Source organism: Aminobacter aganoensis (assembly GCF_014206975.1).
Taxonomy (GTDB): Bacteria; Pseudomonadota; Alphaproteobacteria; order Rhizobiales; family Rhizobiaceae; genus Aminobacter; species Aminobacter aganoensis.
Window position 1 is genome coordinate 54,665 of the sequence record NZ_JACHOU010000015.1, and the last position, 54,440, is coordinate 109,104.

Annotated in this window: 58 protein-coding genes (2 of these 58 running past the window's edge); 27 read left to right on the plus strand and 31 right to left on the minus strand. The window is 66.2% G+C overall.

The features are described 5' to 3' along the window. From trxA to GGR00_RS21740, 3 genes are all read left to right on the plus strand, one after another. Positions 1-707, plus strand: partial view of a thioredoxin gene (gene trxA, locus GGR00_RS21730; protein WP_055972886.1) — the 3' portion only. The gene continues 262 nt to the left of window position 1, outside the view; the window shows 707 of its 969 coding nt (coding positions 263-969); the start codon falls outside the window, past its left edge; its stop codon occupies positions 705-707. A 72-nt stretch (positions 708-779) separates the two neighbouring features. Beyond that, complete coding sequence (locus GGR00_RS21735; protein WP_184701128.1) at positions 780-1,451, plus strand: LON peptidase substrate-binding domain-containing protein; 672 nt, start codon at positions 780-782, stop codon at positions 1,449-1,451. Between the two features lie 124 nt (positions 1,452-1,575). Continuing rightward, complete coding sequence (locus tag GGR00_RS21740; RefSeq protein ID WP_055972892.1) at positions 1,576-1,803, plus strand: Trm112 family protein; 228 nt, start codon at positions 1,576-1,578, stop codon at positions 1,801-1,803. 26 nt (positions 1,804-1,829) lie between these two features. Here GGR00_RS21740 and GGR00_RS21745 read toward each other — a convergent pair whose 3' ends face one another. Genes GGR00_RS21745 through GGR00_RS28345 form a run of 3 tightly spaced genes read right to left on the minus strand, consistent with a single transcriptional unit; the run spans position 1,830 to position 7,574 of the window. After that, on the minus strand, positions 1,830-5,174 hold the full coding sequence (locus GGR00_RS21745; RefSeq protein ID WP_156381159.1) for an error-prone DNA polymerase: 3,345 nt from the start codon (positions 5,172-5,174) through the stop codon (positions 1,830-1,832). A 2-nt stretch (positions 5,175-5,176) separates the two neighbouring features. Then, positions 5,177-6,640 (minus strand): Y-family DNA polymerase, encoded by a 1,464-nt coding sequence (locus tag GGR00_RS21750; protein ID WP_055972898.1) that lies wholly within the window; start codon positions 6,638-6,640, stop codon positions 5,177-5,179. Continuing rightward, positions 6,582-7,574 (minus strand): ImuA family protein, encoded by a 993-nt coding sequence (locus GGR00_RS28345; RefSeq protein ID WP_246441541.1) that lies wholly within the window; start codon positions 7,572-7,574, stop codon positions 6,582-6,584. Before GGR00_RS28345 ends, GGR00_RS21750 begins: the two co-directional genes overlap by 59 nt. A gap of 192 nt (positions 7,575-7,766) precedes the next feature. Here GGR00_RS28345 and GGR00_RS21755 point away from each other — a divergent pair, with 192 nt between their 5' ends. Further along, a complete protein-coding gene (locus GGR00_RS21755) occupies positions 7,767-8,189 on the plus strand; it encodes a metallopeptidase family protein (RefSeq protein WP_055972904.1) in 423 nt (140 codons plus the stop codon). 21 nt (positions 8,190-8,210) lie between these two features. Here GGR00_RS21755 and GGR00_RS21760 read toward each other — a convergent pair whose 3' ends face one another. Both GGR00_RS21760 and GGR00_RS21765 read right to left on the minus strand, forming a co-directional pair. Beyond that, entirely contained in the window at positions 8,211-8,420 is a 210-nt protein-coding gene (locus GGR00_RS21760; RefSeq protein ID WP_055972907.1) for a DUF1737 domain-containing protein, read from the minus strand. Beyond that, positions 8,417-9,316 (minus strand): HpcH/HpaI aldolase/citrate lyase family protein, encoded by a 900-nt coding sequence (locus GGR00_RS21765; RefSeq protein WP_184701130.1) that lies wholly within the window; start codon positions 9,314-9,316, stop codon positions 8,417-8,419. The genes GGR00_RS21760 and GGR00_RS21765 overlap by 4 nt, the downstream gene beginning before the upstream one ends. A 97-nt stretch (positions 9,317-9,413) precedes the next feature. Between GGR00_RS21765 and GGR00_RS21770 the strand changes: the two genes are divergently transcribed. After that, entirely contained in the window at positions 9,414-10,583 is a 1,170-nt protein-coding gene (locus GGR00_RS21770; protein WP_184701131.1) for an NAD(P)/FAD-dependent oxidoreductase, read from the plus strand. Between the two features lie 279 nt (positions 10,584-10,862). On the opposite strand, the gene GGR00_RS21775 is transcribed toward GGR00_RS21770, so the two are convergent. Both GGR00_RS21775 and ycaC read right to left on the minus strand, forming a co-directional pair. Continuing rightward, positions 10,863-11,147 carry a hypothetical protein gene (locus GGR00_RS21775; protein ID WP_156381157.1) on the minus strand — a complete coding sequence of 95 codons (285 nt, stop codon included), beginning with the start codon at positions 11,145-11,147 and terminating at the stop codon, positions 10,863-10,865. Between the two features lie 554 nt (positions 11,148-11,701). Next, positions 11,702-12,328: an isochorismate family cysteine hydrolase YcaC gene (ycaC, locus tag GGR00_RS21780; protein ID WP_055972916.1), complete on the minus strand. Its 627-nt coding sequence runs from the start codon at positions 12,326-12,328 to the stop codon at positions 11,702-11,704. A gap of 135 nt (positions 12,329-12,463) precedes the next feature. Between ycaC and GGR00_RS21785 the strand changes: the two genes are divergently transcribed. After that, complete coding sequence (locus tag GGR00_RS21785) at positions 12,464-13,381, plus strand: LysR substrate-binding domain-containing protein (RefSeq protein WP_184701133.1); 918 nt, start codon at positions 12,464-12,466, stop codon at positions 13,379-13,381. 23 nt (positions 13,382-13,404) lie between these two features. On the opposite strand, the gene GGR00_RS21790 is transcribed toward GGR00_RS21785, so the two are convergent. The 4 genes from GGR00_RS21790 to GGR00_RS21805 all read right to left on the minus strand — a co-directional run bounded on the left by GGR00_RS21790 (position 13,405) and on the right by GGR00_RS21805 (position 15,191). Then, positions 13,405-14,040, minus strand: a complete 636-nt coding sequence (locus GGR00_RS21790; RefSeq protein ID WP_184701135.1) for a bleomycin resistance protein — start codon at positions 14,038-14,040, stop codon at positions 13,405-13,407. Positions 14,041-14,230: 190 nt separating this feature from the next. Continuing rightward, complete coding sequence (locus GGR00_RS21795) at positions 14,231-14,452, minus strand: hypothetical protein (protein ID WP_184701137.1); 222 nt, start codon at positions 14,450-14,452, stop codon at positions 14,231-14,233. 106 nt (positions 14,453-14,558) lie between these two features. After that, the gene (locus GGR00_RS21800; RefSeq protein WP_108609632.1) at positions 14,559-14,768 is read right to left on the minus strand and encodes a cold-shock protein; all 210 of its coding nucleotides are present in this window, start codon (positions 14,766-14,768) and stop codon (positions 14,559-14,561) included. A gap of 114 nt (positions 14,769-14,882) precedes the next feature. Then, positions 14,883-15,191, minus strand: a complete 309-nt coding sequence (locus tag GGR00_RS21805) for a hypothetical protein (protein ID WP_156381158.1) — start codon at positions 15,189-15,191, stop codon at positions 14,883-14,885. Positions 15,192-15,271: 80 nt separating this feature from the next. Here GGR00_RS21805 and GGR00_RS21810 point away from each other — a divergent pair, with 80 nt between their 5' ends. Together GGR00_RS21810 and GGR00_RS21815 are read left to right on the plus strand one after the other, a co-directional pair. Then, positions 15,272-15,946, plus strand: coding sequence for a hypothetical protein (locus GGR00_RS21810; protein WP_184701139.1), 675 nt, complete (start codon positions 15,272-15,274; stop codon positions 15,944-15,946). Between the two features lie 91 nt (positions 15,947-16,037). Continuing rightward, a complete protein-coding gene (locus tag GGR00_RS21815) occupies positions 16,038-16,835 on the plus strand; it encodes a DUF2189 domain-containing protein (protein WP_184701141.1) in 798 nt (265 codons plus the stop codon). A gap of 84 nt (positions 16,836-16,919) precedes the next feature. On the opposite strand, the gene GGR00_RS21820 is transcribed toward GGR00_RS21815, so the two are convergent. After that, positions 16,920-17,378: a carboxymuconolactone decarboxylase family protein gene (locus GGR00_RS21820; RefSeq protein ID WP_184701142.1), complete on the minus strand. Its 459-nt coding sequence runs from the start codon at positions 17,376-17,378 to the stop codon at positions 16,920-16,922. 125 nt (positions 17,379-17,503) lie between these two features. Between GGR00_RS21820 and GGR00_RS21825 the strand changes: the two genes are divergently transcribed. Further along, positions 17,504-18,376, plus strand: coding sequence for a sigma-70 family RNA polymerase sigma factor (locus GGR00_RS21825; protein WP_184701143.1), 873 nt, complete (start codon positions 17,504-17,506; stop codon positions 18,374-18,376). 105 nt (positions 18,377-18,481) lie between these two features. Here GGR00_RS21825 and GGR00_RS21830 read toward each other — a convergent pair whose 3' ends face one another. Together GGR00_RS21830 and GGR00_RS21835 are read right to left on the minus strand one after the other, a co-directional pair. Continuing rightward, positions 18,482-19,744 (minus strand): serine hydrolase domain-containing protein, encoded by a 1,263-nt coding sequence (locus GGR00_RS21830; protein ID WP_377863908.1) that lies wholly within the window; start codon positions 19,742-19,744, stop codon positions 18,482-18,484. A 67-nt stretch (positions 19,745-19,811) separates the two neighbouring features. Further along, positions 19,812-21,212 carry an alginate export family protein gene (locus GGR00_RS21835; RefSeq protein WP_184701144.1) on the minus strand — a complete coding sequence of 467 codons (1,401 nt, stop codon included), beginning with the start codon at positions 21,210-21,212 and terminating at the stop codon, positions 19,812-19,814. 356 nt (positions 21,213-21,568) lie between these two features. Between GGR00_RS21835 and GGR00_RS21840 the strand changes: the two genes are divergently transcribed. The 3 genes from GGR00_RS21840 to GGR00_RS21850 all read left to right on the plus strand — a co-directional run bounded on the left by GGR00_RS21840 (position 21,569) and on the right by GGR00_RS21850 (position 24,041). Continuing rightward, positions 21,569-23,008, plus strand: coding sequence for an FAD-binding oxidoreductase (locus tag GGR00_RS21840; RefSeq protein WP_184701145.1), 1,440 nt, complete (start codon positions 21,569-21,571; stop codon positions 23,006-23,008). 181 nt (positions 23,009-23,189) lie between these two features. After that, a complete protein-coding gene (locus GGR00_RS21845) occupies positions 23,190-23,531 on the plus strand; it encodes an ArsR/SmtB family transcription factor (protein WP_055972951.1) in 342 nt (113 codons plus the stop codon). A 21-nt stretch (positions 23,532-23,552) separates the two neighbouring features. Further along, positions 23,553-24,041, plus strand: coding sequence for an SRPBCC family protein (locus GGR00_RS21850; RefSeq protein WP_184701146.1), 489 nt, complete (start codon positions 23,553-23,555; stop codon positions 24,039-24,041). A 101-nt stretch (positions 24,042-24,142) separates the two neighbouring features. Here GGR00_RS21850 and GGR00_RS21855 read toward each other — a convergent pair whose 3' ends face one another. Beyond that, the gene (locus GGR00_RS21855; RefSeq protein ID WP_246441545.1) at positions 24,143-24,460 is read right to left on the minus strand and encodes a hypothetical protein; all 318 of its coding nucleotides are present in this window, start codon (positions 24,458-24,460) and stop codon (positions 24,143-24,145) included. A 70-nt stretch (positions 24,461-24,530) separates the two neighbouring features. After that, entirely contained in the window at positions 24,531-25,433 is a 903-nt protein-coding gene (locus tag GGR00_RS21860; RefSeq protein ID WP_184701147.1) for a LysR family transcriptional regulator, read from the minus strand. 151 nt (positions 25,434-25,584) lie between these two features. Between GGR00_RS21860 and GGR00_RS21865 the strand changes: the two genes are divergently transcribed. From GGR00_RS21865 to GGR00_RS21875, 3 genes are all read left to right on the plus strand, one after another. After that, positions 25,585-26,766, plus strand: coding sequence for an MFS transporter (locus GGR00_RS21865; RefSeq protein WP_184701148.1), 1,182 nt, complete (start codon positions 25,585-25,587; stop codon positions 26,764-26,766). An 88-nt stretch (positions 26,767-26,854) separates the two neighbouring features. Next, the gene (locus GGR00_RS21870; protein ID WP_184701149.1) at positions 26,855-27,688 is read left to right on the plus strand and encodes an aldo/keto reductase; all 834 of its coding nucleotides are present in this window, start codon (positions 26,855-26,857) and stop codon (positions 27,686-27,688) included. Positions 27,689-27,897: 209 nt separating this feature from the next. Continuing rightward, on the plus strand, positions 27,898-28,356 hold the full coding sequence (locus tag GGR00_RS21875) for a glyoxalase superfamily protein (RefSeq protein WP_184701150.1): 459 nt from the start codon (positions 27,898-27,900) through the stop codon (positions 28,354-28,356). A 92-nt stretch (positions 28,357-28,448) separates the two neighbouring features. Here GGR00_RS21875 and GGR00_RS21880 read toward each other — a convergent pair whose 3' ends face one another. The 5 genes from GGR00_RS21880 to GGR00_RS21900 all read right to left on the minus strand — a co-directional run bounded on the left by GGR00_RS21880 (position 28,449) and on the right by GGR00_RS21900 (position 34,180). Next, complete coding sequence (locus tag GGR00_RS21880) at positions 28,449-29,633, minus strand: chloride channel protein (protein ID WP_184701151.1); 1,185 nt, start codon at positions 29,631-29,633, stop codon at positions 28,449-28,451. A 16-nt stretch (positions 29,634-29,649) separates the two neighbouring features. Then, positions 29,650-31,191 (minus strand): phospholipase D family protein, encoded by a 1,542-nt coding sequence (locus tag GGR00_RS21885; protein WP_184701152.1) that lies wholly within the window; start codon positions 31,189-31,191, stop codon positions 29,650-29,652. Positions 31,192-31,294: 103 nt separating this feature from the next. After that, a complete protein-coding gene (locus tag GGR00_RS21890; RefSeq protein ID WP_055972977.1) occupies positions 31,295-32,116 on the minus strand; it encodes an ABC transporter ATP-binding protein in 822 nt (273 codons plus the stop codon). Continuing rightward, entirely contained in the window at positions 32,109-33,161 is a 1,053-nt protein-coding gene (locus GGR00_RS21895) for a FecCD family ABC transporter permease (protein ID WP_184701153.1), read from the minus strand. The genes GGR00_RS21890 and GGR00_RS21895 overlap by 8 nt, the downstream gene beginning before the upstream one ends. Next, positions 33,158-34,180, minus strand: coding sequence for a FecCD family ABC transporter permease (locus GGR00_RS21900; RefSeq protein ID WP_244487787.1), 1,023 nt, complete (start codon positions 34,178-34,180; stop codon positions 33,158-33,160). The genes GGR00_RS21895 and GGR00_RS21900 overlap by 4 nt, the downstream gene beginning before the upstream one ends. A 90-nt stretch (positions 34,181-34,270) precedes the next feature. Here GGR00_RS21900 and GGR00_RS21905 point away from each other — a divergent pair, with 90 nt between their 5' ends. The 5 genes from GGR00_RS21905 (at position 34,271) to GGR00_RS21925 (ending at position 38,158) form a co-directional block, all read left to right on the plus strand. Then, positions 34,271-35,185 (plus strand): ABC transporter substrate-binding protein, encoded by a 915-nt coding sequence (locus GGR00_RS21905; RefSeq protein ID WP_184701154.1) that lies wholly within the window; start codon positions 34,271-34,273, stop codon positions 35,183-35,185. A 134-nt stretch (positions 35,186-35,319) separates the two neighbouring features. Continuing rightward, on the plus strand, positions 35,320-35,925 hold the full coding sequence (gene leuD, locus GGR00_RS21910; RefSeq protein WP_055972985.1) for a 3-isopropylmalate dehydratase small subunit: 606 nt from the start codon (positions 35,320-35,322) through the stop codon (positions 35,923-35,925). A gap of 192 nt (positions 35,926-36,117) precedes the next feature. After that, positions 36,118-36,948: a hypothetical protein gene (locus tag GGR00_RS21915; protein WP_184701155.1), complete on the plus strand. Its 831-nt coding sequence runs from the start codon at positions 36,118-36,120 to the stop codon at positions 36,946-36,948. A gap of 10 nt (positions 36,949-36,958) precedes the next feature. Further along, positions 36,959-37,339 (plus strand): RidA family protein, encoded by a 381-nt coding sequence (locus GGR00_RS21920; protein ID WP_184701157.1) that lies wholly within the window; start codon positions 36,959-36,961, stop codon positions 37,337-37,339. 15 nt (positions 37,340-37,354) lie between these two features. Then, a complete protein-coding gene (locus tag GGR00_RS21925; RefSeq protein WP_184701159.1) occupies positions 37,355-38,158 on the plus strand; it encodes an endonuclease/exonuclease/phosphatase family protein in 804 nt (267 codons plus the stop codon). Between the two features lie 65 nt (positions 38,159-38,223). Here GGR00_RS21925 and GGR00_RS21930 read toward each other — a convergent pair whose 3' ends face one another. After that, positions 38,224-38,412 (minus strand): hypothetical protein, encoded by a 189-nt coding sequence (locus tag GGR00_RS21930; protein ID WP_184701161.1) that lies wholly within the window; start codon positions 38,410-38,412, stop codon positions 38,224-38,226. 140 nt (positions 38,413-38,552) lie between these two features. On the opposite strand from GGR00_RS21930, the gene leuB reads away from it, so the two are divergent. Then, the gene (gene leuB, locus GGR00_RS21935; protein WP_055972998.1) at positions 38,553-39,656 is read left to right on the plus strand and encodes a 3-isopropylmalate dehydrogenase; all 1,104 of its coding nucleotides are present in this window, start codon (positions 38,553-38,555) and stop codon (positions 39,654-39,656) included. A gap of 106 nt (positions 39,657-39,762) precedes the next feature. On the opposite strand, the gene GGR00_RS21940 is transcribed toward leuB, so the two are convergent. Continuing rightward, on the minus strand, positions 39,763-40,455 hold the full coding sequence (locus GGR00_RS21940; protein ID WP_184701163.1) for a DUF805 domain-containing protein: 693 nt from the start codon (positions 40,453-40,455) through the stop codon (positions 39,763-39,765). A 282-nt stretch (positions 40,456-40,737) separates the two neighbouring features. Between GGR00_RS21940 and GGR00_RS21945 the strand changes: the two genes are divergently transcribed. After that, on the plus strand, positions 40,738-42,642 hold the full coding sequence (locus GGR00_RS21945) for an ABC transporter ATP-binding protein/permease (protein WP_184701196.1): 1,905 nt from the start codon (positions 40,738-40,740) through the stop codon (positions 42,640-42,642). A 7-nt stretch (positions 42,643-42,649) separates the two neighbouring features. Here GGR00_RS21945 and GGR00_RS21950 read toward each other — a convergent pair whose 3' ends face one another. Continuing rightward, on the minus strand, positions 42,650-43,111 hold the full coding sequence (locus GGR00_RS21950) for a hypothetical protein (RefSeq protein WP_055973007.1): 462 nt from the start codon (positions 43,109-43,111) through the stop codon (positions 42,650-42,652). Between the two features lie 13 nt (positions 43,112-43,124). Beyond that, the gene (locus tag GGR00_RS21955) at positions 43,125-43,511 is read right to left on the minus strand and encodes a DUF6152 family protein (protein ID WP_055973009.1); all 387 of its coding nucleotides are present in this window, start codon (positions 43,509-43,511) and stop codon (positions 43,125-43,127) included. A 145-nt stretch (positions 43,512-43,656) separates the two neighbouring features. On the opposite strand from GGR00_RS21955, the gene GGR00_RS28530 reads away from it, so the two are divergent. The 4 genes from GGR00_RS28530 (at position 43,657) to GGR00_RS21970 (ending at position 47,420) form a co-directional block, all read left to right on the plus strand. After that, positions 43,657-43,791 (plus strand): hypothetical protein, encoded by a 135-nt coding sequence (locus GGR00_RS28530; RefSeq protein ID WP_280137933.1) that lies wholly within the window; start codon positions 43,657-43,659, stop codon positions 43,789-43,791. Between the two features lie 109 nt (positions 43,792-43,900). Beyond that, complete coding sequence (locus tag GGR00_RS21960) at positions 43,901-44,935, plus strand: aspartate-semialdehyde dehydrogenase (RefSeq protein ID WP_055973012.1); 1,035 nt, start codon at positions 43,901-43,903, stop codon at positions 44,933-44,935. A gap of 174 nt (positions 44,936-45,109) precedes the next feature. Continuing rightward, entirely contained in the window at positions 45,110-46,357 is a 1,248-nt protein-coding gene (locus GGR00_RS21965; RefSeq protein ID WP_184701164.1) for a glycosyltransferase, read from the plus strand. A 157-nt stretch (positions 46,358-46,514) separates the two neighbouring features. Continuing rightward, positions 46,515-47,420, plus strand: a complete 906-nt coding sequence (locus tag GGR00_RS21970) for a bestrophin family protein (protein ID WP_184701166.1) — start codon at positions 46,515-46,517, stop codon at positions 47,418-47,420. Here the strand turns inward: GGR00_RS21970 and GGR00_RS21975 are convergent. The 4 genes from GGR00_RS21975 to ffh all read right to left on the minus strand — a co-directional run bounded on the left by GGR00_RS21975 (position 47,411) and on the right by ffh (position 50,461). Next, positions 47,411-47,932, minus strand: a complete 522-nt coding sequence (locus tag GGR00_RS21975) for a cupin domain-containing protein (protein WP_184701168.1) — start codon at positions 47,930-47,932, stop codon at positions 47,411-47,413. The genes GGR00_RS21970 and GGR00_RS21975 overlap by 10 nt on opposite strands. 163 nt (positions 47,933-48,095) lie before the next feature. After that, positions 48,096-48,488 (minus strand): 30S ribosomal protein S16, encoded by a 393-nt coding sequence (rpsP, locus tag GGR00_RS21980; RefSeq protein WP_184701170.1) that lies wholly within the window; start codon positions 48,486-48,488, stop codon positions 48,096-48,098. A 55-nt stretch (positions 48,489-48,543) separates the two neighbouring features. After that, positions 48,544-48,870: a chorismate mutase gene (locus GGR00_RS21985; protein ID WP_184701172.1), complete on the minus strand. Its 327-nt coding sequence runs from the start codon at positions 48,868-48,870 to the stop codon at positions 48,544-48,546. Positions 48,871-48,880: 10 nt separating this feature from the next. Beyond that, positions 48,881-50,461: a signal recognition particle protein gene (gene ffh / locus GGR00_RS21990; protein WP_055973029.1), complete on the minus strand. Its 1,581-nt coding sequence runs from the start codon at positions 50,459-50,461 to the stop codon at positions 48,881-48,883. Positions 50,462-50,859: 398 nt separating this feature from the next. Here ffh and GGR00_RS21995 point away from each other — a divergent pair, with 398 nt between their 5' ends. Further along, positions 50,860-52,536, plus strand: a complete 1,677-nt coding sequence (locus GGR00_RS21995; protein ID WP_184701174.1) for a putative bifunctional diguanylate cyclase/phosphodiesterase — start codon at positions 50,860-50,862, stop codon at positions 52,534-52,536. Between the two features lie 49 nt (positions 52,537-52,585). Here GGR00_RS21995 and GGR00_RS22000 read toward each other — a convergent pair whose 3' ends face one another. Then, entirely contained in the window at positions 52,586-53,191 is a 606-nt protein-coding gene (locus GGR00_RS22000; protein ID WP_055973035.1) for a DUF1236 domain-containing protein, read from the minus strand. A gap of 116 nt (positions 53,192-53,307) precedes the next feature. After that, positions 53,308-54,440, minus strand: partial view of a flavin monoamine oxidase family protein gene (locus tag GGR00_RS22005; protein WP_055973038.1) — the 3' portion only. It continues 103 nt past the right edge of the window; the window shows 1,133 of its 1,236 coding nt (coding positions 104-1,236); its start codon lies beyond the right edge, outside the window — the gene reads right to left on this strand; it ends in the stop codon at positions 53,308-53,310.

A 54,440-nucleotide genomic window follows, 5' to 3' on the forward strand; every position in this document is an offset into this window, starting at 1 on the left:
AGCTCGTCAAGATGAACATCGACGACCATCCCGCCATCGCCGGCCAGCTCGGCATCCAGTCGATCCCGGCGGTCATCGCCTTCAAGAACGGCCAGCCGGTCGACGGCTTCATGGGCGCCGTGCCCGAGAGCCAGATCCGCGACTTCATCGACAAGGTCGCCGGCAAGGATGGCGGCCAGCCGCAGATCGCCGAGGCGCTCGCCGCCGCCGCCGAGGCGCGCGACGCCGGCGACCTGCAGACGGCGGTTCAGATCTATGACGCCGTGCTCGAGCAGGCTGCCGACAATCTCGATGCCATCGGCGCACTGGCCGAGATCCTCTTCGAGGCCGGCGACACCGACGGCGCGAACGAGGTGCTGGCACGCGCCCCCGAAGGCAAGCAGGATGCGCCGGCGCTGGCTTCGGTGCGCGCCAGGATCGCGCTTGCCCAAGAAGCTGCCGCCCTCGGCGATTCGGCCGAACTGGAGCGCCGGCTGGCCCAGAACCCCGGCGACCACCAGGCGCGCTTCGACCTCGCCATGATCCAGAACGCCAAGGGCCAGCGCACCGAGGCCGCCGACAGCCTGCTCGCCATCGTCAAGGCCGACCGGACCTGGAACGACGACGGCGCCAGGGCACAGCTGCTCAAGCTGTTCGAGGCCTGGGGCTTCACCGACGAGGTGACGCTGGCGACGCGGCGCAAGCTGTCGTCGCTGCTGTTTTCGTAACGGTTTTGTCGCCGGCGCCCTTGCGCTCGACCGTTGCGGCCCCAGATGAAGGGGTATCCGACTGAGGAACAGATGCAGGCAGGAAACGCGCATTACAGGCTCGACAGCGATTTGCCGACGACGCTGGCGGTGTTCCCGCTGACGGCGGCGCTGCTGTTGCCTGGCGGCCGCATGCCGCTCAACATCTTCGAGCCGCGCTACCTGCAGATGATCGACGAAGCGATTGCTGGATCGCGGCTGATCGGCATGATCCAGCCGGCGCTCGACGGCACGCTGCATCCCGACGGCGAACCGGCTTTGTGCCCCGTCGGCTGCATCGGCCGCATCACCTCGCTCGCCGAGACCGGCGACGGCCGCTACCTGATCTCGCTGCAGGGCGTCTGCCGGTTCCGGGTCAGCCAGGAGCTGGCCGTCAAGACGCCGTTCCGGCAATGCAAGATCACCTGCTTCGGCGCCGACCTCGGCGAGGACAAGGCCGGCGCGGATGTCGACCGGCCGGCGCTGCTCAGGGCGTTCCGCACCTATCTCCAGGCCAACGAGCTCGACGCCGACTGGGAGAGCGTCAGCCGCGCCGACAACGCCATACTGGTCAACGCGCTGTCGATGATGGCGCCTTACGGCGCTGCCGAAAAGCAGGCGCTGCTCGAGGCGCCCGACCTCAAGACACGCGCCGAGACATTGATCGCGATCACCGAAATGGCACTGGCGCGCGAAAACGAGGATTTCGGCTCGAGCCTGCAATAGAGCTCTCTTCGCTTTTCTTCGAATGCGAAACGCTCTGTCTTCTCTTGGTTTGTGGCAATCCCGGCCGGAAAGCCGCTGCATAGTTTTCCTGGAATTGCCCCAGCCCGACCCGTGGAGAGCCTGGATGGTTGAAGCCACCAACAAACGCGACATCGACGTCAAGCTGCTCGAGCTGCTGGCTTGCCCGCTGACCAAGGGTCCGCTGACCTGGAATGCCGAGCGCGGCGAACTGGTGTCCAGGCTCGCCCGCCTCGCCTACCCGGTGCGTGACGGCATCCCCGTGATGCTGCCCTCCGAGGCGCGGCAGATTCCGGACGAGGCAGCACCGAAAACCACTCCGTCTGCCGACTGAACCCAGGCCTCCTTCCAGGCCCTGTTTCATTGAAAGTTTCGTCCCTTGGGCATGACGCCGCTGGTCTTGCGGACGAGCCTTTCATAGCTCTGCACGACACGCGGGTCCTTTGCCGCCTTCTCGGCAGCACTTTGCCTGGCCGCATGTGCCTGCGCCGGCGCAGCCTTGTCGTCGGCCGGTGCCTGCAGCTCTTCCGACATGGCCGCCAGCCAATGCGTCAGATCCTCCAGCTTGTCGGCGACGATGTGGATGACGTCCGATTCCTTCTGCAGCTTGCCGGTGACGCGGATGAACTTCGAGCCCATGATGACCGGCCGGAAACGCTCGAAGACCCGCGCCCAGACGATGACATTGGCGATGGAATTCTCATCCTCCAGCGTGAGGAAGATGGCATTGCCCTTGCCCGGCCGCTGGCGGACCAGCACCAGCCCCGCCACGGAAACGCGCCGCCCGTCGGGCACGTCGCCGAGCCTGGCGTTGGGTGTGATGCCGGTGCGGTCGAGATGATGCCTGAGGAAGGCGACCGGGTGCGCCTTCAGCGACAGGCCGAGCGACCGATAGTCGTGGATGACATGCTCGCCGAGCGGCATCTGCGGCAGCCGGGTCTCGGGCTCGTTGTCGACCAGCCGCACGTCGGGGCGGTCGAACAGCGGCAGCATTTCGGCGGCACTCCTGCCGTCGAGCGCCCGCACCGCCCATAATGCGGCGCGCCGGTCGAGACCGATCGAGCGGAACGCATCTGCCTGGGCGAGCAGCTCGATCTCGCCGACGTCGAGGCCGGAGCGCAGCCAGACATCGCGCACCGAGACATAACCCTTGCCGCGCCGTTCGGCGAAGGCATTCATCTTCTTGTCTCCGAGGCCCTTGATCTGGCGGAAGCCGAGCCGGACGGCGTGGCTGGTCCTGATGACATCGCGCATTTCGCCGTGACGCCGCTGGATGCGCTTCGGGTCGAAGCCCGAACGTTCGAGCGTGCAGTCCCAGACGGAACGATTGATGTCGACCTGCCTTATCTCGACGCCATGATCCTGGGCGTCGCGCACCAATTGCGCCGGACGGTAAAAACCCATCGGCTGGGAGTTCAGGATCGCCGCGCAGAAGACGTCGGGATAAAAGGCCTTGAACCAGCAGGAGGCATAGACGAGCAGCGCGAAGGACGCGGCGTGGCTTTCGGGAAAGCCATACTCGCCAAAGCCCTCGATCTGCTTGAAGCAACGCTCGGCAAAGTCGCGCTGGTAGCCGCGGCCGACCATGCCCTCGATCATCTTGGCGCGGTGGTTGCCGATGGTGCCGGTGCGCTTGAAGGTGGCCATGGCGCGGCGGAGCTTGTCAGCCTCGCCGGGCGTGAAGCCGCCGGCAACGATGGCGATCTTCATCGCCTGCTCCTGGAAGAGCGGCACGCCCAGCGTCTTGCCCAGGATGTCCTCGAGTTCCTTCTTGGGGAATTCAACCTTTTCCTTGCCTTGCCGGCGGCGCAGATAGGGGTGCACCATGTCACCCTGGATCGGGCCTGGCCGGACGATCGCCACTTCGATGACGAGGTCGTAGAACTTGCGCGGCCTGAGCCGCGGCAGCATCGACATCTGCGCCCGGCTCTCGATCTGGAAGACGCCGAGCGTGTCTGCCCGGCAGATCATGTCGTAGACCCTTTGATCCTCCTGCGGCAGGGTGGCGAGCGTATAGGGCCGGCCGTAGGGGTCGCGTTCGTCGTAATGCGCTTCGAGCAGGTTGAAGGCCTTGCGCAGGCAGGTCAGCATGCCGAGCGCCAGGATGTCGACCTTGAGGATGCCGACGGCATCGAGGTCGTCCTTGTCCCACTCGACCATCTTGCGCTCTTCCATGCCCGTCTTCATGATCGGCACGATCTCGTCGAGCCGATCCCTGGTGATGACGAAGCCGCCGACATGCTGGGACAGGTGGCGGGGAAAGCCCATGATCTCGTTGGCGCGGTCGACGACATGCCGCGTCACGGGGTCGGCCTTGTCGAGCCCCCCGGCTGCCGTTTCCTTCTCGCCGAGTTCGGATGAATACCAGCCCCATATCGAACCCGACAAGGCGCCCCTGACGTCGTCGGAAAGCCCCATCGCCTTGGCCACCTCGCGCAGCGCCGAGCGGCCGCGATAGGTGACGACGGAAGCGGCGAGCGCGGTGCGCTTGGAGCTGTATTTTTCGTAGATGAAGGCAATGACCTCGTCGCGCCGCTCATGCTCGAAATCGACGTCGATGTCAGGCGGCTCGCCGCGTTCTTCCGAGATGAAGCGTTCGAACAGGATGTCGACGATCTCCGGTCCGACATCGGTGATGCCGATGCAGTAGCAGATGATCGAATTGGCTGCCGAGCCTCGGCCCTGGCAGAGGATTCCTTCCGAGCGCGCAAATTTCACGATCTCGTGAACGGTGAGGAAATAGCGGGCGTAGCTGAGCGTCTCGACGATGCGGAGCTCATGCCGGATGATCCCCTGCACCTTCTCCGAGACACCATCCGGATAGCGGTTCCTTGCACCTTCCCAGGTGAGACGTTCAAGCTCCGCCTGCGGTTCGAGGCCCGATTCCGTCGGTTCGTCGGGATAATTGTATTGGAGCTCCTTCAGCGAGAAAGTGAGGCTTTCGGCGAAGCGCAGCGTCTCGGCCAGGGCCTCCGGGTGGTTGCGGAAAAGCCTCGCAATATCGACAGGCGCCTTGAGGTGGCGTTCGGCGTTCGCCTTGAGCTCGAAGCCAGCCTCGGCAACGGGTACGCTGAGGCGGATCGCCGTCAGGACATCCTGCAGCGGCCGCTGGCCCGGTGCATGGTAGAGCGCATCATTGGTCGCCATCAGCGGCACGCCCGTGACCTCTGCCAGGGCAGCGGCCTGCTCGATCCTGAAGCGGTCGTCGCCGCCGAAATCCGGCGCGACAGCCAGCCACAGGGAGGTACCGAAGCGTGCCTTGAGGCTGCGCAGAAGCGCGGCATCGTCTTCCGAGGTAGCCGTGACGTCGGTCAGCACGGCAAGCGACAGCAGATCGCCCCACTCGAAAAGATCGTGCCGGTAGAGGAGCGGCGCGCCCTTTTCGCTTTCAGGCCGGGTATTGGCCTGGGTCAGCATCCGGCACAGATGCCCCCAGCCCTTGCGATCCCTGGGATAGGCAAGGATGTCGGGCGTACCGTCGGCAAAGACCAGCCGGCAGCCGGGGTGGTAGGACAGCCCCTCCGTCTGTGCCATCTTCCACGCGCGGACGACACCGGCCACCGTGTTGCAGTCGGCAAGGCCGACCGCCGAAAGCCCCAGAAACTTCGCCGCGATGACCAGCTCTTCCGGCGCAGACGCCCCGCGCAGGAACGAGAAATTCGACTGCATGCCGAACTCGGCATAGCCGATCGGGGCAGCAGCCATGTTCATGCGAACACCCCATGCAGGAACCAGCGCGGGGCTGCGGCCTGCGCGTTGTAGAGGCCCTGCCGATAGAGCCAGTAGCGACGGCCGTCGGCATCCTCGATGCGGTAATAGTCGCGCGTCGGCGCGTCCGCCTCCTCGCGCCACCATTCGGGCGCGATGCGCTCGGGTCCTTCGGCACGGGCGACTCGATGCAGGGCCCGGCGCCAGCGGAAATGGAGCGGCGGCCCGTCCGGCACCTCGGTCGCCGGAACGTCGATGGGCTCGGGCTGCCGGAACAGGCGGACGGGCCGTTCGGCCGGGCGCCTGCCCGCCGGCGCCGCTGCCCGGGCTGGGCCGGCCATGCTCCTGCGCGCCTCCTCCCGGGCATAGGGCAATGCGGGGGCGGCACGTTCCGGCAGGTGGCTTTCGGCGGTGGCAGGTTCGAGCATGGCGGCTTCGCCGAGCCGGGCCGTGACGCGATCTGCAAAAATCGCGAATTCTTCGCCATCGTCGTCGATTTCGCCGGCGAGATCGGCCTGCCGTGCATCGAACGCGGCCGTCGACAGGGCCGAAAGGCGCACGAGATCGAAGCCGAAGCCGGCATCCATGGTCTCGCCGAGCGTCGCCAGCCGCTCATGGAACAGCCTGCGCACCAGCGTCGGCTCGCGGATCGGGCGCGACGCCCCGACCGTGATGCGGCTGACCGCGCCGTCGACCCTGAAAAGCAAAAGTTCAAGCGCCCGCGCACCCTCTTCCCGGCGTTCGAGGTCGACCTTGAGCGTGGCGGCGAGCAGGCCGATCAACCGCTCGATGTCGTCGAGAAGCGACAGCGGATCGGCGAAGTGGCGTTCGACCGAAAGCGGGGCGACCGGCAGGCGCGGCGAGATCGCCTCCTCGAGCCGGCCAAGCGCCTGGTCGAGACGTTCGATGAGTTCGGCCCCAAAGCGGCGGACGAGCGGGGCGCGCGGCCCGTCCATGATCGCACCGACGGTGCGCAGCCCGACGCTTTCGAGGCCGGTCTTCGTCCTGGCATCGATCCTCAGCGCCGAGAGTGGCAGGCGGGCAAGGAAATTGCGCTCGCCACCCGCAGCGATGATGTGGCCGGCGGCGAAACGTGCTGCCGCCCACGCCGCGCCCGGCGTCGAGGCGAGGCCGGCGCGGACGTCGAAACCCTGGTGGAAGAAGCGGGCCATCAGATCAGCGAGCAGGGCCTTTTCACCGCCGAAGAGATGGGCGCAGCCGGTGATGTCGAGGAACAGGCCGTTGTCGCCGTCGAGCGCGACCAGCGGCGTGTAGCGGTCGCACCAGTCGGCAAGGCTTTCGAGCAGCCGGCGGTCGGCTTCGGGATCGGCCTCGACGACGTCGATCGACGGGTGCATGGCGCGCGCCTCGGCGATGCCCATTCCCGGCCTCAGCCGGAGTGCTTCAGCCTGTGCGTCGAGGGCGGCGATGCGCTGGGTGTTGTTCTCGCGGTGGCTGACCACCAGGGGCTGGCTCGGCCGCGGGCCTGAACGCCACGACCGTCCCAGCCGCCGCCTGAGGATCCGCTCGGCCGCGAGATGCGGAAACCACAGCGACACGATCCTCTGGGCTGTGTCTTCTTTCTTCGAGGGTGCGTGCATCGGGGTTCCATTCCAGAATGAACTTGCCGGGAAGTGCCGTGCGGCTCTTGCCGATCTCGACCGAAATGGCGGGCGGGCCGATGGAACCTGAGAGCGGGCCGGCGAGCGTATGACGAAGCGATGCCGGGGCTGGCGCCGCGACGAGCCGGACCGGGGCGGCGGTGGGCTCCGGCTCGGCCGACTGGCGCAGCAGGAAGACGGGGCGGCCGCTGTCCTGCGCGCGCCGGTGCAGGCGGCGCGTCGCCGTGAGGTCGACGTTGCGCGGATTGCCGCGCAGCTCGACGACGATGGCCGCGATCTCCTCGATACGCGCGGCCTCCTCGGCGATCCACAGCACATCGGCCGGTTTTGGCGCCTCGGCGAACAGCAGGCTTGCAGCCGGGATACCGAAGAACCGGTCCAGCCCCGGCGCATAGGGAAGTCCTGCCTCGCGGAAGATCTCGGCGGTGCCGACCCACAGGAGCAGATCCTGCGGCCGCGACCGCTCCTTGAGCATGCGGCTGACGAGACAGAGCGCCAGCCCCGCAGCCGCACCGGCGTTGCGGGTCTCGGTTCCGTGGATCTCGGTCAGGGCAGCTTTCGGCAACCCGCCACCGAGGGCCTCGTCGAGGCCCTCGACGCCGGTTGGCAAGAAGACGTCGCGCGCCGAGGCAATGCCGTTGCGGCGAACCAGCACGCCGGCCGGCGGCCGGTTGTCGGACGGCGACGCCAGCAGCTCGGGCAGCGTGCCCTCGATCTTCGCTATCTTCTGGCGCAGGGCAAAAACGACGCCCCGCGCCACGGCGCTGGTCGCCATGTCGATATGCCTCCGGTTAATTGTTCCTGTTATGTTCTTATAGATTCCAGAGGCGCCAGGGAGAGTCAAGCCGATTCGCGGGGAATTTATTCCTCTCCTTGGGGAACCGCGCTCACCGCTTATTTATCGCCCGGGCGGCAAAGGCCTCGTAAGCGTGGCGGCAAAAGCTATATGCCCCCAAAAGGACAAATAATGGCCCGCATCTACAAGACCCGCGCCTGGCATGACCAGCTTTCGCCCTCGATCGAGGAAATGGAGCTGCTGGCGCTCGAAGCCTATGCCCATTTGCCGGAGGAGTTTCGCCAGCTGACCGGCGAGGTCGTCATCCAGCTGGCCGAATTCCCCACCGACGAGATCATGGACGACCTGTCGCTGGAAACGCCGTTCGACCTGCTCGGCCTGTTCGAGGGGCGCGGCATCGCCGAACGCTGGAACCCGCAGACCGGCGAAGGCCCCAACCGCGTGACGCTCTACCGCCGCGCCATCCTCGACTACTGGGCCGAGAACGAGGAGACGCTGGGCGACATCGTCACCCATGTGCTGATCCACGAGATCGGACACCATTTCGGCCTGTCCGACGACGACATGGAAAGGCTGGAGGAAGCCGCCGAATAGGCGGCGGCCACCGCCGGAAAATCAGAAATCGCTGAGCTTGGTGACGCCGGCCTCGTAGTCGTGGCCTTCGACGTCCTTCACCACGGCCTGGCCACAGCGCATGGTCTTGCTGTCGGCGTCGAAGGAATAGGTCGGCGAGCCGAACAGGTGCCAGCCCTTGTTCACCGCGGCGGTGACCTTGTGGCAGAAGGTGGCGTCGTCGGGACCGGTCAGGAAGCGGTAGAGTTTCATTTTTCGTCTCCCGTCATCTCGGCGATCATCGCCGCCCGAGCCAGCATCTTCTCGGCCTGCACCAGATGCAGCCGCTCGACCATCCTGCCACCGAGCGAGATTACACCGCGCGAGGCATTTTCGGGAAGCGCGAAGGCGCCGACGACGGCGCGCGCCTCGGCAAGCGCCTCGGCCGACGGCGAGAACGCCGCATTGGCCGGGCCTATCTGGGCCGGGTGGATGACGGTCTTGCCGGAAAAGCCCATCGCGGCAGCCTCGCCGCATTCGGCGGCAAAGGAGTCGAGGTCGCGGAAATCGTTGGAGACGCTGTCAAGCATGTCGACCCCGCCGGCGCGGGCGCACAGCACCATCTGCAACAGCCACGGCTGGAGGTAGCGGCGGTCGGGCGTGATCATCACGCCGGTATCCTTGGCGAGGTCGTTGAGCCCGGCGATCAGGCACGACAGCCGCGCGGCGGGATCGCGGCCGAGTTCGGCGATGGCCGCCAAATTGACCAGCGCCCGCGGCGTCTCGATCATCGCCCACAGTTTCAGCGTGTCGGGGGCATCGGCCTCGTCGAGCACGTCATTGGCTTCCAGCAGGTCGCGCGGCGTCTCGATCTTGGGCAGCACGACGCCGTCGGTGGCCCAGCCGCTCGCCGCCGCGAGATCGTCGGCGCCCCACGGACTCTTCAGCGAATTGATGCGCACGACATATTCGCGCGCGCGCTGCGGCCGCTCGGCGAAGAATTTGGCCAGCCTGTCGCGCGCCGCGGCTTTTTGCTCGGGCAGCACGGCATCCTCGAGGTCGAAGATGACGGTATCGCAGGCAAGCTGGGGCAGCTTGGCGATCGCCTTGTCGTTGGTGGCAGGCACGAAAAGCACCGAACGGCGCGGGCGGGAAACAGAATGTGACATCTGGTCTTCTTGCCCGGCAATGCTGGCCCTTGCAAGGGCTTGCCCGGCAATGACGTAACTGCTTTTGTCCTCCATCGAATCTGGACGGGAACATTCCATGGCACGCTACGACGTGGTCATCATCGGCGGCGCGATCGTCGGCAGCTCGGTCGCCTATTACCTGCGCGACGAGGGCTTTAGCGGCTCGATCGCGCTGATCGAGCGCGACCCGCAATTCGCCCATTCGGCAACGACGCTGTCCTGCGCCTCGATCCGCCAGCAGTTCTCGATCCCCGAGAACATCCGCCTGTCGCAGTTCACGCTCGGCCTGTTCCGGCGGCTGAAGGACGAGTTCGGCCCGGACGCCGACATCGGCTTCCGCGAGGGCGGCTACCTGATCCTCGCCGGCGAGAACGGCCTGCCGATCCTCGAGGCCAACCACCGGGCGCAGATGGCCGAGGGCGCCGACATCGTGCTCGAGGACGCCGGGCAGCTGGCGAAGCGCTTCCAGTGGATCTCGACCGAGGGCATTTCCGCCGGTGCCTATGGCCGCACGGGCGAAGGCTGGTTCGACGCGCATGCCATGCTCGGCCTGTTCCGCAAGGCGCTGAAAACCAGGAACATCGACCTGATCACCGCCGAGGTGACCGGCGTCGAGCGCGAGCGCAACCGGATGGTTGCCGTCACGTTGGCCAGTGGCGAGCGGCTGGAGGCCGGCACCATCGTCAATGCCGCCGGGCCCAACGCCGGCAAGGTCTCGGCCATGGCCGGCATCGCCCTGCCGGTCGAGCCCCGCAAGCGCAACGTCTTCGTCTTCGAGGCGCGCGACAGGTTCGCCGACATGCCGCTGATGGTCGACCCGAGCGGCGTCTACGTCCGGCCCGAGGGCTCGGTCTACATCACCGGCGGGGCCGAGAGCGAGGACGGCGAGCAGGCCGCCGATCCGCAGGATTTCAACCCCGACTGGGGCCTGTTCGAAGAGGTGATCTGGCCGGCACTGGCGACACGCGTTCCGGCCTTCGAGGCGATCAAGGCGACGCAGGCCTGGGTCGGTCACTACGATTACAACGCGCTCGACCAGAACGCCGTCATCGGTCCGCACCCCGAGGTCGAAAACTTCATCTTCGCCAACGGCTTTTCCGGCCACGGCCTGCAGCAGGCGCCGGCGGTGGGCAAGGCGCTGGCCGAACTCATCGTCCATGGCGGCTACCGCTCGATCGACTGCTCGGCCTTTGGCTACCAGCGCATCGCCGAGGGCCGCCCGTTCCGCGAGCTGAACGTGATCTAGGGGTTTTCGCCCGAGCACCCGATCCTGCGCCTCTGTGGTTGCGCCCCTCATCCTGAGCCTGTCGAAGGATGAGGCGCGGCAAAACGCCGACGTCCTCCCTCCCCCTTGTGGGGAGGGTAAGGGGTGGGGGTGAATTCGCCTCCGCGGCACAGAGCATGGCCGCAAGGGCTCCCCCACCCTCTATCCCTCCCCACAAGGGGGAGGGAGGACCTAGACACCGGCGCCCACATCATTCGCGCTCGCTTCGGTCGGCCACCCTGCGACAGGCTCCTGCGCCACCTAGACCTGCACCGCCCCCATCGACAGCGCGGCGAGAAAGGTCATCATCGCCTCGACCTCGCTGGCGGCGCGGCTGGAGGGCTTGCCGGTGCAGTGGGCGCCCTCGCGGCCATAATGATCGGCGCGGCAGCAGCCGTCCTTGCGGCAGGCGCGGCGCGAGCAGCGCAGGGCCGCGCCGTCGCGCGTGGCGGCGATGCGCACGGCAAGCCCGGCCACCTTGCGCACCGTGTATGGCAGTCGCTGGTCGATGACGCTGCGGTCGTCCATTTGCCTTGATTGTTTCATGTGAAAACACCTTTTGCCTGAGGGGAGCGCGCACGAAATACTGCCCGGCCTGGCGCACCAGCCGGATTTTCCAAGGGAAGCCGACGCATGGGGCGCGCCTTCTTCAGTAGACTGATTGCGGCACGCCACCACGCGTCCGCCGGTGCGCTTGCCCCACCCTCGTGCCGTCGGCGCATTTTCGCGCCACGGCTGGCAGGGCCTCGGCCTGGGGGCTCATCACCCAGCAACGCCACCGTCAGCGCCGCCGGCCAAGACACCGTCCCCCTCACCTGGCACCCGGTGCGCACCAGGTTTCCCTTGAGGGAGATGGACTGATCTTAGGCCGGGTGTCCGGAGGCGTGGAAAAAGAAGGCGAAAGTTTTTTTGAAAAGACAATGAGAACAATGTGTTGGAGGGAGAGCGGCCAAAAATTTGTCCACCACTGCCCCCCGGAAAAACAAAAACGCGACAGCGCAGGTCGCCATCGCGTTGCCGGCCCGACACGAACTCGGGCCTGTTCGAACAACAACGCCACGCTCCGGACCATCGAACGATGATCCGGAGCGGCGGGTTGCCTACTTGCCCGAGGTCACCGTGTTGTAGCTGGTGATCAGGTTGCGGTAGTCCGGGATATGGTTCGAGAACAGCGTTCCCAGACCCTCGACGTCATTGCGCCAGTCGCGGTGCAGCTCACAGGCTACGCCGAACCAGGTCATCAACTGAGCGCCTGCGGCACTCATGCGATCCCAGGCCGAATGACGGGTCACTTCATTGAAGGTACCCGAAGCGTCGGTGACGACGAAGACGTCAAAGCCAGCCTCGATGGCGGAGAGAGCCGGGAATGCGACGCAGACTTCGGTGACGACGCCGGCGATGAGCAGCTGCTTCTTGCCGGTAGCCTTCACAGCCTTGACGAACTCCTCATTGTCCCACGCGTTGATCTGGCCAGGGCGGGCAATGTAGGGCGCATCGGGGAACGCTTCCTTCAGTTCCGGCACGAGCGGGCCGTTCGGGCCGTTTTCGAAGCTGGTGGTCAGGATGGTCGGCAACTTGAAATATTTGGCGATGTCGGCCACCGCCAGAACATTGTTCTTGAACTTGTCCGGGTCGATGTCACGAACCAGCGACAGAAGGCCGGTTTGGTGGTCGACGAGAAGAACAGCAACATCATCCTTGTTGAGACGGACATAAGGCTTGGTCATGGACGCGTTTCCTTTCTGGAGGTCGGAAGGTCACCGGCTCGGTTCGGGCAGGCATTCCTTATGGTTTGAAGCTACTTCGACAACGAAGGAGGCGACAGATTGCAAGAATCGACGCTGCGTTCTAGAAATAGAACGATGGATGACCTGAATGACCTCTATTATTTCGTGCAGGTGGTCGATCACGGCGGCTTCGCACCGGCGGGACGCGCCATCGGCCTGCAGAAATCGAAACTGAGCCGACGCATCGCGCTTCTTGAAGACCGGTTGGGCGTCCGGCTGATCCAGCGCTCGTCGCGCCGCTTTGCCGTGACCGAGATCGGTCGCGAATATTACCGGCGCTGCCTGGCGGTTCTGGTCGAGGCCGAGGCGGCATCGGAATTCATCGCGCAGCATCGCGACGAGCCGCAGGGCGTGGTGCGGGTAAGTTGCCCGACGGCGCTGATCTCATTCCAGTTCGGCGCGCTCTTTGCCAAATTCCTCACCGCCCATCCGCGCGTGGACCTGCATCTGGAAAGCACCAACCGCCGGGTGGACGTCATCGGCGAGCGCTTCGATGTGTCCATCCGCGTCCGCTTTCCTCCGCTGGAGGTGACCGACCTGCTGATGCGAAAGCTCGATGACAGCTCGCAATACCTGGTCGCGCGGCCGGATTTCCTGCCAGGCCCCCTTGCGACGCCGGCGGAGCTGTCAGGATTGCCGAGCCTAGCCTGGCCGTCGTCTTCGCACAGCTATGAATGGCGGCTGGAAAACGGCAATGGCGAGCATGCGGCCGTTTCGCACCGTCCCCGCCTGCTCACCGACGACATGGCGGCATTGCGCGAAGCGGCGCTCGACGGCGCTGGAATCGTGCAGCTGCCGACGATGATGATCTGGAAGGACCTCGCCGAGGGCACGCTGGTGCCCGTCCTGCCAAAATGGCGTCCCGCATCCGGCATCGTGCATGCCGTCTTTCCGTCAAGGCGCGGGCTGTTGCCCTCGGTGCGCACGCTGATCGACTTCCTGGCAAGGGAGTGTGCCGCGCAGAGGCAGACGATCGAGCAGAGCCTTGGCTGACGTCCGCCAGCCGGCTGAACCCCTTACTCCCCGGCGAAACAGATCAGATTGCCGTCGGGGTCCCGCACGATGAAGGTGCGCGCGCCCCAGGGTTCGATGCGCAACGATTGGTGGAAGGCCACGCCGGCCTTGTCGAACTCGAGGAACAAGGGCTTGGCGTCGTCGACCGCGAAGGTGCAGGACAGGGCGTCGTGTTCACGCGCGCGAAAGCCGCTGTCGAACACCGGGCCGGCGACCTGGCGCAGGTTGAGGCGGCCGCCATCGCGCGACACCTGCGCGTAGAACGGCGGTTCGCCATAGGAGAAGGCGAGCTCGAAGCCGAGCTTTTCGACATAGAACGCGCAGGCAGCCTTCATGTCGGCGACGAAAAGCTGCGGCTCGGCAGCGATGATGGAAGCGGAGCGGGAGGTGGGTGCGGTCGGTGACGTCATGGATGGCAATCCCTTGATCAGCGCCGCCCAGCTGTCGAAGCCGTGCTTTCTCGCCACGAGTTCCTGAGCATCGCCGAGCCTGAAGGCGGCGGCGAGCACGTCCCTGTCGGGCAGGTCGCGGAAGCGCGGCAGGAACCGCCTGATCTGGGCCGCGACGGGAAAATAGCGCGCGCGGTGCCAGCGCAGGTAGGACTTGGCTTGCTTGCGGAGGTTTTCGAGATTGGGCATGGGGCGCGCGCACGACTGATGACCTTGACGTAGGCGGGCAATGCCCCTCCGGCTGGTCAGCCGACGCGCCCTACAGCAGCACCGTCCACGCTAGGCCGGCGGGTGATGTCCGTCAAGAACGCCGACGGGCGTGACGTCGTCGGGAAGATCGCCTGTTAGCCCCATCATGGCCCCGGGCGAGCGCGTGGCTTTACGTTGCCGGCTTCTTGCGGCGCGCGGGCTTGGCGGGGGCGGGTTCCTGGGTTGCCTCCATGGCAAGCCGTGCCGCACGGAGCCGCGCGGTCTTGGCCTCGCGTGCGGCGACCTCGGCACCGAGGATCGAATTGGCGACCCGGGTGGTCATGTCGCCCTTTGCCTCGGCCTTGTTCTGCGCGGGGAGAAACGGGGTAGCCTGGATGATGGAACTCGCCATGATGATGTCTCCTGAAATGAAAAAGGCCGGGAACTCCCGACCTTCTCCCGATTGCCTCGACGGCCGATGCCAGTTCATCCGTGGTCAGCGGCCGGACGCAATTCCGTTAGGCAGCCTGAAGGTTTTCGGCTGCGTTCTTGCCGCTGCGGTTGTCGCGCACGACATCGAAGTTCAGCTTCTGGCCCTCGACGATGGTGCGCATGCCGGCACGCTCGACGGCCGAGATGTGGACGAACACGTCCTGCTCGCCGGTGTCGGGCGCAATGAAGCCGAAACCTTTGGTGGCATTGAAGAATTTAACTGTACCAGTGGCCATGACGAAACCTTTCAATCGACATGTGAAGTATTCGCCGGCGGAATGCAGGGCGATGTTTTGCGATCGAAATTGAGGGGGAAGATCGTAGAGGCGCCAGGCGCGCGGAACAAAGTTCTACAGCAAGATCGATATGACCAATATAGGGCTTAGTGCGACGATAACAAGGCTGCACGCAACGAAGGACTTGGCCGCCTGTGGCCCGAAGGCCTTGCAATCGAGAACCCGGCATCCCACATAGGCTTCATCGGCGAGCTTGCCGGGAGCGAAACGCACATCAAGATTTGATGCCTGGGTTTTGCCGCGAGCCGCTGCATTTGCCCTGATCGACGGCATGCCGACCGCGGATGTACCGGCAGCATGAAATGTCTCAGGAGCCAGAGGGAAGCGGGCATTGCCCGCTTTTTTCTTGTCTGGCGCCAGCACCCGATACCACCCTTTGCAGACGGGCCTTTGGCCGACATGATGCGATGCGGCCTTGCGCCGGCATTGCGGAGGGGACAGCCATGGATTTCATGCGCCTGCTGAAATCGCTCGAGGAACTACTCTACGAGCTGGCGTCGTGGCTGGTCTTCTATCCCATGACGATGTGGCGGACGCTGCGCCGGCCGCAAGCGATGATGCGTTATGCCGACGTCGAGCTTGCCGACGACGTGGCCGAGCAATACACCGACACGCTGAGCCCGCCGCTGTTCCTGCTGATCACCCTGCTGATCGCGCATGGCTTCGAGCTGGCGCTGGTGCGCCAGGAGACGCCATGGGCGCCGCCGTCGTTTCTCGCCAGCGATGCCAATCTGCTGATGTTCCGCGCCGTGGCGTTCAGCGTCTTCCCGCTGCTGATGGCGCTGGCGCTGCTGCGCCACCGCGGCATCCGCATCGACCGCAACACGCTGAAGCGGCCCTTCTACAGCCAGTGCTATGTCGCGGCGCCCTTTGCCCTGCTGGCAAGCGCCGGCGGCCTGCTGACCCGCATCGACACGGCCGAGACGCGGCTGGCCGGGCTGGCGCTGTTCGGGCTGGCGACCCTGTGGTACCTGACCGTCGAAACGCGCTGGTTTGCCAGGCATCTCGACCTGCCGCTGCCGCGCGCGGCATTCAAGGTGACCGTCATCCTGTTCGAGGGGCTGGTGGCGATCCTGCTGGCGGGAGCGGCGATCGCCTACGGCCTGGCGGACGCGTGAACGCGCCGGCTGCGGGCCCTTGATCCTGATCAATGTCCCGCGCAGCCTGGCGTATAGGGATAGCACGACGGCGCCAGCGAGGGAGGAAGCCATGGCAGACGTGAAGGGGACGGCGCAGCCGCAAGGCAAGCGGCCGGGCGCGCTGCCGGAGGTGCGGGCGCTGACGGTGGCCGACATCAGGCGGAGCCTGGCGGAAGGGGCGGCCGACTTTGCCCGCTGCCCGGCGGTCGGGCTGATCATCGGCGCCGTGTTCATGCTCATCGGCATGGCGATCACCGTGTCGCTGCTGGTGCTGCACGAGCCCTGGCTGATCTATCCCTTCGCCATCGGCTTCCCGCTGGTCGGGCCGTTCGCCGCCGTCGGGCTCTACGAGGTCAGCCGCCGGCTGGAGGCCGGCCAGGCGCCGGCGCTCGGCGAGGTGCTCAGGGTGATCTGGGCCCAGCGCCGCCGCGAGGTGTCGTGGATGGCCTTTGTCATGCTGTTCGTGTTCTGGATCTGGATGTACCAGATCAGGCTGCTGATCGCGCTGATCCTCGGCCGCATGTCGTTCGCCACCCTCGACCGCTTCGTCGGCGTGGTGACGACGACAAGCGAGGGCTGGATCTTCCTCGGCATCGGCCATGTCGTCGGCGCGGCGCTGGCGCTGGTGCTGTTTTCGATCACCGTGATCTCGATCCCGATGCTGCTCGACCGCGAGGTCGATTTCGTCACCGCCATGATCACCTCGGTGCGCACCGTGCTGGCGAGCCCCGTCGTCATGCTGGGCTGGGGCCTGGTGGTGACGCTCGCCGTGCTCGCCGCCTGCGTGCCGTTCTTCCTCGGCCTGCTGGTGGTGCTGCCGGTGCTCGGCCACGCGACCTGGCATCTCTACCGCCGCGCGGTGGTGTAAACGGCAGCCCCCATCCTTCGGCGGGCGCGTCCTTCGACAGGCTCAGGATGAGGGCGGCGTGCGGTGCGGTCGCAGCCGCGCGGCTCAGTTCCAGGCCGCGCCGGCGACCTGGCGGACGGCGGCATTGAGCCGGTTCCAGACATTGATCAGCCCGATCGAGAGGATCAACGCCGACAGCGTCTTCTCGTCATAATGGCGCGCGGCGTCGGCCCAGACGTCGTCGGGAACCGGGTCGGCCTTGTCGCTGACGCGGGTGACGGCCTCGGTCAGTGCCAGCGCGGCACGCTCGGCGTCGCTGAACCACGGCGTGTCGCGCCAGGCGGCAACGGCGAAGATGCGCTCGTCGGTCTGCCCGGCCTGTCGGAGCTCGAGCGAGTGCATGTGGACGCAGACGCTGCAGCCATTGATCTGGCTGGCGCGCAGATGGACGAGATAGCGCGTCACCTCAGGCAGGCTGTCGAGGGTGGTCGCCTTGTTGAGCGCCTGCAGCGCCTTCAGGGCTTCGGGCAGGACGAGGGCGGGGTTGTTCATCCGGGCTTGCATTTTTCGCTTCCTTTCGCGGTCGAGTGGTCGATGGTGACGTTGCCGGCCCCTGGAACAGTCTCTGTCACATCGGCCGGGCTTCGTTCGTCATGGCCTTGACGAGACAGCAGCAAGGGATGTGACCGATGGACGACAAGATTTTTCTCGCCGACGCCTTCGCCGAGAAGCGCGGGCATCTCCGGGCAGTCGCCTACCGCATGCTGGGCTCGGCCAGCGAGGCCGAGGACGCGGTGCAGGAGACGTGGCTCAGGCTGGCGCGCACCGATGCCGGCGGCATCGACAATCTCGGCGGTTGGCTGACCACCGTCGTGGCGCGCGTGTGCCTCGACATGCTGCGCCAGCGCAAGGCGCGGCGCGAGGACCCGCTCGACACCGAGGGACCGGACGAGGTCGCCGACGACGCCCCGGCTGTCGACCCCGAGCGCGAACTGGCCATGGCCGACGCCGTCGGGCTGGCGCTGCTGGTGGTGCTGGAGCGGCTGGCGCCGGCCGAGCGCATCGCCTTCGTGCTGCACGACATGTTCGACCTGTCCTTCGACGCCATCGCCCCCATCGTCGAGCGCACGCCGGTGGCGGCGCGCCAACTCGCCAGCCGGGCGCGGCGGCGGGTGCAGGGCAGCGACGAGGCCGGCATGCCCGACCGGGCGCGGCAGCGCGAGATCGTCGACGCCTTCCTTGCGGCATCGCGCGGCGGCGACTTCGCCGGCCTCCTGGCGGTGCTCGATCCCGACGTGGTGTTCCGCGCCGACGCGGCCGCAGCCCGGCTCGGCTCGGCACCCGAATTGCGCGGGGCACAGGCTGTGGCGCAGAACTTCAAGGGCCGTGCCCAGGTCGCCCGCCCGGCCCTGGTCGACGGCGCCATCGGCCTGCTGATCGCGCCGATGGGCAAGCTCCGCGTCGTCCTCGCCCTCACGCTCGACAGCGACAGGATCATCGGCATCGACGCCATCGCCGATCCCGAGCGACTGGCGCAGCTCGACGTGGCGCTGCTGGCCTAGCCGGACATGAGCTCGGCAACTGAACGGCCGATGGCGGCACGCCTGTAGCCGCGCCGCCATCACGCCTGGCGCAGCCTGCCGGGCCCCAGCGCCCGGCAGCGAACCTTACTTCATCAGATGCCTGGCCAAGGCTTCGTAGGCCGGCAATGAGGTCGGGTCGTTGGCGGCATTGCCGGCCGTGGGATGCGACGAGAAGCGGGCGATGACGACGCGCGCCCTGGGGTCGATGTAGAGCGCCTGGCCATGCACGCCTCGCGCCATGTAGGCGCCATGGTCGTTGTTGGTGATCCACCACATGCCGCGATAGCTCCAGCCCTTGAGCAGCGCATAACCGGCCTTGTCGAACGCTGCCTTGTCGCCGCCGGCGCGGATGCGGGCGATCGCCGCTTCCGGTATCAGGCGCTGGCCGTCGACGACGCCGTCGTCGAGCAGGATCTGGCCGAGCCGCGCCATGTCGCGCAGCCCGGCATTGAAGCCGCCGCCGGCAAAGGGCGTGCCGGTGGAATCGACGGTGTAGTAGGCGTCCTGCTCGGCGCCCATCTTGCTCCAGATCCGCTCCGACATGAACTCGGCGACGGATTGGCCGGTGACCCGCGCGACGATCCAGCCCAGGGCATCGGTGTTGATGGTCTTGTAGCCGAAGGCTGCGCCGTGCTCGCCTTGCTTGCGCACCGTCTGGAGGTATTCGAAGTAGCTGCGCGGTCCGGTGTAGCCCTCCGGCTTGGGCAGCGGGCTGCCGGCCGCCGAATAGATCCAGACGTCGGCGTTGGGATCGGCGTAGTCCTCGCTGTAGCGCAGGCCTGTGGTCATCTCCAGCACCTGCTTGACGGTTGCGTCGCCAAACGCGCTGCCGGCGAGTTCGGGCACGATCGATGCCACCTTGGCGTTTTCGTCGAGCTTGCCCTCGGCCACCAGCATCTCGCCCATCAGGCCCGTGAGCGACTTGGTGACCGACATTGCACCATGCTGGCCGGCCTCGTCGAGGCAGCCGAAATAGCGCTCGTAGACGATCTTGCCGTCATGCATCACGACGATGCCGTCGGTGTAGTTGGCGGCCAGCGACTGTTCCCACGTCATCTCGGCGTCGCCGCCAAGCGGGGTGAACGTCACCGCGTCGATGGACTCGTCGATGGCCCGTTCGAGCGGCACCGGCGCCCCGAGCCCGCGGCTGACATTGACCGTCGGCATCAGCTGGCGAAAATTGCAGACCGTCCAGCGCATCTTGGGGAAGCTGAAATAGTCTGGATCGGTGAAGCGGATGATCTTGTCGGCCGGCGGCGGCGCACCGACCATCCAGCCGAGCTTGACCGGGTCGGACTCGTCGGCTGACAGCACTTTTGCCTCGTGTGCACGGGACATCGACGGCATCAGCGAAAGCATTGCCGCGACCAGCGCCACCCGCGCGAACCCGCCCCGCCCCGCACCACATCCGGCCTCAGAAATTGACCACGACATTGACGAAGCCTCCTGTCCAGACTGGCGCATCGGAACTGACGACGGAGTCGGCTCCGGGACCGGGGAATGAGACGCTGAACCCGGCTGTCAGGTAGGTGTTTGGGTTCAGCACGCGGTTGTATTCGAGGAAGATGTCGTCCGACAGGTGCTTGGCGGAAACGCCGGCGACCGGATTGGGCACGCCATTGATGATGTCGAGATGCGTGCCCTGGCCGAACTGGATCGGGCTGCGCAGTTCGTTGGCGCTGATGTAGGCGTAGCGCAGGGTCAGCGTGTCGCGCTCGGTCGGCTGAACGCGCAGGCTGAGCTGGTGCGCGTTGACGTTGGAGTTGATGAACACCATCGACGACTTCGAGCCGGTCGACCACGAGCTCGGGCTGCCCTCGTAGTAGAGCGGATCGAAGCGCTCCAGGCGCGACGTCGAGGGATCGTCGCCGGAGAATGTCTGGTAGGAATAGGCGATGGTCGGCGCCCAGGAGTATTCGGCGAAGGTGTAGCCGACCTGGACGCGGCCGCCCCATGCCCGCATGTCGATGCGGTCGTTCCACTGGTAGGCGAAGTCGCCTGCGACGAAGAAGTTGTCGAAGCTGTCGCCGAACGGAATGGCGCGGCCGTAGGCATTGACGAAGTTCAGCCCGTCGCGGCCATTGGCAACCAGCGTCGGCACGCCGATGCCGCCGGGCGCGGCCTGCGGGTAGGGCGAGTCGGATTGCAGCACGTGGCCGAAGGTCAGGCCGGCAAAGGTGTCGGCCTCGCCGTCATAGCGGAAATCGCCGCCGACGATCCTGGTCTGGGTGTCGCTCTCGTTCAGTTCGTTGGCGTCGAGATAGAAGACCGTGCCGGTGAAATTGTCGAAGCCGAAACGGCCGATCGATGCCATCTCCCAGGCCTTGCGCGGGCCGAGCTTGAGCGCGCCGCGATCGAACCCGCTCGAGCCGCCATTGGCAAGCAGCATGCCGGTGCCGGCCTTGAACTGGCGCGGCCCGACCGACAGGTCGAAAGACGGCTCGTTCTTCTCGCCAGAGCGCAGGCCGAGATAGCCCTCTTCAAGCGTGACGCGGCCGGTGTTGCCGGTGGCATAGGCATCGATGCCGAGCGTGCCCGAAGCAACGGCCGAAACCTTGCCATAGGCCACCACCCCGCCCAATTCCTTGGTGAAGCTGAGGCCGGGCAGGATGTAGCCTTCGAGCCAGGTCGCGTTCGAATCGAAGCCGGACGACGGCGCGAAGGTATCGGCGTAGTTCCAGAACAGATTCTGCTCGGCCACCACGTTCAGGCCGGCCTGAAGATGCATCCTTATGGTCAGGCCGTCATGGTCGAGGAGGATCATGCGATCGTCGGCAGAAAGCGCTCGTTCGGAAGCGAAGACGCTTGCCGACATCAGGACTGCGGTGCCTGCCCAGCCAGAAATCCGCCGTCTCCGCTGCCTGGCGGGCGGCTTGTGCGGGCCGGCATGCCCTCGCATCGCCCCGGAATCGAAATCGCTGTCCGTCCACCCCATCGCTTGCATGGCCTCCAAATGTGCGCCGCGAGCCAAAGCAACAAGCCGAGTTGCCTGACACTATGGCGGGCGACGCCGGCCTCCGCAAGCGCAGTGACCCTCGGCGCAACCCAGGCGCGGTGCCCTCGAGCGCACTCATCACTTTTGCGCAACGTCGCTTGTTGATCCGCCGCCCGAGGCGCACAATCCGCGGCCGCGGCGGAAGAGGAGGTGTCACTCCATGGGAGGAATGCACCATGAACGACTTGAGCCTCACGACGCTGGACGGCGGCATGGCAATGGTCAGTGCCACGACGCTCGACGCCTTTGCTGCCGGCCTGCGCGGCGACGTCCTCAATGCCGGCGACGCCGGCTATGACGACGCCCGCGCCATCTGGAATGCCATGATCGACCGCCGCCCCGGCCTCATCGTGCGGTGCGCCGGTGCTGCCGACGTCATCGCCACGATCAACTTCGCCCGCGACAACAAGCTGCTCGTCGCCGTGCGCGGTGGCGGCCACAACATCGCCGGCAGTGCCGTCTGCGACGGCGGGCTGATGATCGACCTCAGCAAGATGAAATCGGTGCGCGTTGACCGTGTCGCCCGGCGCGTCTGGGTCGAGCCGGGCTGCATGCTGGCCGACCTCGACAAGGAGACCCAGGCGTTCGGGCTCGTGGTGCCGACCGGCATCAACTCGACCACCGGCATATCGGGGCTGACGCTCGGCGGCGGCTTCGGCTGGACGACACGCAAGCTCGGGCTGACCATCGACAACCTGCTGTCGGCCGACGTGGTGACGGCGGACGGCGAACTGGTGCGGGCAAGCACCGCCGAGCACCCGGACCTGTTCTGGGCCCTGCGCGGCGGCGGCGGCAATTTTGGCGTCGTGACGGCCTTCGAGTTCAAGCTCCACAAGCTCGGGCCGCAGGTGCTGTCGGGACTGGTCGTGCATCCCTTCGACGACGCCCGCCAGGTGCTCAAGGAATACCGCGCGGCGCTGGAGGATGCGCCCGACGAACTGACCTGCTGGACCGTGGCCCGGCAGGCGCCGCCGCTGCCCTTCCTGCCGGCCGACTGGCACGGCAAGGAAGTGCTGGTGCTCGCCATGTGCTACAGCGGCGATCTCGAAGCCGGCGAGAAGGCGACCGCCGCCCTGCGCGGCATCGGCAAGCCGATCGTCGACGTGGTCGGGCCGAACCCGTTCACCGGCTGGCAGGCGGCCTTCGACCCGCTGCTCCAGCCCGGCGCGCGCAACTACTGGAAGAGCCACGATTTCATCGATCTCGCCGACGAGACGATCGACGTTCTCGACGACGCGATCAGGAACCTGCCCGGGCCGGAATGCGAGATCTTCATCGGCCATGTCGGCGGCGCCGCCGGGCGGGTGGCGACCGATGCCACCGCCTTCCCGCAGCGCAACGCGCATTTCGTCATGAACGTGCATGCCCGCTGGCGCGAGGCGAACATGGACAATGCCTGCATGGGCTGGGCCCGCGACATCTATGACGCGGCCAAGCCGCAGGCGGTGGGCACGGCCTACATCAACTTCATGCCGGCGGACGAGGCCGACCGGGTCGAGGCGGCCTATGGCAGCAACTATGCCCGGCTGCTGGAGGTGAAACGGAAATACGACCCCGACAATTTCTTCCGCATGAACCAGAACGTGCGGGCCAAGACGGCGCGCAAAGCGGCCTGAGGAACCCACGGCGCTTTACTCAATGTGAGCGATGCGACGAACCCCCACCCTGTATCTCCCCCCCCCCACAAGGGGGAGGGAGGCGTCGGCGTTGCGCCTGCATGTCGGCGGAGCCCTCGCCCCAGGCTTGACAGACGGCCGCGTCTTTCATAACCATATTGTTATAGACAAAGGTTGTGACATGACGCCGTCCGAACGCCTCGATGCCACCTTCACGGCTCTCGCCGACCCGACGCGGCGAGCGATCCTCGCGCGGCTGATGCAGGGCGAGGCCTCGGTCATGGAACTGGCCGAGCCCTTCGCCATGAGCCAGCCGGCCATTTCCAAGCACCTCAAGATGCTGGAGCGGGCCGGGCTGATCTCGCGCGGCCGCGACGCCCAGCGGCGTCCGTGCCGCATCGAGGGCGAGGCGCTGGCGGCGGCAACGGGCTGGCTTGAGGACTACCGCAAGGTCTGGGAAGGCAACTTCAAGCGGCTCGACGGGCTGCTGGCCGAACTGCAGGCCAACCAGGGCAAGGCCTGACGTATCCACGAGGAGCTCGAAATGAAGCACAGGCTGGACGTGACGACGCCAAGCGACCGCGAGATCGCCATGACACGTGTCTTCGACGCGCCGCGCGACCTCGTCTTCGACTGCTGGACCATCCCTGCGCTGCTGAAGCGCTGGATGACCGGTCCCGACGGCTGGTCGTTTGCCGTCTGCGATGTCGACCTCCGGGTCGGCGGAAAATACCGCTTCGTCTGGCGCCACGAGGACGGCCGCGACATGGGCATGACCGGCACCTATCGCGAGATCATGCGACCGGAACGGATCGTCAGCGTCGAGATGTTCGACGTCGACTGGACCGAGGGTGAGGCGCGCTCGACGCTGGTGCTGACGGAAGTGGACGGGCGCACGATCTCGGTCAACACCGTGCTCTACAGCTCGCGCGAGGCGCGCGACGGCGCGATTGCCATCGGCATGGCCAAGGGCGTGGAGGCCGGCTACGACCGGCTGGACGATGTTTTGGCGAAGCAGGCCACGGCGGGATAGTCCGGGCATCGCTGCCTTGTCGTTGACAGGTTCGCGTCGCGGGCCTTCGACCATCCTTCGACAGGCTCATCCTTCGACAGGCTCAGGATGAGGGCGGCACCTCAGCGGCAGACGCGCCGATAGATGTTTCCGAACAGCTGGATCTGGCAGCTGGGCTTGACCATCGGCACGTCGGGGCGCTGGATCTGCGGCACGACGATCTGGCGGTCCTGCTCGCGAAAACGCTGCTGCTCGGCCTGGAACTCGATGCGGTTCTGGCGGCTTTGCAGGATCTGCAGCTCGTTGAAGCGGCCCTCGCGCGCCAGCTGGTTGCGGTCGGGTTGTCCCGGCAGGTCGATGGCATACGCCTGCGTCGCACCGGCGAGCAACATGCCCGCGGCCGCCAGCGCCGCCAGTTTCGATCTCGCTCCATTCAGCATCGGCAGTCTCTTCCGGTGCGATAATCCGCACATCATGAAGGTAGTACGCATATCGGCCGAAACAATGGCGTCATGCGGCGCGCGCCTTTTCGGCGAGGAAATCGATGAAGGCCCGGACGCGCGCGGCAAGATGGCCGTGGCCGGCGAAGACGGCATGGATCATCTCGATGTCCTCGGGGTTGTAGGCTTCCAGCACCGGCACCAGCCGGCCCTCCGCCATGTCGCGCTCGACCTGGAAACGTCCGGTGCGGATCAGCCCGACGCCGTCGAGGCAAAGTCGGCGCAGGCTCGGGCCGTTGTTGGCAAGCAGATTGCCGCCGATGCGCTGGACGAAGCTTTCGCCGGTTTCAGGGTCGCGGAAAATCCACTCGTCGCGACTGGAGAGGAAGTTGAAGCGCAGGCAGTTGTGGCCGGCGAGGTCGGCCGGCGCCTGCGGCACGCCGTTTCGCTCGAGATAGGCGGGCGAGGCGACGACGACGCGGCGGATTTCGAGGATCTTGCGCGCCATCAGCGAAGAATCGCGCAGCCTGCCCGATCGGATCGCGACGTCGGCGCGCTCCTGGTAGAGGTCGATGACGCTGTCGGTCAGCGACAGGTCGAGCTCGATGCCGGGATGGAGCGACAGGAACTCGGCCATGTGCGGCACGACGTGGCTGGCGCCGAAGGCGACGGAGGCGCTGACCCGGAGCGGGCCCCGCGGCACCGCCGAACCGCCCGACGTCACCACCCGCTCCGCCTCCTCGATCTCGCCGAGGATGCGCTGCGCCCGTTCGAGATAGACCTCGCCCTCGGGCGTCAATTGCAGCGCACGCGTGGAGCGCACCAGGAGACGCGTGCCGAGGCGGTCTTCGATGCGGGTGATGAGCTTGCTGACCGCCGACGGCGACAGGCCGAGCTGGCGGCCGGCAGCCGAAAAGCTGCCGAGGCCGACGGCCCGCACGAACACTTCCATCTCGCCGGCGCGGTTGTCCATCACAGCCTCTTGTGAATTCGTTTCACAGGTATTCGTCCATCATGGCGGATTATTGCGCAAGTGGCTTTGCCCCATATTGCCCGGCAAGGAACAACCGGCGAACGCAACTCGCCTCAACTGCGCCCGCTCGGCGGGCGGGAACGGTTTTGCCATGCCTCTGGCCATATTCGCATTGACCATCGCGGCTTACGCGATCGGAACCACCGAATTCGTCATCGTCGGGCTGCTGCCGACGGTGGCGAACGATCTCCAGATTACCCTGCCGCTCGCCGGCATGATCGTCAGCGTCTATGCGCTCGGCGTCACCTTCGGCGCGCCGGTGCTGACGGCACTGACCGGCAGGATCGAGCGCAAGCCGCTGCTGCTCGGCCTGATGGCGCTGTTCGTCGTCGGCAATGCCGCGGCGGCATTGAGCCCGAGCTACGAGCTGCTGCTGGTGGCGCGCGTGCTGTCGGCCTTCGCCCACGGCGTGTTCTTCTCGGTCGGCGCCACCATCGCCGCCGACCTGGTGCCGGAAAACCGCCGCGCCTCGGCGATTGCCATGATGTTCATGGGCCTGACGGTGGCGATCGTCACCGGCGTGCCGCTCGGCACCTTCATCGGCCAGACCTTCGGCTGGCGCGCCACCTTCTGGGGCGTCTCGGCGCTCGGCGTCATCGCCTTTGCCGGCATCGCTGCCCTTTTGCCGTCGACGCTGAAGAAGGCTGCCCCGTCGAGCCTGCTAGACCAGGCCAGGGTGCTCGGCTCCGGCCGACTGCTGTTGGTCTACGGCATGACTGCGCTCGGCTATGGCGGCACCTTCGTCGCCTTCACCTACCTCGCCTCGATCCTGGAACAGGTCACCGGCTTCTCGGCCTCCAGCGTCAGCCTGCTGCTGGTGCTCTACGGCCTGGCGATCGCTGCCGGCAACATTGCCGGCGGCCGCATCGCCGACCGCAACCCGGTCAAGGCGCTGACGGTGCTGTTTGCCCTGCAGGCGGCGGTGCTGGTGGTGTTCCATTTCACCGCCATTTCGCCCGTCTGGACCGTGGTGACGCTGGCGGCTCTCGGCTTCCTGTCCTTCGCCAATGTGCCCGGACTGCAGCTCTATGTCGTGCAGCTTGCCAAGGAACATCGTCCCGGCGCCGTCGACGTCGCCTCGGCGCTCAACATCGCCGCCTTCAACCTTGGCATCGCGCTGGGCGCCTGGATCGGCGGACTGGTGGTCGCCTCGCCGCTCGGCCTCGGCGCCACGCCGTGGGTCGGTGCGGTGCTGGTGGCCGGCGCATTCGTGCTGACCGTGTGGAGCGGCGTGCTCGACCGCCGCGAGGAACCCTTGTGCCAGCCGGCATGAACCGTTGATCGAACAGATCCCGGACCTAACTAGAAGGAGTGGAACCTGCCTCCCCGGTTACCGCTCCTCCCCAACCAAGGAGAATTCCATGAAATTCGTGACCGCCAATGGTGCGACGATCCCCGCCCTCGGATTCGGTACCTTCCGCATGCCCGGCAAGGAGGTGCTCGAAGTGGTGCCCGAGGCCATCAGGCTCGGCTTCCGCCACATCGACACCGCCCAGATCTACGGCAACGAGGCCGAGGTCGGCCAGGCCATCCAGACATCGGGCGTTGCCCGCGGCGACGTCTTCCTGACCACCAAGGTGTGGGTCGACAAGTTCCGTCACGCCGATTTCGTGAAGTCGGTCGACGTGAGCCTGAGCAAGCTTCGGACCGACCATGTCGATCTTCTCCTGCTGCACTGGCCGAACGACGCCGTGCCGCTGGCCGAGCAGATCGGCGCGCTGAACGAGGTGCACAAGGCCGGCAAGGTGCGCCACATCGGCGTCAGCAACTACAACACCGCGCTGATGGCCGAGGCGGTCGAACTGAGTGCCGCTCCCATCGTCACCAACCAGGTCGAGTACCACCCCTATCTCGACCAGGCCAAGGTGCTGGAGACGGCGCGACGGCTCGGCATGTCGGTGACGGCCTACTACGCCATGGCCGACGGCAAGGTGCTGTCCGACCCCGTGCTGAAGGATATCGGCGCCCGCCACGGCAAGTCGGCGGCGCAGGTGGTGCTGCGCTGGCTGGTGCAGCAGGATGGCGTCGTCGCGCTGTCGAAGACCTCGACGCTGAAGCGGCTGCCGGAAAACCTCGCCATCTTCGACTTCGAGCTGTCGGATGACGAGATGGCGGCGATCCACGCCCGCGCCGCTTCCGGCGGACGCATCGTCAACCCGGCGGGCCTTGCTCCCGTCTGGGACAAGGCGGCCTGAGGGCCGGTCCCGACGCGGCCGTTGACGTCGCGCCGCCGACTCCCTATCTGAGGGCGGTCAAGGGCGGGAAGCCCCTGCCGCCCGCAGCCGCAAGGCCTGGTGAAGCTTCCCTCGAAAAGTTCGTTTCCCTGTCGATGCGACGGCCGAAGCGGCAATGCGGGCTCCCGACCTTCAACCACGCCGTTCGCGCATCGCGAAGGAGCGAACCCATGACCACAGGTCAGACCACCGATTACAAGACCAACGCCCGCAGGCTGCGCGACGCGCTCGCCGCCGAGGGCATCGCCGTCAGCCACGCCAAGGCGCTGGAACTCGTCGCCCGCCAGGAAGGCGCCCGCGACTGGAACACGCTTGCCGCCCGTCCGCTGGCGAGCCCGGTTCCGGCCAAGGCCGACTCCGCCACGAGCGCCGTGCCCTTTGCCGTCGGCGAAAACGTCGCCGGCACCTTCAACGGCAATCCGGCGCAGGGCCGCGTCATCGGCCTCGAAGAGACGATCAAGCCGGACCTCTGGCGCGTCACCGTCGCCTTCAACCCGCCGGTGGACGTGTCGACCTCGAAGCTGTTCTCGTCGGAACGCCGCCGCATCCAGATGGTGGTCGGCGCCGACGGCCGCTCGCGCCGCCTGACCGGCACCGAGACGGGCGTGATGGCGCTCGAACGCGCCTGACGACAGGCAAGGGCCGCCGCACCACGGCGGCCCTGGTCCCTCGAGGGTTTCCGAACGGAAAACCGCTGCGCCCTTTTCCTGGAATTGCTCGGCTAGTGCTCCGGCTTCGGCGCCACCAGGCTGCCGGCATAGCCGCACAGGGCGCCGACGCAGATAGCGCCGAACAGCGATCCATCGACCACGAACAGCATGATCAGCACCGCAGCCACCGGCCGGCCCAGTCCAGCCGTTGCGGCAGCGCTCATGCCTGCGGCGATGGCGACCACCGGGTTGATGCCCGGTGCTATCGCCAGTACCGAGGCGCCAGCGGCGGCTCCTGCGAAGATCAGCGGGAAAATCGCACCGCCCAGCCATCCCGTCGACAGGCAGATCACCGCGGCAAGCACCTTGAGCAGGCCGAGAAGCAGCAGCATCGCCATGCCTGCCGTGGCCGCCCATTCGAGCATCGAGCCGATCTCATGATGGCCGGAGAAGCGCAGGATCGGCAGTGCAGCAGCCACCAGGCCGAACACCACCCCGCCGATGACCGGCTGCCAGAACGCCTTGGGCACGCAGTGCTGGACCAGGTGCTTCATCGCCGGCAGCGCAAACAGGAAAAGTACGCCGACTGCTGCGCCAAGCAGCGCGGGAACGATGGCAAGCACAAGGTCGCTGCCATCGCCCGGCGGCGAGTAGGGCGGCAGCGCAATGCGATGGAAGCCGCCTGACAGCAACAGCCTGGCGGCGACGAGAAAACCAAGCAGCCCGCACAGGCCGGCCAGCAGCAGCATCGCGCGCGGCGCCGCCGGCTTGTCGTCGGCGTAGGCAGCGCCGCCCAGCGGCGAACCATAGAAACCTGAAAGGGCGCCTGCCGCACCGGCCTCGCCGATGATGCGCGCGTCGGCATGGCTGCGGCCGAGAAAGACGGCGATGGCCGCCGTGAGCTCGGCTACGACAGCCAGCAGCCCGGCCTCGGGGCCGACAGCTCCGCCGAAGGCGACGGCTACGATCGCGGTGAGGCCGACAAGCAGCGCCTTGCGGTGATGGATGTAGATGGGATCGCGCAGCGCCGCCAGTTGCTCGTCGACGCTGTCGGTGGCGCCGAACTGGCGCATGATGCCGATCAGCGCCCCGCCCGTTACCGCCACGGCCAGAATGTACCATCTGGACTCGCTGACCGACCAGACGAGCGAGCTCACGCCCTGCATCAGCCACAGCATGGCGGCCGACGCGACGCCTGCCAGCAACCCCACGCCACCGGCGAGCAGCGCGAGCCTGACGATCTGTGTCCTCGTCAACGAAGCCATCCTGCCCCTACAGCATCCATTCGATGGGCAGCCAGCCCAGCACTGTCACCAACGCCCGCTTGGCGGTGCTGCTGTGCGGATCGGACGCATAGGTCTGCGCCGCCTGGCCCGACCGGTTTTCGGTCCACTGCAGTTGACCGCCAGGTGCGAGCGAAACGGCATAAGTGTCCTGCGGTATCCTGGTGTCGAACGCCCCGGCGATGGTTTGCGCAAGCGCCGGGCTGGCGATGAGGAAGCCCATTTCGCAGTTGAGCAGCGCCGAGCGCGGATCGAAATTGAAGGAGCCGATGAAAACCCTGTCGCCGTCGACCGCAAAGGTCTTGGCGTGCAGGCTGGCGCCGGACGAGCCCATCACGTTGAGCTCGGCATCGCCGTCAGGCGCGCCCGTCACCGGCCGGAGTTCAAAGAGCTTTACCCCGGCCTCGAGCAGGGCGCGTCGGTATTTCGCATAGCCGGCATGGACCATGGCGACATCGGTGGTCTCCAGCGCATTGGTGAGGATCCGCACTTCAGCGCCGGCCCTGGCGAGCCCGTCGAAATAGCTCGTGCCCGCCTTGCCGGGCACGAAATAGGCCGACACCAGGTCGAGGCCCTTGCTGACCGGACCGAGCACCTCGGCCAGCCGAGCGATCATCAGCTGATCCTTCGTCGCCTTGCCCAAGCCCTTTGCCGGATCGTCGACGACCAGCTTCACATCGACCCATTCGAGGCCGAGCGTGCCGCTGCGCAGCCTGTTGTAGGCAGGCGCGTCGGGCGTGACGAACTCGGCCGCCTCAGGCCGCGCAGCCGCCTCGTCCGTCTCGGTCAGGAAGGCGGGAAGGCTGGCGACCGACATGTCGAGGATGGTGTCGGCGGCAAAGACCGAAGCGCTGTTCCAGTAGCTGTCGAAAGCCTTCGACGTGTCCTGCACCACGGGGCCGGTGCCGAGCACGTCGAGGGCGAAATAATAGGACTCTTCGCCGACCTTGAAATACTCGTTGCCGATGTTGCGCCCGCCGACGATGGCCGCCACTCCGTCGACGATGAAGGACTTGTTGTGCATGCGCCGGTTCATGCGGAAGAAATCGAAGGCATAGCCGAGCATCTTGGGCCGGCGCACTGTCGACGGGTTGAACAGCCGGATGTCGAAATTGGGCTGGGCATCGAGCGTCGCCATCGTCCGGTCGAGACCGGGAACGCCGTTGTCGTCGAGCAGCAGGCGAACGCGGACGCCGCGCTTCGACGCCTCGTAGAGCGCCCGCAGCAACAGGCGCCCCGAGGTGTCGTCGTGCCAGATGTAGTACTGCGCGTCGATCGACCGGGCTGCAACCGAACTCAGGAACAGGCGGCTGGCAATGGCATCGTGCCCACCGGCAATCGGCAGGACGCCGCTGGTCCCGGCCGGGCCGGGCGTGCCGGCCATTGCTGCCAGCCTGCCGTCGGCTGCCGGCGGCAAGGCTGCGTCGGCCGGACGCCCGTCGATCGAGGGCAGCGGAAACAGCAGGCGCAGGGCCACGACCGCGATGGCAGCGACGACGACTGCCCCAAGGATCGCCTTGATTACTCTCATCCGCCCATCCCCGGCTGCCAGCGACGCCCTGAAGATGCGTCGCCTTGGCGCCATTTAGAGCGCGCGCGGCGGTTGCAGGCAAGCCGGGCCGTCGGCCTTGGCGTCAGAGTTGGGTGGCCTGCTCGGCCCGAAAACGCGGCGACGAGTTGCGGATCGGAATGCACAGCGGCCGCTCGTGCACCGGATCGGTGATCACGCGGCAGGAGATGCCGAAGACGTCCTCGATCAGTTGCTCGCTCATCAGTTCGACCGGCGCGCCCTCGGCCACCACGCTGCCGCCCTTCAGGAACACCAGCCGGTCGGCATAGCGCGCCGCCAGATTGAGGTCGTGGAGCACCAGCACCACTGTGCGGCCATGCTCCTGGTTGAGGCGCCTGACCAGGTCGAGGCAGTCGATCTGGTGGGCCATGTCGAGGTGATTGACCGGCTCGTCGAGGCAGATGATGTCGGTCTCCTGCGCCAGCACCATGGCGATCCAGACGCGCTGCAGCTGGCCGCCCGACAGCGAGCCGAGCCGGCGGTCGGAAAGGTGCGACACGCCGGTGCCGAACATCGCCGCCTGGATGGCCTCGCCATCGGCGGTGCTCCACGGCTGCAGCATCGACTGGTGCGGATAGCGCCCGAGCCGGACCAGCTCCTCGACGGTCATGTCGTCGGGCGCCGACGGGTTCTGCGCCAGAAGCCCGATATGGCGGGCGAGCTCCTTTTCCTTGAGGCCCGAGATCGGCAGGTCGCCGAGCCGCACTTCGCCCGACTTCGGCTGGTGCAACCGGCGGATGGCGCGCAAGAGCGTGGACTTGCCGCAGCCATTGGGGCCGGCGAGAACCGTCACCTTGCCCTTGGGTATCTCGAGGTCGATGGCCGAAAGGGCGGTCGCCGCGCCATAGGCAACGGTGAGGGCCGCGACTGTGATCGCCTTATCCATTGGTGCTTCCCCTGCGCAGCACGAGGTAGAGGAAATAGGGCGTGCCGATGACCGCCGTGACCGTGCCGGCCGGCACTTCGGTCGGCGCAAACAGCACGCGCACGATGAGATCGGCGCCGACGAGCATGATGGCGCCCAGCAGGAAGCTGGCGACGATGCCTGCCATAACCGGGCGGCCGACGATCAGCCGGGCGAGATGCGGCGCCATCAGCCCGATGAAGCCGACGCCACCGGCGAAGGCCACGGCAAGTGCCGTCAGCGCCGAGGCAAGCGCGAAGACCAGGATGCGGAAGACCGGCAGGTTGAGGCCGATGCCGCGTGCCGAGACCTCGTCGAGGTCGGTCGGCGGCAGGCGCCGCGCCACGGCCACGACGCCGACCATGGCAATGGCGAGGCCGATGGCAACGACCTGGACCTCGGCCCAGTTGATCTCGTTGACGGCACCGGCGAGCCAGCGGCTGGCCTGGGTGGTGCGGTAGATCGGCCCGACGATCATCAGGATCAGCGTCGCCGCCTTGGCCACGGCACCGACGGCGATGCCGAACAGCAGAAGCCGCACCGCCGACGAGGCCTGCTGGCCGGAGAGCAGGAAGACCGCCGAAATCGCCACGCTGGCGCCGGCCATCGCCGCCACCGGCTGCCAGACGATGGAAGTGACGAGCGCGTTGCTTTCGTCGGACAGCAGCGCCAGGAAGATGACGACGCCGAGGCCGGCACCGCCGATGACGCCGAGCACGCCGGGCGAGGCCAGCTCGTTGCGCGTCACCTTCTGCAGCAGATAGCCCGCGACCGCCATGGCGCCGCCGGCAAGGACGGCGATGGCGACGCGCGGCGCGCGCAGCTGCAGGACCACGACGCGTTCGCCGCGCGTGCCCTCTCCGAGCAGGATCTCGACGATGCGGCGCGGGTCGATCCAGGTCGATCCGAAACCGATGCCGCAGAGCGCCAAGCCCACTGCCACAACGGCAATGACGGCAACGGCGATCCAGGCACGGCGGCCGATGCGGGCCAATGCCGGCGACATGCGGGGGGCGAGCGAACTCATGCGGCGCGCCTCCGGAGCAGGACGAGCAGCAGCAGGCCGCCGACGATGGCCGTGACCGCGCCCACCGGCGCCTCGCGCGGATAGATGACGAAGCGGGCGACGATGTCGGCGAGCGTGGTGTAGAGCGCGCCCACCATCGCGGCGGCAGCAATCTGCAGTCGGTGGCCGAGCCCGACCAGGGCGCGCGCCGCGTGCGGCACGACGAGGCCGACGAACATGACCGGCCCCGCCATGGCGACGGCCGCGCCGCTGAGCAGCGCAACGGCAACGAAGGCCAGCCCCCGAACGACGCCGAGCGGCACGCCGAGCCCGCGCGCCGTCGAATCGTCGGTCTGGAGGATGTCGAGCGGCCGCGCCAGCGACACCGCAAGCGCCGCGCCCGCGACCACGAAGGGCAGTCCGTTGAAAGCGAGGTCGAGCTTGCGGTCGGCGAACGAGCCCGCCAGCCAGAACAACAGCTGGTCGAGCATCGTCTCGTTCACCGTGAGCACGACATTGACGAAGCTGTCGAACAGGCCGGCGAAGGTGACGCCGACGAGCACGATCCTGAGCGGCGAGATGCCACCGGCTGCGGCGGCCAGGCCGAAGACGACGAAGCTGGTCACCAGCGCGCCCAGTGCCGACGCCAGCGACAGGCCCGGCAGCGAAACGACGCCGAACAGGCCGCTGGCCACGACCACGGCAAAGGCAGCCCCTGCATTGAGGCCGAGCGTGTCGGGCGAGGCGATGCGGTTGCGCGACAGCGTCTGCACGATGACCCCGGCAATGCCGAGGGCGGCACCGACCATCGGCGCCATCAGCGCCCTGGGCAGGCGCAGGTCGTGGATCACGACATCGGCCTCGCTGCCGTCGAAGGCAGTGAGTGCCGTCCAGATTTCCTCGGGCGAATAGAGCCGGTAGCCGAGCGCCAGGCTGAGATACATCAGCGCAAACAGGACCAGCGCCAGCCCGGCGAAGAGCGACCGGTGCCCGATGCGCCAATGCGCTCGGAGGCTCTTGGTCGGCGAAGCGTGGGGCACGCGCGGGCCTTAATATGAGCTTGACAGTCAGGGTTTGATCTGACCCTTTGCCAAACCTTCTCGCCTCCGTCAAGTTTTGGAGCCTTAGCCATGAAGCTCTTCGTCAAAGCCGTTTTCGCTGCGGCGCTCGCCGCTTTCAGCCTCAACCAAGCCCTTGCCCACGAGGTCAAGCACGCCATGGGTGTCACCGACGTGCCGGAGAACCCGCAGCGCATCGTCGTGCTGACCAATGAGGGCACCGAGGCGGTGCTGGCGCTGGGCTTCAAGCCGGTCGGCGCCGTGCGCTCCTGGACCGGCTCGCCCTGGTACAAGCACATCGCCGGCAAGATGGACGGCGTCGAAGTGGTGGGCGAGGAGTCGGCGGTCAATCTCGAACTGATCGCCGGCCTGCAGCCCGACCTCATCCTCGGCAACAAGACGCGCCAGGAAAAGATCTACGACCAGCTCTCGGCGATCGCGCCGACGGTCATGTCGGAGCGCCTGCGCGGCGACTGGAAGGTGAATTTCGCGCTTTACGCCGATGCGCTCGGCAAGAAGGCCGAGGGCGACGCGCAGCTCAAGGCGTTCGACGACAAGGCGGCCAAGCTCGGCGAAGCGCTCGGCGAGAGGAAGGCGGAAAAGGTGTCGCTGATCCGCTTCATGCCGGGCCTGACCCGTATCTATTACAAGGACACCTTCCCCGGCATGATCTTCAGCCAGATCGGCATCCAGCGGCCCGCCATACAGGACAAGCCGGGCTTCGCCGACGACGTCACCAAGGAACGCATTCCCGAGTTCGACGGCGACCGCCTGTTCTACTTCGTCTACGAGACCGGCAACGGCAAGGCAAGCAAGCAATCTGAGGAGTGGCTGGCCGAGCCGCTGTGGCAGAACCTGCCGGTGGTCGAGGCCGGCAAGGCGGTGGCGGTAGACGACGCGGTGTGGAACACCGCCGGCGGCGTGATCGCGGCCAATCTCCTGCTCGACGACGTCGCCCGCGTCTATGGCGTGACGCCGGCGAAATAGTCGGCACCTGCCATCGCGCGGTATCGCATGATGCCGCGCGGCTTTCCCCAGCGTCGAAACGCTTTGATTCCCGTCCAAGCTTGTGTAAAGCGGGGCAAGCCAAAATCCCCGCAACAGCCAGACGGGCAAAAGCCATGGAAAAATTCACCAAGCTCACGGGCGTCGCCGCCCCCCTGCCGATCGTCAATGTCGACACCGACATGATCATCCCCAAGGATTATCTCAAGACGATCAAGCGCACCGGGCTCGGCAAGGGGCTTTTCGCCGAGATGCGCTTTAACGAGGACGGCTCGGAGAATCCCGATTTCGTGCTCAACAAGCCGGCCTATCGCAAGGCCGAGATCCTCGTCGCCGGCGACAATTTCGGCTGCGGCTCGAGCCGCGAGCACGCGCCATGGGCCCTGCTCGACTTCGGCATCCGCTGCGTCATCTCGACGTCGTTTGCCGACATCTTCTACAACAACTGCTTCAAGAACGGCATCCTGCCGATCACCGTCAGCCAGGAGAACCTGGACAAGCTGATGGATGACGCCGAGCGCGGCGCCAACGCCACCGTGTCGGTCGATCTCGAAGCCAAGGAAATCCGCGGCCCCGACGGCGGCGTGGTCACCTTCGACCTCGACGACTTCCGCCGCCACTGCCTGCTCAACGGCCTCGACGACATCGGCCTGACCATGGAGAAGGCGTCGTCGATCGACAGCTACGAAAAGAAGGCTGCCGAGAACCGCCCCTGGGCCTGAGCCCTCGACGCCTTTAGCCTGTGATTTTTCAAAGCCCCGTCCCGATGGAAATCGAGGCGGGGCTTTTTGCTGGAACAATCGGCTTCGGCTGACAGGCCTGGCGCGCCATGCCATGGTCGCGCTTCGGGATTCGGAGCGAGCTCGGACATCGGCCGCTCCGTGACATCGCAAGCCGATCTCCAGGAGCAGACCATGAAATCTTCCGCCCTCGTTGCAGCCTTCGCGCTGGCGCTGACCGCCTCGACTTCGGCGCTCGCCCAGGACGACGGCCCGCAGACGATCCCCTTCGAAGGCGGCAACTTCACCATCGTCGAGAACGCCAACGGCGAAAAGGTCGTCGCCTATGACGGCAAGGAAATCGCCAGGAACTATGTCGCCTTCCACGACAGCACGGTCGACCTCAATGGCACCAAGGTGGCGATCTTCGACGTCGGCGATGGCGGCAATGCCTGCGGTCCCGAGACGGTGCTTGCCTGGAAGACCAATGCCGGCATCCAGTCGACCGTTGTCGGCGACGGCGAATGCGGCACCCCGCCCGCGGCGGTGACCGGCGGCACGCTCTACTTCGTGCCCTGGCTGCTTCCCGGCACCAAGGCACCGGTGCGCAAATGGTCGCCGGCAACTGGCCTGGAGGTGGCCGGCGAACTCAGCTACACGCCGCAGCCCGGCACGACCTGGGCCAGCCTCGAGGTCGAAAACATCACCTATCCAGTCGATTTCTTCGACAATGCCGACATCTACCAGTTGGCAAGCACCATGCTCGGCGACCAGCTCGAAGGCGTGGCGCTCGGCCTCTCGGTATCGAGCGGCCCCGAAAAGACCGCCTCTGGCATGGCCTTCGCCACCGGCTGCGTGCCCCATGCCTGCGGCATCAACGATTCCTTCATCGGCGTCGATGCCCAGGGCAAGAAGCTGTACTTCGCCAAGCAGAGCGACACGCCGGAGCCGCGGACATGGCCGGTGCTGGCAGACTGGCCGGCCGAGATGAAGGACGCCATGACCAAGTCGCTTGTAACTGAATAGGAGAAACAGGATGCGCAAGCTGATTTCGACAGGATCGCCCTTCGAGAAGACCGCGGGTTACTCGCGCGCGGTGGTCCAGGGAGAGTGGTGCTTCGTCTCGGGCACCACCGGCTATGACTACGCCACCATAACCATGCCCGACAGCGTGGAGGCACAGACGCGCAACTGCCTGGCGACCATCGCCAAGGCGCTCAAGGACGGCGGCTTCGACATGACCGACGTGGTGCGCGCGCACTACTACATCACCGACCAGGCCCATGTGGACCTGGTGTTCCCGATCCTCGGCGAGACCTTCGGCGACATCCGCCCGGCAGCGACGATGATCGTCTGCCAGCTCAACAAGCCGGAAATGAAGATCGAGATCGAGGTCACTGCGCTGAAGCGCACCTGACATCGGAGGGGTCGTTTGCGCATCCTATCGCTGAACGGCTGGGGCGGCAGGCTCGGCGAGCAGTTGGTCAGTTACATAAGCGCCGCCGACCCGGATGTCTTTTGCCTTCAGGAAGCGACCGGCACGCCTGGGTCAACTTCACCTTGGCTGGTCTATCGCGACGGAGGCGGCGAGCTCTTGCAGCGGGCCAACCTCTTCGCGGAGGTGGCGAGGGCTCTGCCAGGGCACCAGGCCTTCTTCTGCCCGGCCGCGCGCGGCCCGCTGTTTGACGGTGACCAAGCTATCCCCTCCGAATGGGGGCTGGCGACCTTCGTCCGCCGCTCGCTTCCAATTGTCGGCCAGGTGCAGGGCTTCATCCACGGCGCCTTTTCGGCCAACGGCTTCGGCGACCATCCGCGCTCGCGCAACGCCCATGCCGTCAGGCTGCACGACCATGCCACCGGGCGAACGACGGTCGTCGTCCATCTCCACGGCCTGCGCGAACTCAACGGCAAGGGCGACACGCCCGCCCGCGATGCGCAGACGACAAGGCTAATCGAACTGATCGGCAGGCTGCGCCAGGAGGGCGACGGGCTGGTCGTCTGCGGCGATTTCAACGTGCTGCCGGACAGCCGGATGCTTGCGGCGTTGAGCGACATCGGGCTGACGGAGCTGGTGACACGGCACGGCTTCACCGACACGCGGACGTCCTTCTACAGCAAGGCACCACGCTATGCCGACTACATGCTGGTCAGCGACGATATCGACGTGTGCCGCTTCGAGGTGGTGGAAGAACCGGAGGTCTCAGACCATCGGGCGCTGTTGCTGGAGATCGGATAGAGGCAGTCGGCCCTCGACACGGTCACTTCTTGTCCTTGAGAGCCCAGTCGGCTTCCGGTGACCAATCATTGCGCATGGCGCCGAGATCGCCCTCCCAACCCAAGCCGCGCAATTTCGTCCAGGGCCGCCTTCTGCTCAGCAATGGTGGCCACGGTTTGCAGGTCGGTTTCCACCGTCGCCTTCTTTGCTGACCGGCTGGTCGCTCTCGTCGCTTTCATCATCGCGTTGTCGTCGATCCGGATGGTCGGACGCATGGAGTAATCATGTGCCCGGATCAGCAAAACGTAGCTGCAAGCGTCCAGCGATTCAAGAAATCCGAGCCTTTCCCGCTTGCACCGGCGCCCCGCCAAGGCTAGCAAGACCGCGGTTCACGCATCTTTCGGAAAGGCTTTCCATGGCGACGCGCAATCTTCTTCTCCTCCCCGGCGACGGTATCGGCCCAGAGGCCATGGCCGAGGTCCGCAAGCTGATTGCGGCCATGAACGACAAGCTCGGCAGCGGCTTCGCCACCGAAGAAGGCCTCGTCGGCGGCTCGGCCTACGACGCCCACGGCCAGGCGATCTCCGATGCCGACATGGCCAAGGCGATGGCCGCGGACGCCGTGCTGTTCGGCGCCGTCGGCGGCCCGAAGTGGGATGCCGTGCCTTACGAGGTGCGCCCCGAAGCCGGCCTCTTGCGCCTGCGCAAGGACATGGAGCTGTTCGCCAACCTGCGCCCGGCGATCTGCTATCCGGCGCTCGCCTCTTCGTCCTCGCTCCGCCAGGAAGTCGTCGAGGGCCTCGACATCCTGATCGTGCGCGAGCTGACCGGCGGCGTCTATTTCGGCGAGCCCAAGCAGATCATCGACCTCGGCAACGGCCAGAAGCGCGGCATCGACACGCAGGTCTACGACACCTTCGAGATCGAGCGCATCTCGGGCGTCGCCTTCGAATTGGCGCGCACCCGCCAGAACCGCGTGACGTCGATGGAAAAGCGCAACGTCATGAAGTCGGGCGTGCTGTGGAACGAGGTGGTGACCGCCACCCACAAGGCCAAATACGCCGACGTCAAGCTCGACCACATGCTGGCCGACGCCGGCGGCATGCAGCTGGTGCGCTGGCCCAAGCAGTTCGACGTCATCGTCACCGACAACCTGTTCGGCGACATGCTGTCGGACGTCGCCGCGATGCTGACCGGCTCGCTCGGCATGCTGCCCTCGGCCTCGCTCGGCGCACCCGATGCACTGACCGGCAAGCGCAAGGCGCTTTACGAGCCGGTGCACGGCTCGGCGCCCGACATCGCCGGCCAGGGCATCGCCAACCCGATCGCCATGATTGCGTCCTTCGCCATGTGCCTGCGCTACTCGTTCAACATGGTGGCCGAAGCCGACAGGCTGGAGGCGGCCATTGCCGCGGTGCTCGACGACGGCCTGCGCACCAAGGACATCATGTCCGAGGGCAAGACCGAAGTCGGCACGACCCAGATGGGCGACGCCATCATCGCAAAGTTCTTCGCGTAACACCTGATTGACACCCATTGCGTGCGGCGCCCGAGGGGCGCCGCTTTGCATTCGTGTCGCGGGAAGTGATGAGCTGCTTCCAGCCTTCTTCGGGAATGACCCTAGTCTAGGCGGTCGGGACGTGAGGCGCTGGAACCTTCACCCCTGCTGGCACCGGCCCCCATTTGTTGTCGCTCTTCTGCGACGGCAGCAGCGAAAACACCAACAGGCTGAGCCCGCCGACGTAAGGTAGCAGGATCAGCAGGCAGAACCATCCGGACAGGCCGAGGTCGTGGATCCGGCGAACGGTCATGGCGATGCAGGGCAACAGCGCCGCCAGCACGAACAGGCCGGGCAAGGCCAAGCCGGCGATAGGCTCCTCCAGCCCGGCACCGAGCGACCCGTCGATGGCAAAGCCCACGGTCGAAAGCACGACGACCGAAATCGCCCAGAACAGGTAGAAACCCCAATATTCCTTGCGCCGGGCGCGACCCCTGAAATTGGCGTAGCTTTCAGTCAATGCGCGCCGGAAATAACTCCACAGGCCGGTCGAGGACGATATGGGTTCGAGGGCGAAGCGGCCGAAATGTTGCGGCACGGTCGCTGCCACCGGCTCAGGCGAAGCGGTGGCGGACGCGGCGCGAATGACGAACACCTCGCGCGCCTGGCCGCCGCTCGGCTGGAACTCGACCGGAACGCCCTTGCTCGCCGTCACCGCGTGCCTCAGATCCTCGCGGGCGAAGGTGTAGCGGTTGCCATCGGCTCCGTCGATGAAACCGAAGCCCTGGGCCTCGTCATAGTGCAGAACGTCCCCGCGCATCCGCCGCCCTCGTGATTGAAGCCAAGAGTGTTCCAATCCCGGCTGCGCCGCAAGCACGGCGAGGGTCGCAGCAAACAGTTGCCCTGCAGCAACGCTCGCGATGCATTGATAAGCCGGTAACCACATGTTGACTGTGAAATGTTCAACTCATGTTACCCTTCAACAGCAAATGGGCACTGGGGCAGGAAAACAGTGATTCGGGTCGACAGACCTCGATATCCATCGGTGAACAGATGGCGTCGCGGCGCCGCAAGGCCGCCTCCCCTGACGCCGGTTTCGGCGATGCGCAACTTCTGGGGCCTGATGCGGGCCTACTGGTTGTCGGAGCGCTGGAAGGAAGCCTGGGGGCTGACGCTGGTGATAGCCCTCCTCACCGCACTTTCCAGCAAGGCCAGCGTCTGGATGGCCGAAGCCTCCGGTGAGTTGGTCAACTCAATTGCCTTCTTCCACGACCCGACGAACCTGACGCCGCTGGCGTCTCTGCTTACCAGTGCCGGCACGCTGCTTCTTCTCGTGCTGATCAAGGATGCGGGCTTTACCGGCATCCGCCATCTCTTCTCCACCACATTGCACCGAAAGTGGCGAGGCTGGCTCAACAGCCGCTTCAACGCCGCGCTGCTCGACGGCAACCACACCCATTTCCATGTCCAGCACGGCGGCGTCGACGATGCGGGTGTCGGCACCCCGCCCCCCGACAACATCGACCAGCGCGTCCAGGATTCGATCAAGGGCATGACCGGCGGCGCGATCGGCCTGGCCATGGGCGTGATGAGCGTTGCCGCCTCTCTGTTCTTCGTCGGTCAGAAGCTGCTGGAAACCTCGACCTCGGTGCGCGGGCTGGAATTTCTCGGCAACTACGGCAGCTTCATCCTGGCGCTCGGCGCGGTCGCCGCCTATGTCCCGCTCAACACCTACATCGCCATCAAGCTGGGCGGACTGATGGAACGGCTGAGCATCAGGATGCAGCAGGCCGAAGGCAGCTACCGCGGCGAGCTCACCACCTTCCTGCGCCGCAGCTTCCACGTCGCGGCCTCGCGCGGCGAAAGCGTGCAGCGGTCGATGCACGACCGGCTCTATCTCGACATCGACAAGACGTGGGGACGGCTCAACACGGTCAATGCCGGCTACATGTCGTTCGAGCTGATCTACAACTTCGTCGCCGCCCGCTTCGTCGCCTATGGTCCTGGCCTGCTGCCCTACATGCACGGCCAGATCAACCTGAAGGGCTACATCACCGGCGCCGAGCTGGTGAACTCGCTGATCAGCCAGTGCTCGTGGTTCATCCACGTCATGCCGGCGATCGCCACGCTGAAGGCCAACAGCCAGCGCGTCATCAACCTTGCCAAGGCCATAGAGAACGTCCAGCGGCCACAGGAATTCTACGGCCTCACCGGCCATTCCGATTTCAGCCATGGCGGCCAGAACGCGATCTTCGGCCTGACCGTGCGCAATCTCGAACTGATGCACCGGGGCAGCGACGCAACGCCGTTCCTGACGGTATCGAACCTGCGTTTCCGCCGCGGCGAGTGGACCTTCGTGCGCGGCGAATCCGGCTGCGGCAAGACATCGCTGGTCAAGGCGATCAACGGGCTGTGGCCATATGGCCGAGGTACCGTCATCCATCCCGATGGCGTGAAATCCTTCTACGCCACGCAGGACGTCAAGCTGCCGCAGGTGTCGCTGAAGCAGCTGGTCTGCCTGCCGGGCAGCGCCGACGAGCATTCGGAGGCCCGCGTTGCGGTCGCCCTGCACAAGGCCGGCCTCGGCGATTTCATCGAGCATCTCGGCGAGGAGATGCGCGAGGGCAAGATCTGGGACCAGGTGCTTTCGGGCGGGCAAAAGCAGAAGCTGGTCGTGGCCCGCATCCTCCTGCTCCAGCCCGGCCTGCTGTTCCTTGACGAGGCCGCCTCCGCGCTCGACCCGGAAGCAAAGATCGCCTTCCACCAGGCGATCAAGGACAACTGCCCCGATGCCACCGTGATCAGCATCATGCACGAGACCACCCCGCCGAAATCGGCGATGGGGCAGGAGTTCTACGACAGCGTCGTAACCATCGCCGACGGCGTCGCCACCAAGCAGGCGCATGTCGGCCTGCCCGTCGAGCTCACCGAGCTCCTGGCGCAACCCTTGCCCGCCGAGGAGTGGCCGCCGCTGCGCTTCCCCCGGATCAAGCTGAAGGAGAAGTAACAGCTGCTCACTGGAACCCGATGAAGCGGCCGCACAGCAGGACGGCAGACCACAACATGACGGAGATTGCGGCAAGCGCGCGTGAAGCCACCCGACGGCCGTTCGCGCCACGCCCCTTGTCGACAGCGGCGAAGACCGCGAAATTGGCGCCGGCAAGCACGATAAGGGCCATCTTGGCGAGAAACACCGGCATCTGCGCATAGTACGACGCGCGCACCGAAAACAGCACGAGGCCGCTCAGCACGGCCAGCGCGAAAGCCGAGAAGGCAAGCCGCCGCAGCAGTGCCACGAAGGGGCGCTCCGGCAGGGCGCGGAAGGCGCCGAGGATGCGCAGGTCCATAAGCGCAACCGACGTGAGCAAGGCGCCTATGGCGGCGATATGGACCGCATTGACCACCGGGTAGGCGAAATACGAGGTCTTGAGCAGCTTGACGGCGTCGAGCTGTTCGATGGCCTGCAGCGGCTCCACGCCCGGGGTCCGCTCAGCTCGGCGGCACGCGATCCGAATAGACATCGTAGGTCTTTCCGTTGACGACGATCCGGACCGCCTTCATGCGTTTTTCGGTTTCGTCACGCGAGCGGTTTCCGATCGCGGTGACCTCGTCGCCTTTTTGCGCGACCTCGTCGCTGAAGCCCGCCGCGATCGTTCGCGCCGGCGGGGCGAGCTCGACGCGCCAGATGTCGCCCTCGACATCGACGTCGAGCGTGGCATGCGGATTGCCGATATAGATTTCGGCGATGACGCCCTTGAGCTCGAAAAAGCCGTCCTGGGTCCAGGACCAGCCGTGATGGGCGAGTGCCGGCAGCGAGAACATGGCGGCCGCAGCCAGCGTGGCAGCGATGGGGACGCGTTTCGACAGGATTTCCATGGGGCTCCTCCGTCAATCGATCCACGGCGGAGCCTAGGCGGCAGGCGACAAAGGTCAAATCACAAGCGCCGGAGGCCGACAGCCGCACCCCGATTGACTCTCCACGCAAACCGGCTAAAAGCGGCGGCGAACAGGGAACCCTCCGATGCGCGGCCTCTTGATGGCGCTTTTCGCATTCGACTTCCCCGGCCACGATGCCAACCATCGTGCCGGGCGCGCAGCCGCGTCCCTGCTTTCGACCAAAACCATGGCCAAAACCACCACCACCAAAACGGTGTGATTTCCCTTGGCCTGCTCACCCTCTCCCGGGTCCGGCCCGGGGGATGAAGCCCGCAACGGCCAGCGGGTTTTCTCCAGAAGCGAGCGGAGAGGGACAGGAGATTTTCGATATGGGTTTCAAGGTTGCAGTCGTCGGCGCCACGGGCAATGTCGGCCGGGAAATGCTCAACATCCTCGAAGAACGCGGCTTTCCGGTCGATGAGGTCGTGGCACTGGCCTCGCGCCGCTCGCTCGGCACCGAAGTGTCGTTCGGCGACAAGACGCTGAAGGCCAAGGTTCTCGACACTTACGACTTCTCCGACACCGACATCTGCCTGATGTCGGCCGGCGGCAACATTTCCAAGGAATGGTCGCCCAGGATCGGCAAGCAGGGCTGCGTCGTCATCGATAACTCGTCGGCCTTCCGCTACGACCAGGACGTGCCGCTGATCGTGCCGGAAGTGAACCCCGACGCCATTGCCGGCTTCTCGAAGAAGAACATCATCGCAAATCCGAACTGCTCGACCGCCCAGCTGGTCGTCGCACTCAAGCCGCTGCATGACGCCGCCACGATCAAGCGCGTCGTCGTCGCCACCTACCAGTCCGTTTCGGGCGCCGGCAAGGAAGGCATGGACGAGCTGTTCACCCAGACGCGCGCCGTCTTCGTCGCCGATCCGGTCGAAGCCAAGAAGTTCACCAAGCGCATCGCCTTCAACGTCATCCCGCACATCGACGTCTTCATGGAGGACGGCTACACCAAGGAAGAGTGGAAGGTGATGGCCGAGACCAAGAAGATGCTCGACCCCAAGATCAAGCTGACCGCTACCGCCGTGCGCGTGCCGGTGTTCATCGGCCACTCGGAAGCCGTCAACATCGAGTTCGAAAAGCCGATCACCGCCGACGAGGCACGCGACATCCTGCGCGAGGCGCCGGGCTGCCTGGTCATCGACAAGCGTGAGGATGGCGGCTACGCTACCCCGCTCGACTCGGCCGGCGAAGACGCAACCTACATCTCGCGCATCCGCGAGGATTCGACCGTCGACAACGGTCTGTCGATGTGGATCGTCTCCGACAATCTGCGCAAGGGCGCAGCCCTCAACACCGTGCAGATCGCCGAGCTCCTGGTCGAGCGCGGCCTGATCTCGCCGAAGAAGAAGGCGGCCTGAGGCCAGCCTCGGAAAAGTGCCGCGTCGGGCCGGGCCCGCGACGCGGCATGACATGATTTGATCCCGGGGCGTTCGCCGCCCCGGTATCGCCCCAAGCTTGATTCCGAAGTCGTCTCCGGTAGATTAACATTGCCTGAAGGGCGGTGCGGGCTGCAACGATCGGGATCTCCAGCCATGGCGCGTGACAGCCTGGACGGCGCGCAGCACAGCGCTGCGACAGCCGCTACCGACCGGGACCGCCCGCTCCGCATCCTCATGACCAATGCCGTCCTGACCGGCCGCAGCGGCACGGAAACCCTGGTCCGCGACATGGTGCTGGCTTTGCGCCGCCGCGGCCACTCGGTCGCCACCTTCGCACCGGTGACCGGCCCGGCAGCAGCCGAGATCCGCGCCACGGGCTCACCCGTGGTGACATCCCTGGCGACGCTCGGCGAAGTGCCCGACGTCATCCACGGCCACCACACGGGCCCAACGATCGCCGCCCTCGTGCGCTTTCCCGGCACGCCGGCGGTGTTTGCCTGCCATGACTTCGCCAGCCACCAGGATGCACCTCCCGTCCACCCCCGCATCAGGCGCTATCTCTATGTACGCAGCGTGCTGCGCGGGCGGCTCGTCGACGAAAATGGCCTGCCGCCGTCACGCGTCACCTGCTGGCCGAACACCATCGACCTCAATCGCGTCGGCCCCGCTGCGCCGGCTCCGGCGAAGCTGCGCACGGCGGCGATCTTCGCCCACCCGGGCGCCATCCCCTTCGCCGGCCTGATTGCCCAGGCCTGCGAACGACACGGCATCGACTTCCGCGGCGAACTGGTGACAAAGGCCGCCGACGATGTCGTCAAGCGCCTCGAGGGTGTCGACCTCATCTTCGCCAGCGGGCGAATGGCGCTCGAGGCGCTGGCCAGCGGCCGTGCCGTCATCAACGCCGACCGGTTCGGCATCGGCGGCCTGGTGACCATGCAACGGCTCGACGATTTTGCTGCCATCAATTTTGCCTATGGCGCGCTGTCCGAAGCAGCGTCACCGGAGTGCCTCGACCGCGAGATCGTCGCTTACCGGGCTGACGACGCGGCCGGCGTGACACGCCACGTCAGGCAAAACCTCAACAGCGACGAAGGCGCGCGGCAGCTCGAAGCGATCTATCGCGCGGTCCTTTCCGAGCGGGACTGGCCCCGGAAGCTCCCATCCGAGGAAGACCTGGCGCTGGCCGCGATCCTCGAGACATTCGTCCAGCAGAACCGCATCTTCGACACCCGCTTCGTCAAGCTGCGCGACGGCGTGGGACCAAGCGAGGAGTTTGGTTTCGCCATGGGCGAGCTCTCGGGCCAGGCCGCCGAACTGGCAACCGAGATTCGCAAACTTCGCCGCGGCGGCCCGCTTCGCAGCTTTTTCGCACTGCTGACGGGCAGGAACACGCGCCGCTGAACGCTGGCCGGCCCTATAAAGGGCGACAACCCGCATCCAACCGCCAAGTGACTGAATCTTTTCGACGAAACTGGCACGGGTGTCGCATTTTGAGATGACTTCCCGGCAGCCTTGGGCGCACTATGCGGCCTCACGGCACCCGGAGGTTTCCGCCCGCATGATCGTCCGTCCCCGCACCGGCCTGCTGAAACTGTTCTTCGTCATGCGCGGCTCGGTCGTGCCGCGCATCCTGCCGCAGATCTTCGGCTTCGCGCTCTACGGCGCCGTAGTGGTGGCGACGATCAAGGCGCTCGATCTCAACCTCGGCGATGCCGGGGTCGCGCCCTTCGCCCTGCTCGGCGTCGCGCTGTCGATCTATCTCGGTTTCCGCAACAACGCCGCCTACGACCGCTGGTGGGAGGCGCGCAAGCTGTGGGGTCAGTTGGTCTTCGAGATCAGGAACCTGGCGCGCGCCGCCAACGCGATGATTTCGGACCGCGACGAGCTGCGGCCCTTCCTGATGGATGCGCTGGCTTTCTGCCACTTCCTGCGCGGCGAACTGCGCCGCGTCGACACCCGCGACGCCGCCCGTCCCTTCATCGGCGACGCCGTCGACGAGATCCATGCCGCCGCCAACAAGCCCGACGCCACGATCCGCCGCATGGGGTCAAGGCTCGCCGTGCTCAAGCGTGCCAAGGCGCTGGAAGCCATGGACTATCGCATCCTCGACGAGCGGCTGTCGGCCATCGCCGCCCTGCAGGCCGGCTGCGAGCGCATCATGGGCACGCCCCTGCCCTTCGCCTACACGCTGCTTCTGCAGCGCACGGCTTACGTCTTCTGCCTGCTATTGCCCTTCGGCCTGGCCGCCTCCGCAGGCTGGGCGACCCCGCTGTTCACCGCGCTGATCGCCTACACCTTCTTCGGCCTCGACGCGCTGTCGGAAGAACTGGAGGACCCCTTCGGCATGGAGGCCAACGACCTGGCGCTCGACGGGCTCTGCCGGGTCTGCGAGATCTCGGTGTTCGAGGCGCTGGGCGAAACCCCGCCGCCGATGCTGGCAGCGGAGAACTTCTTCTACTCCTGAGGGCGCCCAGCCGGGGAAGCGGTCGTGTCGATGCCCTCCCAGTAGTCCATCGTCGCCGACATGCGGTAGCCCTCACCGGTCAGCCGGACGCTGACGCGGCCGGAATCGGGATAGACGATGACATCGTTGGGATTGCGCTCGCCGATGATGAGATAGCGGCAGGGCTCGCTCGTGTGGTTGAACAGCGAATGCCCGACCTTCTGCCCGGCGGGAAAACAGACATAGTCGCCGGCCTTCATGACATAGGCGCGTGCGCCGAGCCTGAGCGTCAGCGCGCCCTCGAGGATGTAGGCGTGTTCCTCTTCGAGCATGTGATAGTGCGACGGGTTGGTTTCCTTGCCCGGCGCGAGTTCCTCCAGCGCCACGCCGACATGGTCGCCGCCGCCGAAACTGGAGAGGTGCCTGAAGCTCGAACCGAAGCGCTCGCCCTGGGAAAAGGCCTCGAGCGGCACCGTTTCCGCTGCGAAAGGCTCGGATATGCCGTCGGCATTGATCGACGTGCTGCTGGTCATCGCCTGCTCCTCCTGGCCCCGCCTCGCAAAGGTGGCGCGACGGGGCGAAACGGTCAAGCGACCGCTGGCAGTCCTGGGCTTACCCACCGGGGCCGCGGCAGCTGCAAAACGAAAACGGCGGACCTTGCGGCCCGCCGTCTCACATTCACCATCGTGATGAAAATTATTCTGCCGAAGCCTCGGCCGGGGCGGCAGCGGCGGCAGCGATCGCGGCGGCTGCATCGTCCTGGGCCTTCTTCAGGGCGGCGAGACGCTCCTGGGCCTTCTTGCCCGGCTCGCCCTTGGTCGGGTTCGAGCGGGTTTCGCGCTTGACGAGGCCTGCCTCGTCGAGGAAGCGGGCAACGCGGTCGGTCGGCAGGGCGCCGTTCGCCAGCCAATGCTTGACGCGGTCGCCGTCGATCTTGACGCGGTCGCCGTCCTTGGGCAGCAGCGGGTTCCAGGCGCCGATCGCCTCGATGAAGCGGCCGTCGCGCGGGCTGCGGGCGTCGGCGATGACGATGTGGTAGTAGGGGCGCTTCTTGGAGCCGGCACGGGCCAGGCGGATCTTAAGGGACATTGTCTTACTCCTGAATAGTTCTGTCTTGGGTTTGGTCTGTTCTGCTTGTTCCGCCTCAGGCGGAGGTAGTCCTGTCTGAGCCACCGTTATGTTCGGCGGCCAGCATTTCGTGATGCCGGATGACCTCGCGGATGATGAAGTTGAGGAACTTCTCGGCGAAATCCGGATCGAGATGGGCATCGTCGGCCAGACGGCGCAGGCGCTCGATCTGGGTCTGCTCGCGCGCCGGATCGGCCGGCGGCAGGCCATGCGTCGCCTTGAGCACGCCCACCGCCTTGGTGCAGCGGAAGCGCTCGGCCAACATGTGGATCAGGGCGGCGTCGATGTTGTCGATCGAAGCACGCAATTCCTGGAGCTGTGCCTGCGGTGTGATGTCGGTCATCGCGCGCTCCTCACTTCTTCTTGCCAAGGCCGGGCAGGCCGCCGCCGAGACCCGGAAGCTTCATGCCGCCGGGCAGGCCAGGCAAACCGCCACCCATGCCGGGCATGCCGCCGGGAAGGCCCTTGAGGCCGCCGCCGAGACCGGCGGCTTCGGCCTGCTTCTGCAAGGCTTCGAGCTGCTTCGGATCCATCTTGGACAGGTCGGGCATGCCGCCGCCTGGCATCATGCCGCCGAGGCCCATCTTGGAGGCGAGGCCGCCCATCATGCCGCGCATGAGACCGCCGCCCTTGCCCTTGCCGCCCATGGCCTTCATCATATCGGCCATCTGGCGATGCATCTTGAGCAGCTTGTTGATTTCGGCGGCGTCGGTGCCGGAACCGGCCGCGATGCGCTTCTTGCGCGAGTGCTTGAGGACGTCGGGATTGGCGCGCTCGGCCTTGGTCATCGACGAGATGATGGCGATCTGGCGCCCGAACATCTTGTCGTCCAGGCCAGCCGCAGCCATCTGGTCCTTCATCTTGCCCATGCCCGGCATCATGCCCATGATGCCGCCCATGCCGCCCATCTTCTGCATCTGGCCAAGCTGGTCGGCGAGGTCGTTCAGGTCGAACTTGCCCGACTGCATCTTCTTGGCCATCGCCGCGGCTTTTTCCGCGTCGATGTTTTCGGCGGCCTTCTCGACGAGGCTGACGATATCGCCCATGCCGAGGATGCGGTCGGCGATGCGCTTGGGATAGAACTCCTCCAGCGCTTCCATCTTTTCGCCGACGCCGATCAGCTTGATCGGCTTGCCGGTGACGGCACGCATCGAAAGTGCTGCACCGCCACGGCCGTCGCCGTCCATGCGGGTCAGCACGAGGCCGGTGATACCGACGCGGTCATCGAAATTCTTGGCGAGGTTGACGGCGTCCTGGCCGGTCAGCGAGTCGGCGACGAGCAGGATCTCGTGCGGGTCCGACACCTTGCGGATGTCGGCCATCTCGGCCATCAGCGGCTCGTCGATATGGGTGCGGCCGGCGGTATCGAGGATGACCACGTCATGGCCGCCGAGCTTGGCCGCCTGGACGGCGCGCTTGGCGATGTCGACCGGCGACTGGCCGGCGATGACGGGAAGGGTGGCGACCTTGGTCTGCTCGCCGAGCTGGCGCAGTTGCTCCTGCGCGGCCGGACGGCGCGTGTCGAGCGAGGCCATGAGCACTTTCTTGCCCTGGCGCTCGGTCAGCCGCTTGGCGATCTTGGCCGAGGTCGTGGTCTTGCCCGAGCCCTGCAGGCCGACCATCATGACGACGACGGGCGCCGGCGCGTTGAGGTCGATGGCGACTCCTTCGGAGCCGAGCATCTCGACCAGCTCGTCATGGACGATCTTGACGACCATCTGCCCGGGCTTGATCGATTTCAGGACCGCCGCACCGACGGCCTTCTCGCGGACCCGGTCGGTGAAGGAGCGCACGACTTCGAGTGCGACGTCGGCCTCGAGCAAGGCACGGCGAACCTCGCGCAGGGCAGCCGAGACATCGGCTTCCGACAGCGCGCCACGGCCGGTCAGGCCGTTGAGGATCGATCCAAGTCGCTCTTGCAGCGATTCAAACATTCAACTTCCCTTCTCTCAGCCAACCGGTGTCGAACCGAGAGGTAATGCCTCCGCGCGCGCGAACCAAACCAAAAAGCACCCGGGGGCGCACTGCGCTGCCGGGTGTTGGCCTCCGGGATCGTTTTGTACCGCTATGGGTGTCCCGGTCGGCCGCTCGGAGTGGAACTCGTCGCGGAATTTGTGGGCTGTAGACAGGAAAAAGACCGGGGAGTCAAGAGAAGGCACGCTTTCGGCCATTCGCGGCCTGACGGTCAATCCCTGTTAAGACTTGCCCTTTAGTGTGCCGCCTGCCGGGGGGCTTCATATGCTTTGTTTAGGGATGTTTTGCCACCATGTGTGACCATGCGGCCGGCTCGCATGTCGTATCCCCGGGAGGCGATCGCATTTCCGACTCGCCGTTGGGCGGATTTGTCGAAAACATCGAATTCGCCCTGGTCGTGATCGACGCCGCGGGAAACATCACCTTCGTCAACAAGTCCGCCGAGCGCATGTTCGGCTACGCCAGGTCCGACATGGTCGGCCGCACGCTCGACCTGATCATTCCACCCAGGCTGCGCGGCGCCCACAACGCCGGCATCGCCCGCGTCGGCTCCGGCACCCCATCGAAACTGACCGGCAAGACGGTTGAAGTCGCAGCGCTTCGGCGCGACGGCAGCGAATTCCCGATCGAACTGTCGCTTTCGGTCTGGCATGGGCAGGACGGCGTGTCGATGGGTGGCATGATCCGCGACATCTCCGACCGGCGGCAGCGCGACATGCGCCTGCATCGCCTTGCCCACCAGGACACGCTGACCGGCCTGCCGAACCGTTTCCAGTTCGACATGCGGCTCGAGGAAGCGCTCGCCGCCGGCGAGCCGACGGCCGTGCTGCTGATCGATCTCGACGGCTTCAAGAAGGTCAACGACACGCTCGGTCACGCCACCGGCGACACGCTGCTGCAGGCGCTCGCCGTGCGGCTGCCGGCAGCGCTCGAGGCCAACGCCATGGTGGCCCGCCTCGGCAGCGACGAGTTCGCCGTATTGTTGCGCGGGATCCACGATCCCTCTGCCGGCGAGGCGGCCGCAGGCAGCCTGCTACGGTCGTTCGAAAAGCCTTTCGAGATTGGCGACCACCTGGTCAAGCTCGGCGTCAGCATCGGCGGCGCCATGGCCCCCAGCGACGGCAGCGATGCCGAGGAATTGCTGGCCAGCGCCGACCTCGCGCTCTATCGGGCACGGAAGCAGGGCAATTCCTACCGCATGTTCGAACCGGGCATGCGCAACGCGGTCGCTGCCCGCCGGGCCTTGCAGGACGAATTGTTGCGGGCGATCGGCGCCGGCGAGTTCGTGTTGCACTACCAGCCGCAGGTATGCCTGGAGAGCGGCAAGGTGCTGGGCGCCGAGGCGCTGTTGCGCTGGAACCACCCTTCGCGCGGGCTGCTCGAGCCTGCCGATTTCCTCGCCGTGCTTGAATCGCATTCCGGCGCGCTGACCGTCGGCGGCTGGATCCTCGACGAGGCCTGCCGGCAATCGGCGGAATGGCGAGCCCACGGGCTGGCCCCTATCTCCATGGCGGTCAACCTGTTTGCGGTGCAGGTCAATGCCGGAAATCTGGCGGAAACCGTGTTGACGACGCTGGCCCGTCACGGGCTGCCGGCCGAAGCCCTCGAACTGGAAGTGACCGAGACCATCGCCCTCGACCACGAAGAGCGCACGGTGGCGCCGTTCCGCAAGCTGGGGGAGGCGGGCGTCGGGCTTGCCTTCGACGATTTCGGTACCGGCCATGCGGCACTCAGCACCATCAAGCGCTTTCCGCTGACGCTGCTCAAGATCGACCGCAGTTTCATCCGCGACATGCTGAGCCAGCCGCAGGATGCCGCGATCGTGCGCGCGGTGCTCGGCATGGCCAGGGACATGGGCTTGGCCGTCGTCGCCGAGGGCATCGAAACCCGGGCGCAGGAAGCGGCCCTCTACGCCATGGGCTGCCGGGTCGGACAAGGCTACCTCTATTCCAGGGCGCTGCCGGCGGCGGATTTCGAACAGTTGATGAAACGCTCGGCCAAGGCCGCCGGCAAGAAGCTGCCGCGCCGGCGTTGAGGCGGACTTGAAAGGAGACCGCCGGACAGGTGCCCGGCGGCCGCTTCACTCAGCGCATCACATAGACGACGCGCCGCGTCGACGGTTCGACCAGCACCGGCTGGCCGTTCACATAGACATAGCGGTACTCGGAATCGGGGATTTCAGTCAGTTCGACCGTATCGGGCAACCCGGCGCCGACGACCACTTCACCGTCCAGATAGACCGGTTCGATCCGGTGGTCCGTCACATAGGTGCGAACCTCCATGGGCGGCTCGATGGCCGGCATGGCTTCGCCGGCGACGATCGCGCCCGTCGTCCCGTCTATGACGACATCGGCGGCAGCGGCGGGCGGATCAACGACGATCACGCCGGAATCGGCCGGGCGCGCGGAAAGCACGACCTGCTGACCGCCGAAATCGCCGACCAGATAGTCGGAATAGACCCAGCCATCGCCGCCTGAATCTGCGACGCTGCACCATTTGCTGCTCTCAAGGCAGCCACGCAGGGTGGTGGCCTGGCCGGCACCGATGACGCCGACGACCGGATATTGCGGGCCGGGGCCGGCGCGGACATTGAGATCGGTCGCGGCCTGGACCGCGACATCTGCAAATGACGGGCCGGAGAAGGCGAGAAGCGCGCCCGCCACAGCGGGAAATAACAGCTTGGTTTTCATCTTTTCGCTCCGTTTTCTTGGTCCCTCAGGAGGCGAAAACGGGCCAAACAGCGGTCAGTTCCGATCCAGCAGACCGGTAGCGCTCACGAATTGTAGCCGTTTCACACGTGGCGGCGTCACGCCGCGAGTTGCGCGACGATCTGCCTGGCCACCGCTTCGCCCGACAGCCGGGCGCCGCCGCAGGTCTGGATCAGCGGTCCTGCAAGGTGCTCGCCGGCGAAGAAAATGCGCTCGCCAACCGGCTGCATCAGCGCCGAGCGTGCGCCTGACCGCCCTGGCCGGGCCGCCGCATAGGCACCCCTGACATAACGCTCGCCGCCCCAGTTGGTCATCATCGCGCGGCCGACATGCCTGCGGGTGTCGTTGCCGAAGATCTCGCACAGCCGGTCGGTGGCAAAATCGATCCCGGCAGCCTCGCCGGCAGCCGACAGCTCCCAGGCAAAGTCGCCGCCGACAAAGCCGACCATCAGGTCGAGATCGAACGGGAAGCTGAGGAAATAGATGTCGTGCCGCGCCGTGCGCTCGACCAGCAGGTCGTCGAACGGGTCGAGCCCAAGGCGGCTGCCGCTGATTTCAACCGGCAGCTTTGTCAGCATGCCCATCGGCAAATCGAAGAACGCGGCCATGTGGCTGTCGGGGAGCGCGGGCGCAAAGACGATCTCCTCGAAGGCCAGCACCCCGGGCGAGGCCGTGACGATGGCAACGCTGGCGCGCAACGTGCCCCGGTCGGTAAGACAGGACACACCGGCGCCGTCCCAGTCGATCCGGGTCACCGGCGTGGCGAGTTCGACCGGCACGTCGGCACCGAAAAGCGCCACCAGCGCACCAAAACCCTCCCTGGTGAAGTAGTTGGGATCGAGGTCGGCGGCATTCCTGAAGTCGGCGATGGAGATCTCGTCCTCGTCGGCACCGAAGTCCATCGGGCCGCAGAAGGTGGCGGCGGCGCGCGACGACCGCCCCTTGGCCAGCAGTGCACCGAGACGGTCGTCGGTGTCGCTGTGGCTTTCGAGCAGCGCTGCCATTGCGGCGTCGGCTGCCTTGACCTCGGCTTCCTCCGCCTCGCTCGCCTTGCGGTTGCGGTAATAGAGATGGTCGATGTTCATGTCGTGGTGATGCATCGTCCAGCCGGCGGCCTGCGCCTCGGCGAAATAAGGGTTGCGGTCGGCGGCGTGCAGCCAGGCACAGCCTATGTCGAAGGGCACGCCGAAATGCCGGTTGCTGGTCCAGGCGCGGCCGCCGATGCGGTCCA

What these genes read in the sequence shown, in the direction of transcription:
- GGR00_RS21955 (WP_055973009.1), bottom strand. Translation starts at nt 43,511, where the DNA reads ATGGAAATCCTGTCGAAACGCGTCCCCATCGCTGCCACGCTGGCTGCG.
- GGR00_RS21845 (WP_055972951.1), top strand. Translation starts at nt 23,190, where the DNA reads ATGACGCCGTCCGAACGCCTCGATGCCACCTTCACGGCTCTCGCCGAC.
- GGR00_RS21915 (WP_184701155.1), top strand. Translation starts at nt 36,118, where the DNA reads ATGAAATCTTCCGCCCTCGTTGCAGCCTTCGCGCTGGCGCTGACCGCC.
- GGR00_RS21835 (WP_184701144.1), bottom strand. Translation starts at nt 21,212, where the DNA reads ATGTCGGCAAGCGTCTTCGCTTCCGAACGAGCGCTTTCTGCCGACGAT.
- GGR00_RS21840 (WP_184701145.1), top strand. Translation starts at nt 21,569, where the DNA reads ATGAACGACTTGAGCCTCACGACGCTGGACGGCGGCATGGCAATGGTC.
- GGR00_RS21895 (WP_184701153.1), bottom strand. Translation starts at nt 33,161, where the DNA reads ATGAGTTCGCTCGCCCCCCGCATGTCGCCGGCATTGGCCCGCATCGGC.
- GGR00_RS21970 (WP_184701166.1), top strand. Translation starts at nt 46,515, where the DNA reads ATGATCGTCCGTCCCCGCACCGGCCTGCTGAAACTGTTCTTCGTCATG.
- GGR00_RS21785 (WP_184701133.1), top strand. Translation starts at nt 12,464, where the DNA reads ATGGATGACCTGAATGACCTCTATTATTTCGTGCAGGTGGTCGATCAC.
- GGR00_RS21740 (WP_055972892.1), top strand. Translation starts at nt 1,576, where the DNA reads ATGGTTGAAGCCACCAACAAACGCGACATCGACGTCAAGCTGCTCGAG.
- leuD (WP_055972985.1), top strand. Translation starts at nt 35,320, where the DNA reads ATGGAAAAATTCACCAAGCTCACGGGCGTCGCCGCCCCCCTGCCGATC.
- GGR00_RS21960 (WP_055973012.1), top strand. Translation starts at nt 43,901, where the DNA reads ATGGGTTTCAAGGTTGCAGTCGTCGGCGCCACGGGCAATGTCGGCCGG.
- GGR00_RS21735 (WP_184701128.1), top strand. Translation starts at nt 780, where the DNA reads ATGCAGGCAGGAAACGCGCATTACAGGCTCGACAGCGATTTGCCGACG.
- GGR00_RS21795 (WP_184701137.1), bottom strand. Translation starts at nt 14,452, where the DNA reads ATGGCGAGTTCCATCATCCAGGCTACCCCGTTTCTCCCCGCGCAGAAC.
- GGR00_RS21890 (WP_055972977.1), bottom strand. Translation starts at nt 32,116, where the DNA reads ATGGATAAGGCGATCACAGTCGCGGCCCTCACCGTTGCCTATGGCGCG.
- GGR00_RS21775 (WP_156381157.1), bottom strand. Translation starts at nt 11,147, where the DNA reads ATGAAACAATCAAGGCAAATGGACGACCGCAGCGTCATCGACCAGCGA.
- GGR00_RS21930 (WP_184701161.1), bottom strand. Translation starts at nt 38,412, where the DNA reads ATGCGTCCGACCATCCGGATCGACGACAACGCGATGATGAAAGCGACG.
- GGR00_RS21905 (WP_184701154.1), top strand. Translation starts at nt 34,271, where the DNA reads ATGAAGCTCTTCGTCAAAGCCGTTTTCGCTGCGGCGCTCGCCGCTTTC.
- GGR00_RS22000 (WP_055973035.1), bottom strand. Translation starts at nt 53,191, where the DNA reads ATGAAAACCAAGCTGTTATTTCCCGCTGTGGCGGGCGCGCTTCTCGCC.
- GGR00_RS21815 (WP_184701141.1), top strand. Translation starts at nt 16,038, where the DNA reads ATGGCAGACGTGAAGGGGACGGCGCAGCCGCAAGGCAAGCGGCCGGGC.
- GGR00_RS21770 (WP_184701131.1), top strand. Translation starts at nt 9,414, where the DNA reads ATGGCACGCTACGACGTGGTCATCATCGGCGGCGCGATCGTCGGCAGC.
- GGR00_RS21855 (WP_246441545.1), bottom strand. Translation starts at nt 24,460, where the DNA reads ATGCTGAATGGAGCGAGATCGAAACTGGCGGCGCTGGCGGCCGCGGGC.
- GGR00_RS21760 (WP_055972907.1), bottom strand. Translation starts at nt 8,420, where the DNA reads ATGAAACTCTACCGCTTCCTGACCGGTCCCGACGACGCCACCTTCTGC.
- ffh (WP_055973029.1), bottom strand. Translation starts at nt 50,461, where the DNA reads ATGTTTGAATCGCTGCAAGAGCGACTTGGATCGATCCTCAACGGCCTG.
- GGR00_RS21945 (WP_184701196.1), top strand. Translation starts at nt 40,738, where the DNA reads ATGCGCAACTTCTGGGGCCTGATGCGGGCCTACTGGTTGTCGGAGCGC.
- GGR00_RS21965 (WP_184701164.1), top strand. Translation starts at nt 45,110, where the DNA reads ATGGCGCGTGACAGCCTGGACGGCGCGCAGCACAGCGCTGCGACAGCC.
- GGR00_RS21865 (WP_184701148.1), top strand. Translation starts at nt 25,585, where the DNA reads ATGCCTCTGGCCATATTCGCATTGACCATCGCGGCTTACGCGATCGGA.
- GGR00_RS21870 (WP_184701149.1), top strand. Translation starts at nt 26,855, where the DNA reads ATGAAATTCGTGACCGCCAATGGTGCGACGATCCCCGCCCTCGGATTC.
- GGR00_RS21755 (WP_055972904.1), top strand. Translation starts at nt 7,767, where the DNA reads ATGGCCCGCATCTACAAGACCCGCGCCTGGCATGACCAGCTTTCGCCC.
- GGR00_RS21765 (WP_184701130.1), bottom strand. Translation starts at nt 9,316, where the DNA reads ATGTCACATTCTGTTTCCCGCCCGCGCCGTTCGGTGCTTTTCGTGCCT.
- GGR00_RS21940 (WP_184701163.1), bottom strand. Translation starts at nt 40,455, where the DNA reads ATGCGCGGGGACGTTCTGCACTATGACGAGGCCCAGGGCTTCGGTTTC.
- ycaC (WP_055972916.1), bottom strand. Translation starts at nt 12,328, where the DNA reads ATGACCAAGCCTTATGTCCGTCTCAACAAGGATGATGTTGCTGTTCTT.
- GGR00_RS21920 (WP_184701157.1), top strand. Translation starts at nt 36,959, where the DNA reads ATGCGCAAGCTGATTTCGACAGGATCGCCCTTCGAGAAGACCGCGGGT.
- leuB (WP_055972998.1), top strand. Translation starts at nt 38,553, where the DNA reads ATGGCGACGCGCAATCTTCTTCTCCTCCCCGGCGACGGTATCGGCCCA.
- GGR00_RS21860 (WP_184701147.1), bottom strand. Translation starts at nt 25,433, where the DNA reads ATGGACAACCGCGCCGGCGAGATGGAAGTGTTCGTGCGGGCCGTCGGC.
- GGR00_RS21985 (WP_184701172.1), bottom strand. Translation starts at nt 48,870, where the DNA reads ATGACCGACATCACACCGCAGGCACAGCTCCAGGAATTGCGTGCTTCG.
- GGR00_RS21850 (WP_184701146.1), top strand. Translation starts at nt 23,553, where the DNA reads ATGAAGCACAGGCTGGACGTGACGACGCCAAGCGACCGCGAGATCGCC.
- GGR00_RS28530 (WP_280137933.1), top strand. Translation starts at nt 43,657, where the DNA reads ATGCGCGGCCTCTTGATGGCGCTTTTCGCATTCGACTTCCCCGGCCAC.
- GGR00_RS21800 (WP_108609632.1), bottom strand. Translation starts at nt 14,768, where the DNA reads ATGGCCACTGGTACAGTTAAATTCTTCAATGCCACCAAAGGTTTCGGC.
- GGR00_RS21830 (WP_377863908.1), bottom strand. Translation starts at nt 19,744, where the DNA reads ATGCCGTCGATGTCCCGTGCACACGAGGCAAAAGTGCTGTCAGCCGAC.
- GGR00_RS21885 (WP_184701152.1), bottom strand. Translation starts at nt 31,191, where the DNA reads ATGAGAGTAATCAAGGCGATCCTTGGGGCAGTCGTCGTCGCTGCCATC.
- GGR00_RS21790 (WP_184701135.1), bottom strand. Translation starts at nt 14,040, where the DNA reads ATGCCCAATCTCGAAAACCTCCGCAAGCAAGCCAAGTCCTACCTGCGC.
- GGR00_RS21825 (WP_184701143.1), top strand. Translation starts at nt 17,504, where the DNA reads ATGGACGACAAGATTTTTCTCGCCGACGCCTTCGCCGAGAAGCGCGGG.
- GGR00_RS21745 (WP_156381159.1), bottom strand. Translation starts at nt 5,174, where the DNA reads ATGGCTGCTGCCCCGATCGGCTATGCCGAGTTCGGCATGCAGTCGAAT.
- rpsP (WP_184701170.1), bottom strand. Translation starts at nt 48,488, where the DNA reads ATGTCCCTTAAGATCCGCCTGGCCCGTGCCGGCTCCAAGAAGCGCCCC.
- GGR00_RS28345 (WP_246441541.1), bottom strand. Translation starts at nt 7,574, where the DNA reads ATGGCGACCAGCGCCGTGGCGCGGGGCGTCGTTTTTGCCCTGCGCCAG.
- GGR00_RS21975 (WP_184701168.1), bottom strand. Translation starts at nt 47,932, where the DNA reads ATGACCAGCAGCACGTCGATCAATGCCGACGGCATATCCGAGCCTTTC.
- GGR00_RS21820 (WP_184701142.1), bottom strand. Translation starts at nt 17,378, where the DNA reads ATGCAAGCCCGGATGAACAACCCCGCCCTCGTCCTGCCCGAAGCCCTG.
- GGR00_RS21810 (WP_184701139.1), top strand. Translation starts at nt 15,272, where the DNA reads ATGGATTTCATGCGCCTGCTGAAATCGCTCGAGGAACTACTCTACGAG.
- GGR00_RS21875 (WP_184701150.1), top strand. Translation starts at nt 27,898, where the DNA reads ATGACCACAGGTCAGACCACCGATTACAAGACCAACGCCCGCAGGCTG.